At 41.0% G+C, this 57,671-nt stretch carries 46 protein-coding genes and 2 pseudogenes (2 of these 48 cut by a window edge); 8 read left to right on the plus strand and 40 right to left on the minus strand.

Annotated features, from left to right (window positions below):
• The 10 genes from mraY to recJ all read right to left on the minus strand — a co-directional run.
• On the minus strand, positions 1-652 hold the 5' portion of the coding sequence (gene mraY / locus AB2B47_RS05335) for a phospho-N-acetylmuramoyl-pentapeptide-transferase (RefSeq protein ID WP_281137688.1). The gene continues 329 nt to the left of window position 1, outside the view; the window shows 652 of its 981 coding nt (coding positions 1-652); its start codon is at positions 650-652; the stop codon falls past the left edge of the window.
• A 1-nt stretch (position 653) separates the two neighbouring features.
• Positions 654-2,909, minus strand: coding sequence for a penicillin-binding protein PBP2X (gene pbp2x / locus AB2B47_RS05340; protein ID WP_320693792.1), 2,256 nt, complete (start codon positions 2,907-2,909; stop codon positions 654-656).
• 3 nt (positions 2,910-2,912) lie between these two features.
• Entirely contained in the window at positions 2,913-3,230 is a 318-nt protein-coding gene (ftsL, locus tag AB2B47_RS05345; RefSeq protein ID WP_024053600.1) for a cell division protein FtsL, read from the minus strand.
• 9 nt (positions 3,231-3,239) lie between these two features.
• Positions 3,240-4,190 (minus strand): 16S rRNA (cytosine(1402)-N(4))-methyltransferase RsmH, encoded by a 951-nt coding sequence (gene rsmH, locus AB2B47_RS05350; RefSeq protein WP_320693793.1) that lies wholly within the window; start codon positions 4,188-4,190, stop codon positions 3,240-3,242.
• A 68-nt stretch (positions 4,191-4,258) separates the two neighbouring features.
• Complete coding sequence (gene uvrC / locus AB2B47_RS05355) at positions 4,259-6,085, minus strand: excinuclease ABC subunit UvrC (RefSeq protein ID WP_320693794.1); 1,827 nt, start codon at positions 6,083-6,085, stop codon at positions 4,259-4,261.
• Between the two features lie 69 nt (positions 6,086-6,154).
• On the minus strand, positions 6,155-6,856 hold the full coding sequence (locus AB2B47_RS05360) for a M57 family metalloprotease (protein ID WP_320693795.1): 702 nt from the start codon (positions 6,854-6,856) through the stop codon (positions 6,155-6,157).
• 106 nt (positions 6,857-6,962) lie between these two features.
• A complete protein-coding gene (locus AB2B47_RS05365; protein WP_320693796.1) occupies positions 6,963-7,742 on the minus strand; it encodes an alpha/beta hydrolase in 780 nt (259 codons plus the stop codon).
• 66 nt (positions 7,743-7,808) lie between these two features.
• A complete protein-coding gene (locus AB2B47_RS05370; protein ID WP_320693797.1) occupies positions 7,809-9,470 on the minus strand; it encodes a ribonuclease J in 1,662 nt (553 codons plus the stop codon).
• Between the two features lie 323 nt (positions 9,471-9,793).
• A complete protein-coding gene (locus AB2B47_RS05375; RefSeq protein ID WP_320693798.1) occupies positions 9,794-10,450 on the minus strand; it encodes a COG3942 and LysM peptidoglycan-binding domain-containing protein in 657 nt (218 codons plus the stop codon).
• 211 nt (positions 10,451-10,661) lie between these two features.
• Complete coding sequence (gene recJ, locus AB2B47_RS05380; RefSeq protein WP_320693799.1) at positions 10,662-12,881, minus strand: single-stranded-DNA-specific exonuclease RecJ; 2,220 nt, start codon at positions 12,879-12,881, stop codon at positions 10,662-10,664.
• A gap of 219 nt (positions 12,882-13,100) precedes the next feature.
• Here recJ and AB2B47_RS05385 point away from each other — a divergent pair, with 219 nt between their 5' ends.
• Together AB2B47_RS05385 and AB2B47_RS05390 are read left to right on the plus strand one after the other, a co-directional pair.
• Positions 13,101-13,679, plus strand: coding sequence for a class I SAM-dependent DNA methyltransferase (locus AB2B47_RS05385; protein ID WP_320693800.1), 579 nt, complete (start codon positions 13,101-13,103; stop codon positions 13,677-13,679).
• Between the two features lie 219 nt (positions 13,680-13,898).
• Entirely contained in the window at positions 13,899-17,636 is a 3,738-nt protein-coding gene (locus tag AB2B47_RS05390) for a pullulanase (protein ID WP_320693801.1), read from the plus strand.
• A gap of 101 nt (positions 17,637-17,737) precedes the next feature.
• On the opposite strand, the gene AB2B47_RS05395 is transcribed toward AB2B47_RS05390, so the two are convergent.
• The 3 genes from AB2B47_RS05395 to AB2B47_RS05405 all read right to left on the minus strand — a co-directional run bounded on the left by AB2B47_RS05395 (position 17,738) and on the right by AB2B47_RS05405 (position 19,297).
• Positions 17,738-17,881, minus strand: a complete 144-nt coding sequence (locus AB2B47_RS05395) for a hypothetical protein (RefSeq protein ID WP_223333853.1) — start codon at positions 17,879-17,881, stop codon at positions 17,738-17,740.
• Between the two features lie 74 nt (positions 17,882-17,955).
• Positions 17,956-18,387 (minus strand): Rrf2 family transcriptional regulator, encoded by a 432-nt coding sequence (locus tag AB2B47_RS05400; RefSeq protein WP_320693802.1) that lies wholly within the window; start codon positions 18,385-18,387, stop codon positions 17,956-17,958.
• Positions 18,388-18,457: 70 nt separating this feature from the next.
• A complete protein-coding gene (locus AB2B47_RS05405; protein ID WP_320693803.1) occupies positions 18,458-19,297 on the minus strand; it encodes a metallophosphoesterase family protein in 840 nt (279 codons plus the stop codon).
• A gap of 144 nt (positions 19,298-19,441) precedes the next feature.
• On the opposite strand from AB2B47_RS05405, the gene AB2B47_RS05410 reads away from it, so the two are divergent.
• Entirely contained in the window at positions 19,442-19,894 is a 453-nt protein-coding gene (locus AB2B47_RS05410) for a universal stress protein (protein ID WP_320693804.1), read from the plus strand.
• A gap of 33 nt (positions 19,895-19,927) precedes the next feature.
• Here the strand turns inward: AB2B47_RS05410 and AB2B47_RS05415 are convergent, their stop codons facing one another.
• The gene (locus tag AB2B47_RS05415; protein WP_320693805.1) at positions 19,928-21,319 is read right to left on the minus strand and encodes a Cof-type HAD-IIB family hydrolase; all 1,392 of its coding nucleotides are present in this window, start codon (positions 21,317-21,319) and stop codon (positions 19,928-19,930) included.
• 65 nt (positions 21,320-21,384) lie between these two features.
• Between AB2B47_RS05415 and AB2B47_RS05420 the strand changes: the two genes are divergently transcribed.
• Positions 21,385-22,347 (plus strand): asparaginase, encoded by a 963-nt coding sequence (locus AB2B47_RS05420; protein ID WP_320693806.1) that lies wholly within the window; start codon positions 21,385-21,387, stop codon positions 22,345-22,347.
• Between the two features lie 38 nt (positions 22,348-22,385).
• On the opposite strand, the gene ccpA is transcribed toward AB2B47_RS05420, so the two are convergent.
• Positions 22,386-23,393 (minus strand): catabolite control protein A, encoded by a 1,008-nt coding sequence (ccpA, locus tag AB2B47_RS05425; protein WP_004251755.1) that lies wholly within the window; start codon positions 23,391-23,393, stop codon positions 22,386-22,388.
• A gap of 204 nt (positions 23,394-23,597) precedes the next feature.
• On the opposite strand from ccpA, the gene AB2B47_RS05430 reads away from it, so the two are divergent.
• Complete coding sequence (locus tag AB2B47_RS05430; protein ID WP_004251754.1) at positions 23,598-23,915, plus strand: DUF960 domain-containing protein; 318 nt, start codon at positions 23,598-23,600, stop codon at positions 23,913-23,915.
• A 33-nt stretch (positions 23,916-23,948) separates the two neighbouring features.
• Here the strand turns inward: AB2B47_RS05430 and AB2B47_RS05435 are convergent, their stop codons facing one another.
• From AB2B47_RS05435 to AB2B47_RS05470, 8 genes and pseudogenes are all read right to left on the minus strand, one after another.
• Complete coding sequence (locus tag AB2B47_RS05435; protein ID WP_320693807.1) at positions 23,949-25,232, minus strand: DUF308 domain-containing protein; 1,284 nt, start codon at positions 25,230-25,232, stop codon at positions 23,949-23,951.
• Complete coding sequence (gene folB / locus AB2B47_RS05440) at positions 25,216-26,046, minus strand: dihydroneopterin aldolase (protein WP_320693808.1); 831 nt, start codon at positions 26,044-26,046, stop codon at positions 25,216-25,218. Before folB ends, AB2B47_RS05435 begins: the two co-directional genes overlap by 17 nt.
• Before the next feature lie 38 nt (positions 26,047-26,084).
• The gene (folE, locus tag AB2B47_RS05445) at positions 26,085-26,639 is read right to left on the minus strand and encodes a GTP cyclohydrolase I FolE (RefSeq protein WP_320693809.1); all 555 of its coding nucleotides are present in this window, start codon (positions 26,637-26,639) and stop codon (positions 26,085-26,087) included.
• 3 nt (positions 26,640-26,642) lie between these two features.
• Positions 26,643-27,941, minus strand: a complete 1,299-nt coding sequence (locus AB2B47_RS05450; RefSeq protein ID WP_320693810.1) for a bifunctional folylpolyglutamate synthase/dihydrofolate synthase — start codon at positions 27,939-27,941, stop codon at positions 26,643-26,645.
• Position 27,942: 1 nt separating this feature from the next.
• On the minus strand, positions 27,943-28,887 hold the full coding sequence (folP, locus tag AB2B47_RS05455) for a dihydropteroate synthase (protein ID WP_320693811.1): 945 nt from the start codon (positions 28,885-28,887) through the stop codon (positions 27,943-27,945).
• A 402-nt stretch (positions 28,888-29,289) separates the two neighbouring features.
• Positions 29,290-30,489: a phosphoglycerate kinase gene (locus AB2B47_RS05460; protein ID WP_006151517.1), complete on the minus strand. Its 1,200-nt coding sequence runs from the start codon at positions 30,487-30,489 to the stop codon at positions 29,290-29,292.
• A gap of 373 nt (positions 30,490-30,862) precedes the next feature.
• On the minus strand, positions 30,863-31,399 hold the full coding sequence (locus tag AB2B47_RS05465; protein ID WP_320693812.1) for a hypothetical protein: 537 nt from the start codon (positions 31,397-31,399) through the stop codon (positions 30,863-30,865).
• Positions 31,400-31,641: 242 nt separating this feature from the next.
• Positions 31,642-37,212: pseudogene (locus tag AB2B47_RS05470) on the minus strand (endo-beta-N-acetylglucosaminidase).
• A 299-nt stretch (positions 37,213-37,511) separates the two neighbouring features.
• Between AB2B47_RS05470 and AB2B47_RS05475 the strand changes: the two are divergent.
• Complete coding sequence (locus tag AB2B47_RS05475) at positions 37,512-39,143, plus strand: Na/Pi cotransporter family protein (protein ID WP_281137668.1); 1,632 nt, start codon at positions 37,512-37,514, stop codon at positions 39,141-39,143.
• Between the two features lie 28 nt (positions 39,144-39,171).
• On the opposite strand, the gene AB2B47_RS05480 is transcribed toward AB2B47_RS05475, so the two are convergent.
• The 12 genes from AB2B47_RS05480 to AB2B47_RS05535 all read right to left on the minus strand — a co-directional run bounded on the left by AB2B47_RS05480 (position 39,172) and on the right by AB2B47_RS05535 (position 46,837).
• Positions 39,172-39,468 (minus strand): hypothetical protein, encoded by a 297-nt coding sequence (locus AB2B47_RS05480; RefSeq protein WP_006152271.1) that lies wholly within the window; start codon positions 39,466-39,468, stop codon positions 39,172-39,174.
• Between the two features lie 24 nt (positions 39,469-39,492).
• The gene (pepA, locus tag AB2B47_RS05485; protein WP_223333748.1) at positions 39,493-40,557 is read right to left on the minus strand and encodes a glutamyl aminopeptidase; all 1,065 of its coding nucleotides are present in this window, start codon (positions 40,555-40,557) and stop codon (positions 39,493-39,495) included.
• 114 nt (positions 40,558-40,671) lie between these two features.
• Positions 40,672-40,908, minus strand: a complete 237-nt coding sequence (yidD, locus tag AB2B47_RS05490; RefSeq protein WP_223333750.1) for a membrane protein insertion efficiency factor YidD — start codon at positions 40,906-40,908, stop codon at positions 40,672-40,674.
• Positions 40,908-41,633, minus strand: coding sequence for a pseudouridine synthase (locus tag AB2B47_RS05495; RefSeq protein ID WP_004251725.1), 726 nt, complete (start codon positions 41,631-41,633; stop codon positions 40,908-40,910). The genes yidD and AB2B47_RS05495 overlap by 1 nt, the downstream gene beginning before the upstream one ends.
• The gene (scpB, locus tag AB2B47_RS05500; RefSeq protein WP_006147860.1) at positions 41,620-42,189 is read right to left on the minus strand and encodes an SMC-Scp complex subunit ScpB; all 570 of its coding nucleotides are present in this window, start codon (positions 42,187-42,189) and stop codon (positions 41,620-41,622) included. Before scpB ends, AB2B47_RS05495 begins: the two co-directional genes overlap by 14 nt.
• Before the next feature lie 18 nt (positions 42,190-42,207).
• Positions 42,208-42,936 carry a segregation/condensation protein A gene (locus AB2B47_RS05505; protein ID WP_320693813.1) on the minus strand — a complete coding sequence of 243 codons (729 nt, stop codon included), beginning with the start codon at positions 42,934-42,936 and terminating at the stop codon, positions 42,208-42,210.
• Positions 42,936-43,670, minus strand: a complete 735-nt coding sequence (gene xerD / locus AB2B47_RS05510; protein WP_320693814.1) for a site-specific tyrosine recombinase XerD — start codon at positions 43,668-43,670, stop codon at positions 42,936-42,938. The genes AB2B47_RS05505 and xerD overlap by 1 nt, the downstream gene beginning before the upstream one ends.
• The gene (gene cbpB, locus AB2B47_RS05515; protein ID WP_320693815.1) at positions 43,667-44,128 is read right to left on the minus strand and encodes a cyclic-di-AMP-binding protein CbpB; all 462 of its coding nucleotides are present in this window, start codon (positions 44,126-44,128) and stop codon (positions 43,667-43,669) included. The genes xerD and cbpB overlap by 4 nt, the downstream gene beginning before the upstream one ends.
• Complete coding sequence (locus tag AB2B47_RS05520) at positions 44,125-44,646, minus strand: metallophosphoesterase (protein WP_004251713.1); 522 nt, start codon at positions 44,644-44,646, stop codon at positions 44,125-44,127. Before AB2B47_RS05520 ends, cbpB begins: the two co-directional genes overlap by 4 nt.
• Positions 44,622-45,632: a nucleoside-triphosphate diphosphatase gene (locus AB2B47_RS05525; RefSeq protein WP_414170641.1), complete on the minus strand. Its 1,011-nt coding sequence runs from the start codon at positions 45,630-45,632 to the stop codon at positions 44,622-44,624. The genes AB2B47_RS05520 and AB2B47_RS05525 overlap by 25 nt, the downstream gene beginning before the upstream one ends.
• Positions 45,590-46,384, minus strand: coding sequence for a glutamate racemase (racE, locus tag AB2B47_RS05530; RefSeq protein ID WP_223333768.1), 795 nt, complete (start codon positions 46,382-46,384; stop codon positions 45,590-45,592). The genes AB2B47_RS05525 and racE overlap by 43 nt, the downstream gene beginning before the upstream one ends.
• Positions 46,385-46,591: 207 nt before the next feature.
• On the minus strand, positions 46,592-46,837 hold the full coding sequence (locus AB2B47_RS05535) for a YneF family protein (protein ID WP_004251708.1): 246 nt from the start codon (positions 46,835-46,837) through the stop codon (positions 46,592-46,594).
• A gap of 312 nt (positions 46,838-47,149) precedes the next feature.
• Between AB2B47_RS05535 and AB2B47_RS05540 the strand changes: the two are divergent.
• Positions 47,150-51,931: pseudogene (locus tag AB2B47_RS05540) on the plus strand (SIALI-17 repeat-containing surface protein); the annotation flags it as partial.
• A gap of 20 nt (positions 51,932-51,951) precedes the next feature.
• Positions 51,952-52,992, plus strand: a complete 1,041-nt coding sequence (locus AB2B47_RS05545) for an SIALI-17 repeat-containing surface protein (protein ID WP_320693822.1) — start codon at positions 51,952-51,954, stop codon at positions 52,990-52,992.
• A gap of 242 nt (positions 52,993-53,234) precedes the next feature.
• Here the strand turns inward: AB2B47_RS05545 and AB2B47_RS05550 are convergent, their stop codons facing one another.
• The 5 genes from AB2B47_RS05550 to AB2B47_RS05570 all read right to left on the minus strand — a co-directional run.
• On the minus strand, positions 53,235-53,435 hold the full coding sequence (locus AB2B47_RS05550) for a hypothetical protein (RefSeq protein ID WP_006147852.1): 201 nt from the start codon (positions 53,433-53,435) through the stop codon (positions 53,235-53,237).
• A gap of 155 nt (positions 53,436-53,590) precedes the next feature.
• Positions 53,591-54,517 carry an ATP-binding cassette domain-containing protein gene (locus AB2B47_RS05555; RefSeq protein WP_006147851.1) on the minus strand — a complete coding sequence of 309 codons (927 nt, stop codon included), beginning with the start codon at positions 54,515-54,517 and terminating at the stop codon, positions 53,591-53,593.
• Positions 54,518-54,527: 10 nt separating this feature from the next.
• Complete coding sequence (locus AB2B47_RS05560) at positions 54,528-55,595, minus strand: ABC transporter ATP-binding protein (RefSeq protein WP_320693817.1); 1,068 nt, start codon at positions 55,593-55,595, stop codon at positions 54,528-54,530.
• Between the two features lie 8 nt (positions 55,596-55,603).
• Positions 55,604-56,530 (minus strand): oligopeptide ABC transporter permease OppC, encoded by a 927-nt coding sequence (oppC, locus tag AB2B47_RS05565; RefSeq protein ID WP_320693818.1) that lies wholly within the window; start codon positions 56,528-56,530, stop codon positions 55,604-55,606.
• A protein-coding gene (locus AB2B47_RS05570) for an ABC transporter permease (protein ID WP_320693819.1) crosses the window boundary here: on the minus strand, positions 56,530-57,671 show its 3' portion. The gene runs 355 nt beyond the window's last position; the window shows 1,142 of its 1,497 coding nt (coding positions 356-1,497); its start codon lies beyond the right edge, outside the window; the stop codon is at positions 56,530-56,532. Before AB2B47_RS05570 ends, oppC begins: the two co-directional genes overlap by 1 nt.

A 57,671-nucleotide genomic window follows, 5' to 3' on the forward strand; every position in this document is an offset into this window, starting at 1 on the left:
GCTTATGGTTAAAGACAAAGAAACCAAGAAGACCACCAATCATGGCAAGAATCACTAGGAGAATATCCAACTGGTTTTGTACATAAGCAATGACTCCATAGGCAGACAGACTAATCACTACTGAGATACTTGCCAAGCCATCGATTCCGTCAGTCAAGTTAACAGCATTTGAAAAACCAACTAACCAGAAGAGAGCAAAGAAAATGTAAAGAACGCCTAAGTGCAATGGATAACCAAATACATTTAAGACATCCCCTCCTCTTTCATAAAAGAGATAGAAGATAACTCCTCCTACTAATTGAAGCAAGAGCTTTTGTTTAGGATTGAGCCCTTCATTGATTTTACGAAAAACCTTGAGGAAATCATCTAAGAAGCCAACCAAACCATACAAAACGAGAATAAAGAGGATCATTCCAACATTGTTGGTTAGTTGATTAGTTAAAAGTGCAAGAACTAAACTAACTAAAACGCTTGTTACGAGGAAGACAATTCCTCCCATTGTCGGCGTCCCAGCTTTTGCTTGGTGCTGTTTAACATCCTCATGCATCTGTTGACCAGTAATCTGTGCTTTACGGTAAAAACGGATAAAAGCTGGAATTCCTACCACTGTAAGAACAAAAGTAAGGATTCCAGGAAAGATAGAAACTAGCATTCTAATCTCCTAAAGTTATTTTTATTTTCTGTATATTTTTTAAAGCTGTATTGGTACGAACACTTTGTTTTTTTACAGTTTCTCCTGTACCTTCAAATTCAACTTCGATATCCAGCCATTTTGCAAAAGTTTCGACATTCTTCTTAGACCATCCGTACAAATCAGGCATTTCTTCTACCTTATCAGAAAGGAGTATGATCTGCTCATTTGCGTCTAAATTGGTTCCTTCTGCCGCTGAACTTTCTTTGATTTTCGTTCCTGAACCGATAACGATTGGTTGAACAAGGTTACGTCGTAGTTCTTCTGCCAAATCTCCAGGGCTATAGTCTTTTGTTGAAGGCATAGCATAGTTAGTCGTAGTTGTAACCTGATCCAGACTTTTAGCAGTTGATTGAAGATTGAGAGATTCTTTCATCGCAGAAGCACGCTCCAAGATAGGGTTAGCGAACTCACCCAACTGAATCCCAGAATAATGCTGAGGTTGTTGAACTGTCACATAGAGAATAAAATCAGGATTTTCAGAAGGATGCATGGTTACTACAGAAAAGATATGATTGGTTTCCCCAACTAAGTATCCTCCATTTTTCTCATCTGCAATCTGAGCAGTCCCTGATTTCAAGGCTACATTATAGCCAGGAACATTGACTGTTCCCTTACCTGTACTGTGGTTGTACATCGTACCATAGGTAGGATCCGTACCAACCATAACCATGTGATCCCGAGTCAAGCTAGCTGCTTCTTTAGAGACCGGATTTCCCACGACTTCTTTTTGTGATTTACGAACCGTTTGATCATTTGGATCATAGAGCGCACTGATAAACTTAGGCTCCAACATAATCCCATCATTAGCTATCGCAGTAAAGGCACGAAGCATCTGAGTTTGTGTAACGGAAATACCTTGACCGAAGGAACTCATGGCAATATTAACGATATTGTCCTCAGGTAATTGCCCAGCATACTCATCACTCATACCAAAACGAGTCGGCACTCCAAATTTGAAACGACTGAGGTAATCCAACCAAGTGGTATCCCCCATTTTTTGTTCGAGCAAGGTCATACCGACATTACTAGAGTGAGCAAAACCTTGCGAGAAGGTCATCATTCCACCGCTTGTCAAACCTTCGTTAACGTCCCAGTCCTTGATAGTGGCATCAGCCACCTTCAATTCGCTACTGTTGAAATATTCTCCTCCAGGGAAGGTATTATTGTCAATTGCTGAAGCTAAAGTAATCACCTTCATGGTTGAACCTGGTTCATAGTTACTTTGGTAAAGGATATCACGCCAGACAAAGTCCTCTGTAATCCCTTCTTTGGTATCAGCATCAAAGGTTGGTCTTTGAGTTGTAGCGAGAATCTCTCCCGTTTTAGCACTAACCAAGGTCGCAGTCATATATTTACCCTTGACTTTTTCTTGGAAGGCATCCATTTGACTTTCCATGAAAGATTGTAAAGGACTAGATAGGGTCGTATAGACGTCTTTCCCGTTTACAGTCTGTCGGGTAACTTGCTCCGTTCCTGGAACAATATTTCCTAAGCGGTCTTTTTCATAGGTAATGATACCATCTGTTCCCGCTAACAAGCTATTCAAGGAACTCTCGACACCAGATGTCCCAATGAGACTCTTTGAACCATCTTCATTTTCATGCAACTGCGCTAGTCCGATGAAAGATGAAGCAAATTTACCATTAGGATAGCTTCGATTTGGGCTAGTTGTAAAATCAACTCCCTCAACCTTAGCTGTTTCCAAATCCTTTTTAATGGACATCATATTGGCATAGGTAATACCATTTCCCTTTACACCGAAGGAAACTTGCTTAAGATTAGGTTGAGAAAGTTGTTCCTTGACGTAGGATTCATCCATATCTAGATATTTATGGAAGATTTCTGCAACCTTGCTATACTGAGACTCTTCTACATAAAGAATTTTCCCATTTGCAGATTTATATTCCTTATCGATAATCGCAAAAATGTTGTAGGATGTTGCATCCTCAGCGATTGGTGTACCATTACGGTCATAGATAGTTCCTCGTTTTGCAGGAACTGTCCGAGTTGTTTGGTGAACCCTGCTTGCTTCCTTAACTAGGTCAACACCAAATTTTGAGCCTGTACCAATAATTACCGCAAAGTTAACCAAAAAAACAGCAAAGAGAAAGACGGCCAGAAGGCTCAAATTCTTTCCCACTAGTCTGCGGTTTTCTGTTGGAGATTTGCGATTTTTAATGGCAAAGCGTATGATTCGTTCTTTCCAGTTTTTCATTTACTACTCCGCCGATCGGATATTTTCATTATTTAATTGCAAGTCTTGTGAGTCTGCAATTCCGGTCAAACGTTCTGATCGGATCAATTCATTAACTTCTTGTTTCGCATCATCCAGCTCTGTCTTTTTTTCCTCAATTTGTGAATTGACTGTTGTCAAATCACTCTGAACCTGCAAAAGTTGAGTCTGCATATAGACTACACTGATTGCTAAGACAAGTGCTGTGATGGCAATTGAAAAGTAAAAGGCCTTTTCAACACGTGAAAATTTTTTTATACGAGCTTGTAGCAATTGGCTCGTTGTTCCTCTGTTTTCTGCCATTATTTCCTCTTACTTGTGAATTTTTCTTGCCACTCGAAGCTTGGCCGAGTGGGAACGATTATTGGCTTCCAATTCTTCCTTGCTTGGTAAAATCGGTTTCCGAGATACCAATTCCATTTTGGGCTTGAGATCGTCTGGGATGAAAGGCAAACCTTTAGGAACTTCAACTGTGGAAGCTTCCTTAAATAACTGTTTGGTCAAGCGGTCCTCCAGCGAATGGAAGGTAATCACTGATATTCTGCTATCTAGAGCCAGCATATCCATAGCTTGCTGGATTGATTCATCTGCAGCACCCAGTTCATCATTGACCTCTATACGGATAGCTTGGAAAATTTGTTTGGCTGGGTGGCCTTTTTTCTTGAGCTCCTTTGCCGGTTTGGCAGATTTAATAATCTCTGCCAATTCGGTTGTTGTCTCGATCGGTTTCTGTTCACGCGCCTGTTCAATTTTTCGAGCAATCTGTTTGGAAAACTTGTCCTCTCCATATTTGAAAAAGATTCTTACCAAATCATGGTAGTCGTAGTGATTAACGACTTCATAAGCGGTCAAACTAGCTTCCTGATTCATGCGCATATCCAGTGGTGCATCCTTCTTATAGGAAAAACCACGTTCACGCTGATCCAACTGCGGGCTTGACACACCTAAATCATAACAAATTCCATCAATTTCAGTCACACCTATGTCATGTAAGCGATTCTTCAAATGACGGAAATTATCCTTGATGAAGGTGACCATTCCCTTTTCAATATAGGGAGCCAAACGTTTTTGCGCATTATCAATGGCATTCTGGTCTTGGTCAAAGGCATAGAGATGCCCTTTCTCGCTTAACTTACTTAATAAATACTCGCTGTGTCCTGCTCCTCCCAAGGTCGCATCAACGTAAATACCATCAGGTTTTACATCTAGCATATCAATGGTCTCATGGAGCATGACCGTTACATGATGAAATTCTTTTGTCATATCTTATCTATTTTACCACAAATCCGACTAGCTTGCACCCACTAAAGCCAAAACATTCCATTACTACTTTATTCCTTGTATTCAAGAGGTTTCTCAGCTACTTGAGCTAGCGCTGAGTCTACTTCTAGATTTAAGTGTTGATGAACTGCCTCTGCTACTGTTCTTGGTACCCCAACTGCAACAATCTCTTCCACGCTAGCTTCCTTGATTTTTGTCAGAGATTTGAAATATTTCATCAAATTCTGCTTGCGTTTGGGACCTAAGCCTTCAATTCCATCCAATTGAGAAGAGAAGGAATTTTTCGAACGGAGTTGACGGTGGAAGGTAATGGCAAAGCGGTGTACCTCATCCTGAATGCGTTGCAAGAGGAAAAATTCCTGAGAATTGCGAGACAACTCTACCACCTCAAGCGGATCTCCAAAAAGTAATTCATGGGTTTGGTGCTTGTCATTCTTTTGAAGTCCTGCGATCGGAATATCTAAGCCTAACTCGTCTTGGATAACTTGCTTAGCAATGTTAACCTGTCCCTGACCACCATCGATGACGATTAGATCTGGCGGTGTCAAACCGTCACGCTGGACCCGTCCATAACGTCTACGAATAACCTCTCGCATACTTGCATAGTCATCTGGTCCGACCACAGTCTTGATTTTATACTTGCGGTAATCTTTCTTGCTTGGTTTCCCGTTAACAAAAACAACCATAGCAGAGACTGGACTAGTCCCCATAATATTAGAGTTATCAAAAGACTCGATACGGACTGGGGTTGGAATTTGTAGAAGTCGCCCAAGATTTTCAATAGCTCCTTGAGTCTTTTCAACTGATTTTTCTAACAGATTAAACTTCTGCTCTAGACTAACACGCGCGTTTTTAATGGCTAGATTAACCAGTTGCTTCTTCTCACCACGTTGGGGCTTAAGAACCTTGGTATCTACCAAAGCCTTAACGGCTTCTTCATCAATATCCTGAGGTATCAAAATTTCATTAGGTACCAAGTGAGATTTCTCCTGGTAAAACTGTCCCACATATGTCAAGAAATCCTCGTCTGGATCGTTGTAGTAAGGGAAGAGATTGACATCGCGTTCAATCAGTTTACCTTGACGGACAAAGAAAACCTGAACACACATCCAACCCTTATCCACGTAGTAACCAAAGACATCACGATTTTGAAGATCTTTTGCCATGACTCGTTGCTTAGTCCGAAGGGTGCCAATGGCCTGAATCAAATCACGGTATTCCGCTGCACGTTCAAATTCCATACTTTGGGCTGCCACAGCCATCTTACTCTTGAGTTCATCAATGATTTTATCATCCTGGCCCTTGAGAAAATCAGAGACTTCTTGCGCCATAGCCTTGAAATAGGCTTCATCCTTTCGACAAACCGTATGAGCCATGCACTGCCCTATATGGTAATAAAAACAAACCTTTGATGGTGGATTGGTACACTTGCGAAATGGGAAAATCCGATCCAATAGCCGTTTGATTTCATTGGCCGCACCAACGTCCGGATAAGGACCAAAGTAGAGACCTCCGTCTTTTTTGACCTGGCGGGTGATAATCAAGCGAGGATAGCGCTCATTTGTGATTTTGATGAAAGGATAGGACTTATCATCCTTGAGCATAATATTGTACTTAGGCTTGTTTTCCTTGATGAGATTAATCTCTAAAAGAAGGGCCTCTATATTAGACTCCGTAACAATAAATTCAAAATCCACAATCTCAGACACCAAGGCTTCTGTCTTGGTATCATGGCTCCCACGGAAGTAGGACCGCACCCGATTGCGCAGATTTTTAGCCTTTCCTACATAAATGATAGTGCCGTTTTTATCTTTGTGAATGTAACAACCAGGGCTAGTCGGCAAGAGCTCCAGTTTTGATTTAATCAAGTTATTCATAATTCCATTATAGCAAAAAGCCCCCTGTATTGCTTAAATCAGAGAGCTCCAGTTCCCTTAGAAAATCACTTATTCCCCAGAATCATACAGTTCTTGAACTTCTTTTACATCTTGAGATTGTATTCCATAATAGGAGCCTGCTGGTTGCATAACCGAAACTTCATTGGTGTGTTCCAAACCAATCGCATGACCTAGTTCATGCTCTGCTGTATGCATGATACGATCATAGCTATAACCATAGTTTGGATTGGATAGATAATAATGATTCAAGCGAACGGTCACTGAAATTAATTGTTTGGTTAGGAGATTTGTCTGACTCTCCGCCTCACCTGCTACAGCTGTCGAACCATCATTCATTTCAGTAGCGAAAATATCGGCCTGGTCCGGTTCGGTTACAAGCTCAAAATTAAAAGCACCAGTCTGGTTCCAGTTGGCAATAGCTTCAAGGTAGGCCTTTTGGAAAGTGGCATCCATTTGAGAATCAATATAGATAGTTGCTTGCGCCTTTGACCATTTTGCTCCTGAATCTTGATGATGATCTGTCTGAGACAAACCTTGCAACGTGCCAGTTTCTTGCCATTGTTGCCAACCTGCTTGGCCGACTTGGACCACTTTGCTAACTTGATTTAAAGTAGCAGGTAAATCACCTGTCACATACCAGAGGATCCCAAAAGTGATGAGAATGAAGAAGATAAGCGTCCATATAAGGCGCCAAAAAATGCGAAAAATCCCTAGTAAAAATCGACATAACACACGAATAATCCAGCCCATAATTGCCCACCTTTCTAAAAAAATAAGAACCCATCTTTAAGCCATGGATTCCCATTCTAAAGATAGATTCTTAATTCTACTAAAACAAACTGAAAGAAAGCTAAAATTAAGACAAGCGTTCTTCCAAAACAAAATCGATTGGCAATGTAGTCAAAAAACGTTCCAATTGCTTTTCCCAATAATACCACTCATGGGTTCCTGCACTATGGCTATAGGTCACATCGAAACCAAGTTTCTTAAGATTTTTAACTGCTAGATTATTGGCAGAATAGAGATAATCTTGTTCGCCACACCAAACCCAGAGTTTAGTCTCCTTGTCTGACTTTTTGGCAAGGGTCTCAAGCGAGTAAGGGCTATTCACCCAATCATTAACTTTGCCAAAAACACCTCGCCAGTAAGCACGCGTTCCTAAATCTTGACTCTCAGGAGAAAACTCCTCGAAGCTAAGTGCTCCAGAAAAGCTAGCGGCATGGGAGAAACGGTCAGTTGACAGTGCTAACTTAAAGGAACCGTAGCCGCCCATTGATAAACCAGCAATGAAGGTTTTATCTCGCTCGTTGGTCATATTGGGGAAGAAGCGTTTGAGCACCTTAGGCAATTCTTCTGCTAGAGCTGTGTAATAGTTATAGCCATACTGAGTATCTGTATACCAGCCGTTACTTGTGTTAGGCATGACAACAATCAGATTGGTCCCACGTAGCAAGCGCTCCACATTGGTTCGCTTGAGCCAGCTATTATGATTTCCTGACATCCCGTGAAGGAGATAAAGAACAGGGATATCTGTTGAATCTGGCTCCTCAACTCGAGACGCATCGGGGTAGAGAACATTTACTCCCCACTCCATACCTAAAACTTCTGAGTAATACTCAATCTTCATTACTGCCATAACTTGCTCCTTATTCGTTTGAGATAAGAAAAAGCCGAAACTCGACTTTCTCTTGCTATTTAATCCTTATTTTGCTTCCATGACTACTGGTAAAATGGCTGGACGACGTTTCGTTTGTTCAAAAAGGAATTTAGCCAAATTGTCACGAACCTTACCTTTAAGATCAGCCCAGTCAAAGTCCTCCCCTTGGAGATAGTCTTCAACTGTTTGGTTCACCAACTCTGTACTTTCGCGCAGAATATCTCGACTCTTCTTGAGATAGACAAAGCCACGTGTATGCACTCGAGCTTTAGCAATGATTTTCTTTTCACGACGGTTAACAGTGATAGCCACGATGAAAATACCATCTTCTGACAAGACCTTGCGGTCACGAAGAACAACATTTCCAACATCCCCAATGGCATTTCCGTCAATCAAGACATCACCTGCAGTAACGGCACCAGATGGAACAAAGTCCCCATGCTCATAAGACATGGTAGTTCCTTTTTTAGGAATAAAGATACGTTCTGGCAACAACCCAACAGCCATAGCAGCCTTGGCATGAGCGTCCAACTCACGGTATTCTCCTTGGATAGGGAAAAGATACTTAGGTTGCAAGAGGTTGATCATCAATTGCAAATCACGCGCATTTCCATGTCCTGATACACGCAAGTTTTGAGTAATCGGTTTAACGATACCACCCGCTTGGTAGACCATATTTTCTACCCGTGCCATGACAGCTTCTTTTGCGATTGATGGTGTTGTAACGATATAAACCAAGTCCCCATCTTTGATTTCAACATAGCGGTGACGACCGATTGACATTTTGCGGAGTCCATTAATCGGTTCACCCATACGACCAGTTTCTAGGATAATCAATTCATGATCCTCAAAACGAGACATGTCTTTTGGTTTGATCAAGAGACTTTCATTTGCTAGTGACAATTTCTTCAAGCGAATGGCTGTACGAACGATATTTTCAATATCGAATCCTGTCAAAACAACGCGGCGACCTGTATCTGCAGCAGCGTCAAAGACCTGTTGAATACGAGAAAGGTTACTTGCAACAGCAGCTACAATGATACGTCCATCCCAATCAGAAATGGTTTGCGTAATTTCATCGCCAACTTCACTTTCACTGGCCACTTGAATATTACTGTCTGCGTTTGCTGAGTCGCTTAGAAGGGCTAAAACTCCTTCGCGACCAATTTCTGCTAAACGACCAAAGTCAGTCGCATATGATTCGCTAGCCGTTTGGTCAAATTTGAAGTCCCCTGTATAAACGATACTTCCTTCAGATGTTTTCAAAACGACACCCAGACTCTCTGGGATAGAGTGAGTTGTGCGGAAGAAGGAAACCTCCGTACCACCAAAGTCGATTTCTGTATTTTCATCAATAACATGGAAATCATCGAATTCTTTAGCACTATCATTTCCTTTAACAAAAAGCTTAGCAAGCTCAATTGTCAACTCTGAACCAAAAACAGGAACTTTCACTTCTGACAAAAGATAAGGAAGAGCTCCAATCGCATCCGCATGTCCGTGCGTTAAAAAGACACCTGCAATACGGTCGCTATTTTCAAACAGATATTCCATATTTGGAATAACGACATCGACACCCAACTGCTCATTTTCAGGATATTTTAAACCTGCATCTAAAACAAAGATAGAATCGTTAATTTCTGCGATGTACATATTTTTCCCGTTTTCACGAACACCGCCCAAAGTTGTTAATTTAATATTGGTCATTTTCCCTCCGAAGTATTACTATAACGTGTTTGTAGAGTCTTCACAACTCTCTTTTTTAAAAAGTCCAATATACTTTTACCCGAATCTTTTCCTCTCATTATACCATTTTTTTACTAATTTTCAAAATGAAGATAGGATTTCAACTAGAGAACATTCACCACTGATAACCGAATCGCTTTGCTTTGTTTTCTCTTTGCGAAATCTCTGTCCGCTATAGGACCTAGGGCCTTACTTCACAAACAGCTACTCGGCAAAAAATCGTAATAAGGAGCTTACTCACAAATAAAAAAAGATTTAGAAGCTCTAAATCTTTTTAATCATCTTTAGTTTGGATAAATGTAAGTAACTTTACCTAAAAATTCATGTGGATTAAAGAAACCACGATAGTTAGCAATTTGTTTTTGACGTCTGTAGTTTGCTTCCAATACCTGGATAGAATTCTCATTTTGTACATCTGTCACATAAGCAACGTGTCCATATTCACCACCGTCCCAAACGGCGATTGCACCTACTACTGGAACATCTCCTACACGATAACCTTGAGCACTAGCATAAATGGCCCAAGTATTAGCATTTCCCCACCAGTTGCTAGCCCAAGGAGCCAATTCTTTTACGCCCCATGTACACTGACCAACAGGATATGAGTTCCCATAGTCTGTCGGAGTATTCACGACAACATCATCATCTGAAGCAGGATTCAAAGTACTAGTCGCCTCAGAAGCCGGAGCACCGTATGAATAAGTAGCCTGAGCTGGACCGCTTACTTCTAACACATCCCCTGGGTGGATCATATCAAAAATGCTTTTCCCGTTATTTGCTGCCAACTCATAAGGATCCATGCCATTTGCAGTAGCAATACCAAAAAATGAATCTCCGTCTTGGACAACGTAAGAAGATGCGCTAACAGTTTGAGCACCTACAGACGCTAAAATAGCGGTGGACGTCAAACCAAGAGTCAGTTTAGCAACTGTTTTTTTCATAATAAATTTCTCCCTTTATTTTGTTTATCATTTCTTATTTGTTGTTTACAAAGAGAATCATACCTGATTTACATGTCAGTTGTTTTAGAATTATGTTGTAGTCATGTTACAAATATGTATACTTTTACTACATAACATTCTAAAGAACAAATAATTTAAAAATTATAAGAGACAACAAAAACTGAGATAGATTATCTCAGCTTCTTTTCTTCTATTTTTCCATTAAAAAGTCATAGATTTCCTGCACCGTACCTAGTGCCATCATTTCTTGATCTTTAACAGTTTGTTTGAGATTTTGATAAATCTGACTTTCAGCGATGTCCCGCTTTGCAGCATCTTTATTTACTTTCATTACACCATTCTCAATTGTAACAAAACCAAGTTCTTCAAAAATCTGAATCATCTTAACTAGTAAGATTTGCTCAATTTTGAGATAGGTTGATAAGTCCTTGAGCTTATAACGAATATCGAATTCTGGAAACTGGTAAATAGTCTTATAGAGCTTAGCAAATTGCTCTCTTGTACCATAACCTGTCAAATAGTATGCTTTAGCGATATCATTTTTAAAGTAAATAGCAGAGAAATCCTGTTCTTGCAACACTTGTTTGAGAAGACTGAGATTCTCGGGAATATTTTTTACAACGATTGCTGGGCTAGAAAGCATTTCTGGTAAATCACTGGTAAAATCTAGGACAGGCACTCCCGCTGGTAGCTCTACACTCTTACTACGGATGTTAAAAAGTTGAACACCATCCACACGGGCATCTACCATCATCAACTGGAGGGTTGTTTGCCCATTCCATTGGTTAACAGAAAGTGTAACTGCCAATTCCAGTTGTTTTACCTGAGAAAACTCTGTAGCCTTTGATCCTTGACCAAAAGCTACTACCTCAAAGCTCTCGGTGCCTTTGGAAATCTTCAATTTTAGATGACTATCTCCCGCTCCCATAGAACGAGCATTTTCAACTTGAAAATCTCGAATATAAAAAACAGGTTTTTGGTTATCCATCCCAAAAGGAGCTAATCGTTCAAAGCTTTTAACCGTCTCTAAACTTAGGCTTTCCAAATCTAATTCTTCATCTAGATATAATGTATTCTTGCCCTTGGCATCTATCCCTTTGTCTTTTACATAGGTTTCTAAAATTTCTGATAAGGCGTCTAGCTGTTCCACTTCAAGTGTCATACCTGCAGCGCCTGCATGCCCACCAAAGGCGATAAAAAGTTCCCGATGCGGATTCAAGGCTTCAAAGATATCGACTGCTTCAATACTTCGAGCACTCCCCTTGGCACGGCCATCTTCAATATTCAGAACAATAACTGTCTGCCCTAATTCTTCCAACAAGCGACCAGCTACAATCCCAAGAACTCCTGGGTTCCAACCTTCCTTGGCCAAAACTTGAACACTTTTGTTAGGGTCTACCAAGCTTTTAGCTTCTTCATAAATGGCTTGAACGATTTCCTTACGTTCCTCATTTTTATCTTGAATCATGAGGGCAATCTCACGTACCTCTTCATCATCAAAGCCAGTTAGTAACTCAATAGCAGGATTAGGATCATCCAAGCGTCCTAGGGCATTTAATCGTGGTGCTAACTGAAAACCAACAGTTTCTTCTGTAAGGTCACTACTAGAAATCCCTGCAATTTCAAATAGTTCTTGGAGGCCTAGTCTCTGGGTATTGCGCAAAACTTCTAGACCATATTGAACCATGATTCGATTTTCATCTGTCAAGCTTACCATATCTGCAATGGTCCCAATAGAAACCAAATCAAGCAACTCAACCTGCACTTCCTCCAAGAGGGCACAAGCTAGTTTAAAAGCCACTCCACAGCCTGCCAAATGTTTAAAAGGATAGTCTGATTCAGGATGCTCCGGATGGACGATTGCATGAGCATCTGGTAAGACTTCTGGTAGAGAATGGTGATCCGTTACAATAACATCTACTCCCATAGACTGGGCCAAGTCAATAGCCTCATGGCCTGCAACTCCATTATCTACGGTTACAATCAAGGATATCCCTTGTTGCTCAATGAAGTACTTGTAGACACTGGCATTAGGACCATAACCATCTGTAAAACGATTAGGAAGATAGACTAAACACTCGGCTCCTAATTGTTCTAATGTTTCTTTAAGGATAGAAGCTGATGTCATCCCATCTGCATCGTAGTCTCCATAAACGAGAATAAATTCACCCTGCTCTATAGCACGACGAATACGATTCACTGCCTTGTCCATATCGTGGAGAAGATAGGGATCATGTAAATCATCTAGACTTGGTGCCAAAAAACGAGTCAAACTATCTTCAGCCTTAATACCACGGCTAAATAATAAACGAGCAGCTTCAGGCCCTAGCCCAGCTTTCTTGGCGATTTTTGTAAAATCCGCATCCTCAACTTGAGGTGCAAATTGCCAATTATAAGTAGGAATAATCAAAATTCATCCACTCTTTCTAACGATTCTATCGTTTTATTATAACATGATTTCAAGTTTTTCTCCTCTTTATTTCCTTAACTCTTTCAATCAAAATCCCAAAAAACTCTGGTCCTTATCAAGCTTAAAAAAGAAGCTAAACACCAGTCGATAACTCTATCCCTTTCCAACAAGACGTAGCCAACATTTTAAAACATCCTCTCTTTATGCTACACTATTGACATGGAACATCATTTTAATCATCGAGCAGAATCTTTCGATTCTCCCAAAAACCAATTTCTAGCAGACCTTGTAAATGCAGAGATCAAGCAACAAGTCTCTGAGCTATCCACCAAATCAATCCTAGATTTTGGAGGAGGAACTGGACTTATCGCTCTTCCTCTAGCCAAACAAGCCAAGTCAGTGACCTTGGTTGACATCGCAGAAAAAATGCTGGATCAAGCTCGTATCAAGGTTGAAAACCAAAAACTTGAAAATCTACACTTGATTCAACAAGACTTAGTGCTTAAGCCATTAGAGCAAAGATTCGATCTCATTATCGTTAGTCGTGTTCTTCATCACATGCCTCATCTTGATTCCAGTCTAGCTATGTTCAAAGAACATTTGACTCTCGGAGGACAACTATTTATCGCTGATTATACCGTACCAGATGCAGAAAACCATGGTTTTATTATTTCGGAACTTGAGGAGACTCTTAAAAATCATGGCTTCTCAGACATTCAGACCCAAATACTTTATAGTTCCGACGATCTTTTCCTTGATAAACCTTCTCAACTATTTCTCACATCGGCGATAAGATAATCACTTCTTAGAACAAGCGCTGAAATAATTCTACTTCATTTTTTCTTCAGTCATCAAGCTTTTCTGTCTACTTCTTTCCAACTATTTCTATTATAGAAACTCTCCTTAAAAAATAAGGAGAGTTTCTTGTTGCCATAAAACAAACATCTAAGAAAACGCTTGCATAATTTTTTACCCCGTGTTATACTAATTTTAAAATAAATTTATAGGAGACTATTGATGAAAAACATATTCCCTCAACGCGAGAAAAAAATGGTTTATAGTATCCGTTCTTTGAAAAACGGAACAGGATCAGTCCTTATCGGAGCGAGCTTTATCCTACTTGCTCTTGCAACTCCTCATGTTGCTGCAGATGAGAACTTATCAAGCACTAGAGAAAATGTAAGCGCTGTTACTGTTAACCCTGTAGAATCAGATTCTATGCCAACTCCAAGTCCTGTTTCTGGCCAAAACAATGAAAACGATTCCCTTAAAACTGAAGAAAAGGCCAAAGAATCTGAAGTAGCTTTAACTACTGAAGATGCTAAAGCTGAGGGTGCTACAACCAATCCTTCTAGTGATAAAGTAGAAAAGAAAGACGAGCCAGCCACAACTTCAGAGGATAAAAAAACTGAAGTAGCTGCAAGTCCAGTTTCAGATGAAAAAACAAAAGTAGAAACTAATTCTGAAACTCCAATCGCAGACAACTACTTCCGCATCCATGTAAAAAAACTCCCAGAAGAAACTAAGGATTCTCAAGGACTTTGGACCTGGGACGATGTCGAAAAACCATCTGAAAATTGGCCAAATGGAGCCCAGTCCTTCAAAGATGCCAAACAAGACGACTATGGCTATTACCTAGATGTCAAACTCAAAAACGAACAAGCCAAGAAAATCAGCTTCCTCATCAATAATAGCAAAGGTGATAACCTTACTGGAGACCGTTCGGTAGAGCGCCTCTCTCCAAAGATGAATGAAGCCTGGCTAGATGAAAGCTACAAAGTATACAACTATCAACCTCAACCAGCTGGAACTGTTCGTGTCAACTATTTCCGCACCGATGGAAATTACGACAAAAAATCACTCTGGTACTGGGGTGATGTCAAAAACCCAAGTAATGGAGAATGGCCTGACGGTACAGACTTTACCGCAACAGGAAAACACGGACGCTACATCGATATTCCGCTCAATGAAGCCGCTAGAGAATTTGGATTTTTACTACTAGACGAAAGCAAGAAAGGCGATGATGTGAAAATCAGAAAAGAAGATTATAAATTCACTGATCTAAAAAATCACAGTCAAATTTTCCTCAAGGATGATGATGAAACGATCTACACCAACCCTTATTACGTGCACGATATTCGTATGACTGGCGCCCAACATGTGGCAAAATCTCGTATCGAAAGTAGTTTCTCTACACTAGTTGGAGCCAAGAAAGAGGATATCATCAAACGTTCAAGTATTACGGACCACCAAGGAAACAAGGTTACTATATCAGATATTGAACTAGATGAAGCTGGTAAGAAAGTGACCTATATCGGCGACTTCTCTGACACTCAACACCCGTACACTGTCAGCTACAATTCAGACCGCTTTACAACTCGTTCTAGCTGGCGTCTCAAAGATGAGACCTACAGTTATGACGGTCCACTCGGTGCTCATCTAAAAAACGATGGTAAACGTGTTGACCTCACTCTTTGGTCTCCAAGTGCCGATAAGGTTTCAGTTGTCGTCTACGACAAGAAAGATCCTGAAAAAGTTGTCGGAACAGTCGCTCTTGAAAAGGGAGAAAAAGGAACCTGGAAACAAACCCTGGATGCAAATTCTGGACTCGGTATCAGCAACTATACTGGCTATTACTACCACTACCAGATCGAGCGCCAAGGTAAAACCGTTCTCGTTCTTGACCCTTATGCCAAATCATTAGCGGCTTGGAACAGTGATCTAGCAAAAAAAGACCCTGCTCATAAAGTTGCTAAAGCTGCCTTTGTGGACCCAGCAAAACTAGGTCCACAAGACTTGACTTATGGTAAGATTCGCAACTTCAAATCGCGTGAAGATGCCGTTATCTATGAGGCACATGTTCGCGACTTCACTTCAGATCCTGCCATCGCAAAAGATTTGACTAAACCATTTGGTACCTTTGAAGCCTTTATCGAAAAACTAGACTACCTCAAAGACTTGGGCGTGACTCATATCCAGCTCCTCCCAGTCTTGTCTTACTATTATGTTAATGAATTGAAAAACCAAGAACGTTTGTCTGCCTATGCTTCAAGCAACAGTAACTACAACTGGGGATATGACCCTCAAAACTACTTCTCATTGACTGGTATGTACTCAAGTAATCCTAAGGACCCAGAAAAACGTATCGCAGAATTTAAAAACCTCATCAACGAGATCCATAAACGTGGCATGGGAGCTATCTTGGATGTGGTCTACAACCATACTGCTAATGTTGACATTTTTGAGGATATTGAGCCAAACTACTATCACTTCATGGATGCTGATGGTTCGCCACGTACTAGCTTTGGTGGTGGTCGTTTAGGAACAACCCACTACATGTCTAAACGTGTCTTGGTAGATTCTATCAAGTATCTGGTTGACACCTACAAAGTGGATGGTTTCCGTTTCGATATGATGGGAGATCATGATGCAGCTTCAATCGAAGAAGCTTACAAGGCTGCACGCGCCCTCAATCCAAACCTTATCATGCTAGGTGAAGGCTGGAGAACCTACACTGGTGATGAAAATACGCCTGTACAACCTGCTGACCAAGATTGGATGAAGAAAACAGATACTGTCGCTGTCTTTTCAGACGACATCCGCAACAACCTCAAGTCTGGCTATCCAAACGAAGGCCAGCCTGCCTTTATCACAGGTGGAAAACGTGATGTCAATACCATTTTTAAAAATCTCATTGCTCAACCAACCAACTTTGAAGCGGACAACCCAGGAGATGTTATTCAGTATATCGCAGCCCACGATAACTTGACCCTCTTTGACATCATTGCCCAATCTATCAAAAAAGACCCAAGTAAGGCCGAAAACTATGCGGAAATCCATCGTCGTTTGCGACTTGGAAACCTCATGGTCTTAACAGCACAAGGAACACCATTTATCCACTCTGGTCAGGAATACGGACGTACCAAACAATTCTTGGACCCAGCCTACAAAACTCCTGTTTCAGAGGATAAGGTTCCAAACAAGTCCCACTTGTTGCGTGATAAAGACGGCAATCCATTTGTCTATCCATACTTCATCCATGACTCTTATGACTCTAGCGATGCTGTCAACAAGTTTGACTGGACTAAGGCAACAGATAAAAAAGCATATCCTGAAAATGTCAAGAGTCGTGACTACATGAAAGGTTTGATTGCCCTTCGTCAATCTACAGATGCCTTCCGACTCAAGAGTCTACAAGATATCAAGGAGCGTGTCCGCCTCATTACTGTCCCAGGACAAAATGGTGTTGAAAAAGAAGACGTGGTCATCGGCTACCAAATTACTGCTCCAAATGGAGATATCTACGCTGTCTTTGTCAATGCAGACGATAAAGAACGTGAATTCACTCTAGGAAGAGACTTTGCCCACTTGAGAAAGGCCGAAGTCTTGGCTGATGAAAACCAAGCAGGACCAGTAGGAATTGCCAACCCGCAAGGTCTCGAATGGACTGAAAAAGGCTTGCAATTGAACGCTCTCACTGCTGTCGTTCTCCGCTTGTCTCAAGGTGGTGCCATTGTCGCTCCAGCTGTTGAAGAAAAGCCAGAATTTGATCTTTCTAGCTTGAAAGTAGAACAAAATCAGGCCCAAAACCTAGCTGTAAATCCTGAAACTCAAGAAACTGTTGTAGAGGCTCTTTCTCAAAAAGTCCTTCCAAACACAGGAACTGAAAACAAATCACCTCTTGCTCTTGCTGGATTCAGCATTCTGTCCCTTCTTGGACTTGGAAGCTTCCTAAAGAAAAAAGAGGAAAAATAAGGCTATAGACTTCAATAAAACAGCACGTCACAAATAATTAATAAAAAAGCAAGAATTAAAAATTCTTGCTTTTTTACATGAGCGAGTTAAAATAGAGACTTTTATGACCAAAGTATTCCCTTATAGGATAAAAGAAGAGCTAGGAATAATAATCCGTAGAAGAACATACAAAGCCACTTCAATTTCACGCACAGAGCTACAAATTCACGGATAAAGGCTGATACAATCCCTATAACAAGATACATCTTCTTCTCCTTTATCTAATTACATTTCATCATAATTAGCAAAAATAAAAAGAGGAACTAAATTCCTCTTAACTTTAAATCCTTGCTTCTGCATCTGCCACCACTTGAGCAAGACTTGTTTGGCTTAATTCTTCTTCCATGGCTTCTTGAATTTTATCTAACTTTTCAACTAAAACCCCATGGATGTTAGCTCCTACTGGACAGTCAGGATTAGGATTATCATGGAAACTAAAGAGTTGTCCAGTCTTTCCAAGGCATTCCACCGCTTGATAAATATCTAAAAGACTAATATCCTCAAGATTTTTGATAATCTCTGCCCCTCCGGTTCCACGCGCGACGGAAATCAATTCTGCTTTTTTCAGTTGGGACAAAGTTTTTCGGATAATAACAGGATTGACTCCAACACTACTAGCTAGAAAATCACTAGTCACCTTGCTTTCCTTCCCTTTTAGGGCAATGATTACCAACATATGTGTCGCAATGGTAAATCGGCTTGAAATTTGCATGCAGTCCTCCTTTATTATCAACAAAGCTCATTCTTCTCTTATATTTATTATATCTCCTAGAGTTGTAATGTCAAGAGTTACGACTAAGCCAGTCGTCCAATTCAACATCATGTCCTTGACTCTGAGCGATTTCGTGCAACAAGTCCTGATTATGGGTATGGTGAATTCCATTGACTAAGCTTTCATAGTACACCTCATAGTAGGGCAATTTCAAATCTCTAGCCAATTGTAATTCTGACTCAACATCATAATTAACACGACGAAAATCTATATCCTTCAAGCCTTTGTCATCAAAATCCAAAATCATATATTGCGCCCGCAAATCCTCACGTAGACTTGCTGATAAAAAGAAGGGTTGCCCAATTGAGCCTGGATTTAAAATGAGTTGTCCCTGACTCCCATAGCGAAGAAATTGCTGGTGAATATGCCCATAAATCGCAATATCACAGTCAGGATTGGTTACCAAACGGTCAAAATCCTCCTGCTTGCCAAGATGGATCAGTTCTCTTCCCCAATTTTTATCCGGCAAATGATGACTTATCCCTACCTTCAGATTTCCAAACTGGCGGTGTGTGTGCATAGGAAATGCCTGTAGAGCTTCAATCTCATCTAGACTAATTTCTTCCATAATATACTGGCATTGGCGCAAGAGGTAGCGATGGCTAGGTCTACTTGTATCTAATTTTCGATGAGCTGCTCGCCATAAACTCTCTTCCCAATTTCCCAGAACTCGAATCGTAATCGGCAAGCCCTCTAATCGTCTGAGAATATTTTTTCGTCCTGTCCCAGGCATGAGAATATCTCCCAAAAGCCAATATTCCTCAGCGCCTGCCTTCTCTGCATCTGCTAAAACAGCTTCTAGTGCTCTTGTATTTCCATGGATATCTGAAAGTACCGCAATTTTTGTCATATGATCCCCTCTTGCCTTCTCTCCTTTAATTATAACACTCTCAAAACCAAAGTCAAAAGCATCTTGTTTGCTATCATTTTTTACTTTACTTTTTTAGTGAAAAGGATTACAATGAAGGTGATAAGAAATGAGGAGGTTTTTGCTATGACACAACGTTACGAAAACATCATGGTAGCAGTCGACGGTTCTAAAGAAGCTGATTTGGCTTTTATCAAAGGAGTTCAGTCAGCATTACGTAACCAGGCTAAATTAACCATTGCGCATGTAATCGATACTCGTGCTCTTCAAAGCATTTCAACATTCGATGCAGAAGTTTACGAAGAGTTACAAGTTGAGGCCCAAGATTTGATGGCAGAATATGAAAAGCGTGCTAGAGACGCTGGTCTTACAGATATTAAAGTTGTCATCGAAATGGGAAATCCTAAAACTCTTTTGGCTAAAACAATCCCTGACCAAGAACACGTTGATTTGATTTTGGTTGGAGCAACAGGGCTTAACGCCTTCGAACGTTTACTTGTCGGATCTTCATCTGAGTATATCCTTCGCCATACAAGCGTTGACCTTCTCGTCGTCCGAGACAAGGATAAAACTTTATAATTAGACTAAAAAAAGGAGCCAATGCGCTCCTTTTTATTGTTTATTTTTTCTTTCTTTATGACGTTCATAAGCTCTAATCTGACGCTCAAGTTCCTTCTTGATAGCTGGTTCTGGAGCATACTTCTCCTCCCAGCCTTCTGGCTTAAGTATCTTGTGAGTAACAGGATCAAACTGTGCCTTGCCATCTGGGAATATTTTACCCATGTTTGCCTGATGGACAATCTCGAATATCCGCTCTGGGTCCACTCCCATCAGTACAAAACTACCATATGTAAAATAGAGGGTGTCAATCAAGGCATCGACTTGTCCAACCAAAGTACTTTCAGCCGGTATTTTTTGAGAAACTTTATCTGCTGATACATCAAGCGCCTGGTGCAAATCTTGTACAGCTTGTTGAAATTCCTCTTCAGAATTGCTTGCAGCACGGACAAATTCAACTAACTCTTCAATCTTAAAGCCGGCGCGATAAGTTGCCCCTTGCAAATCCCAAGCTATTGGTTCTTCTTGAGTTCGCTCGTCCATCATATGATGGAAGGTTTTAACCTTGTTAAAATGATAGTCACGACTGACAAAGACTTTTTCAGAAGACAAAACTCCAAAATATTCCAAAGCCTTGTGAATCCCATCGTTTTGGTTGCTGGCAGTAATATGCTTGGCAACTTCTTTTACGCTGCTACTACCATTTCCCATGGCAACAGACATCCCAACACCAGCCAACATTTCCAAGTCATTATCCGAGTCTCCAAAAGCCATGACTTGGTTGAGATCAAAACCATACTCTTTCCCGACACGACGGATACCCTCTAACTTAGAATTTCCTTGATTGATAATATCGGCCGCGAATGGATTACTTCTGGTAAATTTCAAATGATTTAATACTTCAGCAGCATGGTTTGTCTCCTCAGGCGTCATCAACATAAGCACCTGATAGATCGGCTGATTGATTAAGTCCAACAAATCATCTTCCTTCTGAGGAAGGGCCTTACTGACCATACGATTAAAGGAATGACTAACAGTACGAGTCAAAAATTTAGGTACAAATCGACTAACTAGCTGTGAAAGAGGGCTGAGTCCAAAGGACATAATCCGAGAACCGACAACGTCTTGTCTCGTTCCCATGGCAATCTCTTTTCGATTTTTCTTAGCATAAGAGATGATTTGTCTGAGGCTTCTCTTATCAATAGGGCTAGCAAAAAGAACTCGATCTTTGTTAAAGATATATTGGCCATTGTAGGTCACTGCAAAATCCAGATCCAAATCATCCATCAAATCCTTAACAAAAAAAGGTCCTCGCCCTGTTGCCACCCCAACAAGCACCCCTTGTTCTTTCACAATCTTGATAGCTTCCTTAGTGGACTTCAAAACACTCTTACTGTCATTTACAAGCGTTCCATCAATATCAAAAAACACAGCTTTGACTTCCATTCTATCTCATTCCTTTCTTTTATGATACAATGATTATACCACATTTCAGAAAAAGTGAGTGAATCATGACTAAGAAAATCCTTGTTTTACATACTGGTGGCACTATCTCCATGCAGGCAGATGAATCTGGAGCTGTAAGGACTAGTGCTGATAACCCTATGAATCATATCTCTAATCCTCTCGAAGGTATCGAAGTCCATTCCTTGGATTTTTTAAATTTACCTAGTCCCCATATCAAGCCTAAGCATATGTTAGCCCTCTACAAAAAGATTAAACAAGAGGCATCGTCCTATGATGGTGTTGTCATTACACATGGGACAGATACACTAGAAGAAACGGCTTATTTCCTCGACACCATGGAGGTACCTCATATGCCTATCGTCCTGACAGGTGCCATGAGATCTTCCAATGAACTGGGAAGTGATGGTGTCTACAACTATCTTAGCGCCTTACGCGTTGCGAGTGATGACAAGGCTGCAGATAAGGGTGTCTTGGTCGTTATGAACGATGAAATTCACGCCGCCAAATATGTCACAAAGACGCATACTACTAACGTTAGTACCTTTCAAACACCAACTCATGGACCACTCGGGCTCATTATGAAGCAGGAAATTCTATACTTCAAAACAGCAGAACCTCGTGTTCGTTTTGACCTTGAGAGCATTCAAGGGTTGGTCCCTATTATCCCTGTTTATGCGGGCATGACCGATGAACTTCTCGATTTACTTCCTGTTGACCAACTAGATGGATTAATTATTCAGGCTTTTGGCGCTGGAAATGTACCAAAGGAAACAGCTGAAAAATTAAAGTCTCTCAGTCAAGCAGGACTTCCTATTGCACTAGTCTCACGTTGTTTCAATGGGATTGCAGAACCTGTTTACGCCTACGAAGGCGGTGGTGTTTGTCTTCAGAATGATGGTGTATATTTTGTTAAAGAACTAAACGCTCAAAAAGCACGACTGAAGCTTCTTATCGCAATCAATGCTGGACTTAAGGGCGAACAACTCCAAACATATATGGAAGGATAATAAAAAACCAGGAAATCAGCTAGATTCCTGGTTTTTCATTACTTTTTGCGAGTTGATTTGCGTTCTGTCAAACCGTGAGGGAGAAGGACTTCACGTTCCTCCAATTCTTCCTTATGCATAATTTTAGTCAACATACGCATACTAATCGCACCTAAATCATACAGGGGTTGTGCGATAGTTGTAAGGCTTGGTCGAGTAAAGCGTGCGATTTGAGAATCATCACTCGTAATGATTTCAAAGTCTTCTGGGACTGAAACTCCATGATCAGCCAAGCCGTTCAAGAGACCAGCTGCCAATTCATCACCAGTCACAATCGCTGCAGTTGCTTTTGAAGAAACTAAGCGCTCTGCCAAAGCATAACCATCATCATAGCGATATTTAGATTCAAATACAAGTCCTTCACTATAGTTGACTCCTGCGGCTTTCAAAGCTTCTTTGTAGCCAACCAAGCGAATTTTACCGTTAATATCATCTACCAATGGACCACTCACAAAGGCAATTTTTTTGTTACGCTTCAACAAATGGCGAACAGCATCCGCAGTAGCATTCTTATAGTCAATATTAACACTTGGAAGCTGGTGTTCTACATCCACTGTTCCTGCAAGAACTACAGGGGTACGTGAACGTGAAAACTCTGAGCGAATTTTCTCTGTTAAGTGATAGCCCATAAAGATAATACCATCAACTTGTTTTGAAAAGAGTGTATTCACTACTGCCACTTCTTTTTCATCATCCTCATCACTATTGGCAAGGACGATGTTATATTTGTACATCTCTGCAATATCATCAATCCCTTTTGCTAGCGCAGCAAAATACGTGTTAGTGATATCTGGAATGACAACCCCAACAGTTGTTGTTCGTTTGCTTGCCAAGCCACGAGCTACTGCATTTGGACGATAGTCTAGGCGATCAATCACCTCTAGAACTTTCTTACGAGTGTTTTCTTTGACATTCTTGTTGCCATTGACTACACGACTGACAGTTGCCATTGAAACTCCTGCTTCTCGGGCAACGTCATAAATTGTTACTGTATCATCTGTGTTCATACCGTTTCCTTTCTAATGTTGAAAATTTTGTTTTCATGTTTACACCACTACTAGTTTACCACTAATTGTAAGCATTTTCAAGGATTAATTGAACTTTCTTTGAAAAAATTTCACCGATAATCATATTTTTGTAAATTAGTTTACTTTTCTTGATTTTTAGGCCAGTTTGCAGTATGATAATAAAAAATTAAGTAGGAGGCATGGATGGCTTTTACGGATTCTCATAGACGTTGTGCCAGCTTTGGTGTGGTAACAAATCTTCCAGACGATGTGATTGACTCAATTTGGTACATTATTGATCATTTCTTAAAGCATGTTTTTGAATTAGAAGATGAGTTGGAATTTCAGCTCTTAAACAGTAACGGCTCCATCACCTTCCGTTTTTCAAGTGAGCACCTACCGACTACGATTGACTTCGATTTTAATCATCCCTTTGACCCATTGTACCCACCGAAAGTACTTGTTATGGATATGGACGGTAAGGAAACCATCCTCCTACCTGAAGAAAATGACCTATTTTAAAAACTCTAGTCTTCTGACTAGAGTTTTCTTTTTTTAATAAATAGAACGACTGACCACGATACCACCTGGTTTTTTAAATTCTAAATCAAGATAGTCCTGATAAGTCCCAGGAACGATAAAACCTTGGGGACTAAGGATATCTGTTCCAGCCTCTCCAACAATAGAGTCAGCCAATAGAACACAGTTTGTACTGAGAACAAAGTAGGTTTTAAATTTAGATGATGTGAACTTATAAAGGGTTGCATCAGCCTCGTGTTTCAGCTGATAAGAGTAGGTATGTTTGACCTCTCCTTCCCTTCTTTTCAGTAGTTGTGAACTTGGCTCCCAAGGTATCAAGAGGCCTTCTATCTCTCTCAATCGTTCTTCGATGGCTTTTTTCTGTTGTTCAGACAGGCTTAAACCATAGGCGAATAGGGTTTTCTGGCTTTCTCTCTTACAAAGTTCAATATATTTTTCACGATTGGCCTTAAATAAAACCCCGTCGCCAATTGTACCAAACAAGCGCTCTGAATGTGGGTCATAAGAGCCGTAGGAAATAACCTGACCTTGATAGCAGATATCTACATGACCCATGGCCAAGAAGAAGGATGATTCTGATGTATGGATGAAAATTTCTAAATCAGCTGATTTTTCATTTTTTCTTTCCGAATGCACTTCATTTTCTTCTACCTGATGACTAGATAACCTTTCATTCCATCGTCGTAAGGTGCTGATGGGAATCAAAGCAGTCACGAATATAGGCAGGGTCATTCTCATTCTACGCTTGAGCTTAGGATTGCTTCTCCCTTTTTCAAAAAAGAAACCATCTCTGAGACTACTTGCCCCTAACATAATCAAGTAAAAACCAAGTAAGAGTAATTCAAAATTTGTCGCATCATGAAAAGGGGAAATACTATAGAGACCAAATCCCATCATCCATAAAGCATCAAATAAGTAATTAATCCTCGGATGAATATGATTTTTTCGGTATAGAAACCAGGTAATCAGACTGATTAGGCCTGTAAAAAGCTGATAACTTCCAATGATAATAACCAAGAGATAGAGAGCGATGTCCTGCAAGATGACTGAATCAAATAGGATGACTGCAAGAAAGAGCTTGGCTAGAGTTACAAATATATTTTCTCTCCGGGACTTTTCTTGAAACCATCGTGTCAATAAATGCCAAACGGCAGACAAAGAAAAATAGCCCATTAATAACTGGTAACCTAACCTCGGTACCAACTGCCCAAAACAAATCAGGAGAAGACCAAGGATAATAGCTAGCGCTCCCTCCCCTAGACTTCTCCATTTACTATAAGTTTCAGAAACCTTGGCCATTTTCTTTCTCCAATTGACTATATAAGTGACGAATCGGTTGTCCTAGGACTGGATGGATGAAATGAGGTGCAATTTCCTGCAGCGACTCTAAGACAAAGAGTCGCTCAGCAAGATAAGGATGCGGCAAGATGAGATTATCGTTATAAATGACCTGATCCTCCATAAAAAGCAAGTCCAAATCAATCAAACGAGGTCCCCAATGCACTTCTCTGACCCGTCCCATTTCAGACTCAATAGCTAATAAGTTTTCTAATAAAATTGGAGCCGGCAGCCAAGTTTCGACTTCAACCACCTGATTGGCAAAACTATCTTGTTCTACACCGCCCCAAGGCTCAGTCGTAATTACGCTAGACTGTTTGAGAATACGAATCCCACGAGTACGCATCTTGTCAAGGGCTAGTTCGAGATTAGCCGTCTTATCCCCCATATTGCTACCTAGAGCAATAAAGGCTCTTTGTTTGCGGCGATGGATGGTTACTGAACAGGTGTCTAGTGGTAGATGAATAGGCGCCCATGGTTTTTTGAGTTCCAGTTTAATTTCTTGAACTATTGGATAGGTTTCAAAAGTGCGCTCTACTAGTTTGTAGGCAACTGTTTCAATCAAGTCTTCAGTGGTTTCCTGAAACCAAGTCGTCCATTGCTGACAGAGCTCGCCATAATGGACAGAAGCTTTCAAATCTAAGTCCGTAGCAGCCTTGGTCATATCATAGGATAAGCTTGCATCAATGATAAATTTTTGACCCAGTTCCTTCTCACTCGGGAAAAGACCATGATAGGCAAAAATTTCCAAATCCTTAATGCGCAATTGATCCATAACTAGTCCTTTCTAGAAAAAATCGTTTGAATCGATTTTTATAACCCCATGAGACGGTAGGCTTGATCTCGAAGATCTTTATCCGTTTCAAACACTCCACGAGCTACTGTTGTCAAGGTTGCAGTTCCTGGTTTTCGAACACCACGCATGCTCATACACATATGCTCTGCTTCAATAACAACGAAAGCACCTTTGGCACCTAGATATTCCATCAAAGCATCTGCTACTTCGATATTCAAGCGCTCTTGAATCTGTGGCTTTTTAGCATAAACTTCCACAGTACGAGCTAGCTTCGACAAACCTGCCACACGTCCATCTGGAATGTAGGCGATATGAGCTTTTCCATAAAATGGCAAGAAGTGATGTTCACACATGGTATGGAAAAAGATATCCTTTTCTACTACCATATTGTCATCAATAATTTCAAAGGATTTTGACAAATGCTCCTCCGCAGTTTGACCAAGTCCTGAAAAAATCTCTTGATACATACGGGCTACACGAGCAGGTGTCTCCTGCAAGCCCTCGCGGTTAGCGTCCTCACCAACAGCCTCGATAATCATTTTTACAGCCGTTTCAATCTTTTGTGTATCCATTCTCTAATTTTTCCTCTCCATTAGATAGGCTCTCACTTGGGCTAAAAAGTATAATGAGCCCGTGATAATCCTAACTGTTTTTTTCTCTTCATTTTCTGTCATTTTTTGATCTAGAAATTCCTTCCAACTTTGATAGTTTAGATTTCTAGAATAAGCTACTTTTTTTAGTACTTCTTCGTCTGTCGCTCGACCGTCATCAAAGTGAGTCAATGTCAGCTCAGTATCTGGCAAAGTTCCTAACAAGTCTAACATATCCTCCAAGGCCTTGGTTTTGATACATGTAAAAAGTATTTCCTTGTGATAATCAGCAAATCGTTCTTCCAAGGTAGCTAATAAAGCCTTGATAGCATGAGGATTGTGGGCCCCATCCAAAAACAGCAAGGGGTTACTAGACACGACCTCCAAACGCCCTGGCCATCTAGTTTCTTTCAAAGCTTGAGCAACCAAGTCATTACTTGCTGATTCCCGCCCAGTCTCCTGGCAATAAGTGTCTAGGAGAGCAAGCGCCATCCCCGCATTTTCTATCTGGTGCAAACCAAGCAGACCTGTTTGAAAGCGACCTTGTCTGACAGGACTGCTATAATCAAAGATTTCACCCGCTACCACGCTTTCTTGATGACGAACCTGATAATCTTCCCCATAAACAAGCCTAGGAGCCTCTTTTGCTTTCGCGATTTGGTTGATAACTGCTAAGGCTTCTGGGACAATATTTCCTGTTGCCAGGGGAACTCCTTGTTTGATAATTCCAGCCTTCTGCTCCGCGATAGCTTCCAAGCTATCCCCTAGTAGAGCTACATGGTCCAACCCAATGGTCGTAATACCTGTTAAGATAGGCTGACAAACATTGGTACTATCCAAAAGTCCGCCCATACCTACTTCCATAATGGCCACATCGACTTGCTCAGAAGCAAAATAGTCATAGGCTATAGCAGTGATAATCTCAAACTCTGTCGTCCCTCGCAAATCATGAGCATGCTCCCCCTCAAGTAGTGAGCGATAGTTTACCATCAAGGTCTCTAATCTTGCTTCTGGGATAGATTCCTCATTAATGGCAATCTGATCGGTATAATGAATCAGATAGGGTGAGCTAAAGACTCCAACTCTTAGCCCCATCTTTTCCAACATATTCTTCAAAAAGGCTATAGTAGACCCCTTACCATTGGTTCCTCCGATATGGATAACCTTGAGTTTCAGATGGGGATTGCCACGTAAGGCTAATAGCTTCACCATCCTCTCCAAACCAAAATGCGGTTGGTCTGTCCGATAGTTAGCTATCCACTGTTTCGTTTCGTTTTTATTCATCTTATTTATACTGTTTCAAGTTTAAATTTTCCGCATCATCTGCCAGACGGATGGCTGATGCGATTTCAACTGCCATCTTGTGGCTGGCTACATCGTGTACACGCAGCACTTCTACACCCTGTCTAGTAGCGATACTAGTTACATGAGCTGAAGCCGTATCACGATTGCGGAAACCAGCTTCAGTTTCTGAGTTTACTTCAAAACCATTTTCTTCCAGAATATTGATGACAAAGCGCTTGCGAGAGACTCCTAAAAAGATAGGATAGCCCATCTCGTGTAATTTATCAAGGTCACGTAGAAGTATGAGATTTTCCTTTTTGGTCAAGCCAAAGCCGATCCCAGGATCCAGCATGATCTTTTCTTTCGAAATTCCTGCTTTTTTCGCTCTTACTAGAGCACGGTCAAAGAAAGCTGTCATCAGTTCTTCTACTGGTAGTTTTTCAAACTCATCTAAGTCTTCCTTTGTAAAAGGCTCTCCAAAGCCAAAATGAGGGAAGATAAGTGAACTAGGGTGTTGAGGGCGTGCCATGACTGGATTAAACATGATGACCACCTGAGCTCCAGCCTTGGCAACCACTTCCGCCATCTTCTCATCTCCCATGAGACCTGTAATGTCATTGACTATATGGGCCCCAGACTTTAGAGCTGCTTCTGCAACTTGACTTTTCCATGTGTCGACCGAAATCAGAACATCACTTTCTTGACGGATAGCCTTAATGACTGGAACCACACGTTGGATTTCCTCTTCAATCTCAACATAGCTACTTCCAGGTCGAGTGGATTCTCCACCAATATCTAAAATAGTAGCACCTTCAGCAATCAATTTTCGAGCTTGTTTTAAGGCTTCTTCAATAGCAAAAAATTGGCCCCCATCAGAGAAAGAATCCGGGGTGACATTGATAATACCGCAAATAGCTGTTTTTGTATGATTGTCTCTTTTTTTCACGATTATTACTCAAATTTCATTTAGATTGGTATTCCTCTATTTTACTGTTTTTTTTGGATTCTGTCCAATTATCCCTCGCTACTCTCAAACTTTAAAAGAGCGCAAAAAAGAGAGTGGGACAGAAATCGGTAATCGTTCGAATTCGATTTCGTCGTCCCACCTCCGCACAGCTTCAACAGTCTGGGAGACTGTTGAAGGTTGCAGATAAAGGAAACATAGTTTCCGTCAACATAGGGCATCTTTGAAGCTTAAAAAGCGAACAAAGACTTAGGATACTTGCTTCGCAAGTTCTATCCGCCACCTCAAAGCAGTGCTTTGACCACTCAACCACTGCGTCCTGCTCGAAAATCCAAAGACACTTGAGAGGCTAGGACTTGTGTCCCAGCCTCCTTTTTTATATTCTTATTTTTCAGTCAAAGCTGCAAGTCCTGGAAGAACTTTACCTTCAAGAAGTTCCATTGAAGCTCCACCTCCAGTAGAGATCCATGAGAACTTGTCTGCACGACCAAGGTTGATAGCTGCGGCAGCTGAATCACCACCACCGATGATTGATTTAACGCCTGGTTGTTTCACGATAGCGTCCATTACACCGATTGTACCAGCTTGGAAGTCAGGGTTTTCAAATACACCCATTGGTCCGTTCCATACAACTGTTTTAGCACCAGTCAAAGCTTCGTCAAATTTAGCGATAGATTTAGGACCGATATCCAAACCAAGGAATCCTGGGTCTACTGCTTCACCTTCAGTGTCTTTCACTTCAGTGTAGTCTGCAAATGCGTTTGCTTCTTTTGAGTCAACTGGCAAGATCAATTTACCGTTTGCTTTTTCAAGAAGAGCTTTAGCAACATCCAATTTGTCTTCTTCTACAAGTGAGTTACCGATTTCGATACCTTGTGCTTTGTAGAATGTGTAAGTCATCCCACCACCGATAAGAACTTTATCAGCTTTTTCAAGCAAGTTTTCGATAACACCGATCTTGTCTGAAACTTTTGAACCACCAAGGATAGCCACGAATGGACGTTCTGGAGCTTCAACTGCTTCTTGGATGTAGGCAATTTCGTTTTCAAGAAGGAATCCAGCAACAGCTTTTTCAACGTTTGCTGAGATACCAACGTTAGATGCGTGTGCACGGTGAGCTGTACCGAATGCATCGTTTACGAAGATACCATCTCCAAGTGATGCCCAGTATTTACCAAGTTCAGGATCGTTTTTAGATTCTTTCTTGCCGTCAACATCTTCGTAACGAGTGTTTTCAACCAAGAGAACTTGTCCATCTTCAAGAGCATTAATCGCTGCTTCCAATTCAGCACCACGAGTAACACCTGGAAGGAATGTAACTTCTTGACCCAATTTAGCAGCCAAGTCAGCAGCTACAGGAGCAAGTGATTTACCTTCTTTGTCTGCTTCTTCTTTAACACGTCCAAGGTGAGAGAAGAGGATTGCACGTCCACCTTGTTCAAGGATGTACTTGATAGTTGGAAGAGCTGCAGTGATACGGTTATCATTAGTAATCACGCCATCTTTTACAGGTACGTTGAAGTCAACACGAACGAGAACTTTTTTCCCTTTCAAGTCAACGTCTTTAACAGTCAATTTTGCCATTAGATATGACTCCTTCTTTTTTTAATACATGATAATTATATCACAAAATCAATAAAAGAGATAGCAAAACCTTAAACTTTTCCCTGAAACGGCTCTCTCTAGTAAATTAAACTCAATCTTTACTTTCTAAGGAAATACCTCACTGTTTTTATCTTCATCTATGGTATGCTGCTCATTTATAAAGGAAGAGCTATTGTCTGAAGTTGTGTCTTTATTTTTTCTTAACTAACTATTCAGAAACTGTTCAATTTTTTAAAATCTATTTTGAAAGTTTTATATTGAAATAAAAAATGCCATAGAAAGGTTAACTTACTGCTAAAGGTTGAATCATTTTTGTTCAGTTTAATTTCAATTTGAAGACCTATCTGCATCTCTAATTAAACCTATCCTGATACTTCATATTAAACAACCACTGAAGATTGATGAGGGGTTTACTCTGTACATCAAGTACGGGTTGAACGGTTTCTCGAATCTCTCCTTTTATCTTTTTTTCATCAATTATTGTAGTATCAATTTTTTTATAATCTTTGTCGAGAGCCCACTCAAGCTCAAAATTCTTATCAAACTTATAGGACACATCGTTTTTATCACTGTAGTGATAACCTCCATCAAACTCACTAAAACTGGTAGGATGACCACTTGAATCGATAGAATTTTCAATAAAATTTCTACCATCATCATCATAGCGAATACCCTCAATTTTCGGGGTATAAATCGAACCCATATTTTCAATCAACATGACTAAGTCGGGTTCTGTTCCCTCCTTATGAGGCATCCGTTGTGCATAATAGACTGAGTTAGATAGCAAATTAATCGTAGTAACAGCATACATACTCGCTCCTATAAATACTACTAAGCCAATGCTCACTACTACAATGTTTACAGCAATGACTACTTTTAATAATTTCATCTTCTTTTTCCTTTCTTATTCCCAAACCAATTCTTGATGGGATTAACAATAAATAACTTTTACAACTCAATATACATAATCAATCTTCAAAGCAAAACATGCAGATATCTCACTACAACAATTCTTATGAAATAATAAAAATCTTAACATAAACATTCTAAGAATGCAAAAAGGCAGGAGCCAAAAATGGCTCTTGCCTTTTAATACTATTATCTTGTCAGACAGTAATTTAGAAGTTCAACTTACTCTTCTTTTTTCTTTTGAGCGAGAAGTCCAAAGCCACCTAGAACTCCAACCAATCCAAGAGCCAGAAGATTTGCATCTACTCCTTCACCTGTACTTGGGAGTTGTTTTCCTTCAGGTTTTTCAGCTTGTGCTTCTGCTTGTGCTGGTTTCTGCTTAGCTGCTTGTGCTACTGGAGCAGGTGCAAGAGGTTTGTCATCTTGGACATCCACTTTTGGCCCAATCTCAACAATCTCAGTAACAGTTTCTTTGATAAGCTCCGTTCCCTTAAGACTGCGGTTGCCTTCAGTGTCAACCTCTACCAGATTTCGACGAAGTCCTTCAACTCCTGCTTGAACCAAGCGATGTTCTCCTGCTTTAAGACTAGGATTTACTCGTTCTTCATGACCGTATGCAAGCTTTTCTTCCTCAACCACTAATGCTGGATTGCTAATGGTCAAATCTTTGACTCCGTCTAGTGGTTGAACACGGCTTTCTACCTTGGTACCAACTTCAGTAATCTCAGCCACTGCTTCCTTGACTACTTCTGTCTCAAGAAGAGTGCGGTTGCCTTCTGTATCTACTTCAATCAGACGACGAGTCTGACCTTCTACACCTGCCTGAACGATTCTACGTTCTCCTGCTTGAAGACTAGGATTTACTCGTTCTTCATGACCGTATGCAACTATTTCTTCCTCAATCACCAAGGCTGGATTGCTGATAGTCAACTCTTTGACTCCGTCTAGCGGTTGAACTCGACTTTCTACCTTGGTACCAACTTCAGTGATGTCTGCAACTGCTTCCTTGACGACTTCTGTCTCAAGAAGAGTGCGGTGGCCTTCTGTATCTACTTCAATCAGACGATGAGTCTGACCTTCTACACCTGCCTGAACGATTCTACGTTCTCCTGCTTGAAGACTAGGATTTACTCGTTCTTCATGACCGTATGCAACTTTTTCTTCCTCAATCACCAATGCTGGATTGCTGATAGTCAAATCTTTGACTCCGTCTAGCGGTTGAACACGACTTTCTACCTTGGTACCAACTTCAGTGATTTCTGCAACTGCTTCCTTGACTACTTCTGTCTCAAGAAGAGTGTGGTTGCCTCTGGCATCAACTTCAATCAGACGACGAGTTTGACCTTCTACACCTGCCTGAACGATTCGACGTTCTCCTGCTTGAAGACTAGGATCTACTCGTTCTTCATGACCGTATGCGACTTTGTCTTCCTCAATCACCAATGCTGGATTGCTGATAGTCTAATCTTTGACTCCGTCTAGCGGTAGAACACGACTTTCTACCTTGGTACCAACTTCAGTGATTTCTGCAACTGCTTCCTTGACTACTTCTGTCTCAAGAAGAGTGTGGTTGCCTTTGGCATCAACTTCAATCAGACGACGAGTTTGACCTTCTACACCTGCCTGAACGATTCTACGTTCACCCAACAAGAGGTCTCCTGACGGACGTTCTTGGCGTTCGAAGGCTTGAGTTTCTGTTTCAACCACTAGCTCAGGTAGAGCTTCAACTGTTGGAGCAGTTTCTCCTTCTTCTAAGCTACCCACATGGTGGCTTTCTTCTGCAGGAGCTAGTTTCTTATTCAGCTTTTCTTTCATGTCCGCAAAGGCTGCTGGAGTTGGATTTGTTGATCCAATAAGAGTTTCTGCTTGAGCGATGATTGGATCGTCTGCATTTTTCTCACGAACTTTTCCTAGAAGAGTTTCAAGCTCTTCCTTAGCTGTTTGATAAAGCTGTACACCATCCAAGTCTGCACCAGCTTGTTTCAAGTCATTCAAGGCTTGGTTGACTGCTTCTTGACTAGCATCGTGGTTTTCTAAGATGGCTTTTGCTGCATCAAGCTTCTCAACAAGAGCTGCTTGTTTTGCTGCATCCGCAAATGTATAAGCTACTGTTTCTTTGCGTCCTTGAGCAGATGTGATTTCTTGTTTCAGATATTCGTCGTTAATGGCTGCCTTAGGTGATACTAGAACATCAAATTCGACAGTTTGTCCTTGATAGTGCAACTCAAGTTTTTGACGGCCTGTCTTTTGAGGATCATAGCCTGTAATTTCGACTCCTTGGTCTGTAAAGCTATGTTCTGTCTCAGTTTCATCGTCATACAAGACCTTGAAGCGTCCTTCTGATAAATCAAGAGCATCGCCTACAAAGTAATCAATCTTCGGTTGTTTACTAATATACAGGGCTGCGACTTCTTTTGGACCAGCTTCTTCACCAGTCACTTGAACCTTGAAGCTTCCTGCAACTGGAAGACCAAGATAGGTTACTGTTAACTCTTGTTCACCATGATGGTGAGCATCATAGCCGTTAACAACTACACCTGCATGACTGAGGTTGATGACTTCATCTGCTTCTTCTCCCTCATATTTGACACGGAGAAGACCACCTTTGAGATTCAATTCCTCGCCAACTTGATAAGTTCCCTTTTTAGGTGCTACTTCTAGACTGATAGCCTTAATCTTTCTTTCATCCTGAGGAATCGTTACAGCAAGAGTATTACTAATTTCTTTACCTGGCAATTGTGTACGATAGTAAAGAAGGCTTGGACGTTTTTCAAAGCTCAATGGTTCTGTTGCCAAATCTCCTCCAACTACCGTATTTAAGGTAGCGATTGGAGTTTGTGAATCTGCCTTATCATAGACTGTAATGGTTGCTCCAGCAGGAACTTCTGAGAATCCAAGTTGAATCTTATTGTCCGTCAGAACACGCGCTGCAACTTTAGCCATAGGAATGTTTTGGCTCTCCGTATCAAGAGTTTCATACATCTTCCAGTTGTAGATGCGGATAGCTTTCCATGGTGTTCCATTGTCAGATGTAATAACGTGCAAACGCCAGTCTTGCGCTGTAATTGGGCTATCAAGGGTAATATCTGAAACATGGGCTCTGTTGCCACGAACAGCCTTGGCTAGTTTCCATTCTCCAGCTTCATCCTTATAGTAGAGTTCAAAGTCCTTAGTATTCATCAAACCATCGTTGACAGATTCTCCACCCGCACCAGCATGGTCCATGACCCATCTAACGACACGGCGTGGTTGTGTCAAACGGATATCAACGCTACCACTCAACTGAGCAGAAGACCATTTGTCAGATAGACTAGTGATAGTTCCATTCAACATACCTTCGATACCTTCGCCGCCTTCTGTGTCTGGGAAGGTACTTCCGATAACAGTCGCTCCTGGAACGATATTTTCTGCTAATGGTCTTGGAAGACTTGTATCTTGGACAGTCATTCCCCACTCAAAGTTTGTAGTTGCTGCTTCAGAACGAAGGCCATTCTTCCCAACTGCGACAACCTTCAACTCTTGACTAGTACCAGTTGCACTAGCTGAACGGCTAACTTTTGGTAGATAGATCGTAGTTGCAGATGAGCCTGTCAATAGGCGCCAAGTATCGCCATCCTTTTCATAGACTTCATAGAAATCAGCATCTTTATTTCCAGTAAATTGGACAATGGCTTCCGCTTCTTGGGCATTTTTAAGGGATTGTTTAGCTACTTTAAGAGCTGTTGGTGCTTGAGGAGCCACTTGATTATCTGTTACAGTCAACTCACCTAAGTTAAATTGATAGCCCTTAAGGGCAGCAGTATTTTCAAAAGTGAGTTTGATACCGTAAATAGTCTGACCTGCCAAGGCACTCAAATCAAATTCATCTTTTGTCCAATCGTCAGATAGAGTCAGTTCTTTACGAGCATTCTCGCCACCATAGGTATAATTTTTCTGAGTCGCAAACTCTACATAGACCTTGCTTCCCTTACCACCTTTATGAGCAACACGAAGTTTTGTTTTATCTGTTACTTCCAGTTTTGTAGAGTAAAGGCGAACATCTTGGTTGGTATTTTCAGCTAAATCACCCGCAAATTTGAGTGAATTCCCTCCATTGTAGGCATCTTCAAAGTCATAATCAGCTTGAAGTTTAGCACCTGATGAAGTTTGCCACCAGCGCCATGTAGGCAAGATACCTGATACAGAACGATAGTTCCATTCAGAATCCTTAGAAACTTTGCCGTCTACAAACCATTTTTTACCATGTCCTGTGTTAAAGGATGTTGTAAAGGTATGGCCTACTGCTGGTGTACGGTCAGCTACTAGGTTAGCAATCCCGTACCAGTCCTTGTCATCTGGTTTTTGACCAGTTGGATCTCCTTGGTAACCTGTAAAGAAGATATTTTCATTCTTGTGATAGTCTTCGCCTGTCTTACCAAGACTAGTGATAGTATCCGGTGCAAAGAGTCCAAGCGACAAGCGAAGTTTGCCATTTTCATCAAAGAGAGCATCCCATTTCACTTTTGTCTTGTAGGAACCACCTTGTTGCAATTCCAAACCTGCAAAGACATCGTACTGACTACGTCCAAGCCATTTGGCCATAGTTACAGAGTAGTCATTTTTCTCTTTGGTCCAGTTAAAGTTGGCAAAGAAGTGATCCGCAGGAACCTTGTCTCCCTCTTTTTCCATGAATTGGTAATTGTATTCACCCAAACCATCTTCATGATAACGACCATATTCATAGGTCATGGCATCATACCAAGAATATTTCACTGGATGATTGACTTGAGCCGAATATTCCTTGGTATAGAGCATGAAGTCACGCATTTTCTTACCAAGAGGCGTTACGATATCTCCTGTTGTTTCTTGGTTGATAAAATATCCATCAAATCCATAGTATTTAGCCAAATCAACCAACTTACGAGCGATAGGGAAAGTTCCGTCTTCGTCTTGTTTAAGGGCTTCGGCAAATTTTTCTTGGTCTGCAATACTATTAGACCAGTTGAAGAAGAGTGTACCCAATACAGGGACACCATTACGGTGACCAGCATCAATCACGTCCGGAGTTGGAACGAGCCCTTCCCAGAAGACCATTGAATTCAAGTATTGCCAGTAGTCAAAAGCATAGGCTTTAAACTCTTCACCACCTACAGAAGCGTGGTCTTTAGCCTTAGAGTTGGTATTGGCAAGAGCTTCAACCTTGGCATCCTTATTGGCTTTTTCGTTGACTACATGCCCACGGTAACGTTTAGCCAATTCAACTGAAGAACGATTAATAGCGTCGTCTTCACGGGCACCCGGTTCCCATTTCAACAAATCTTCCCAAGTGTCAAATTTAATTTCTTTTGGTCGAAGACTTTTTTCTTCTTTCTTAGGAATATCTGAAACAGTTGCTTTCTCTTCAGTCTTATTTTCTGTAGCCACAGGTGCTTCTTCAGCCTTATTTTCTGTAGCTACAGGTGCTTCTTCAGCCTTAGGCGCTTCAGCAACCGGACTAGCTACTTCCTTATCAGCTGCAGTCAATTGGTCCAAGGTTGGTTTTTCTTCTGAAATAGGTTGTTCACTAACCTTGTTTTCTGTCTCTTCCAACTGCTTTAACACCTCAGGTGAAGCTGTAGTTGGTTGCTCTGATGTGGCAGGCGATGCTTGCTCTGTAGCCACAGCAGTAGTCCTTGTTTCATTCGCTGGGATTGCAACTTCTTCTGCTAGAGCTTGGTTGGCAAATAAAACCGAACCAATCATCAAAGAGCAGGCACCCACTGATAATTTTCGAATACTATAGCGGCAACGTTTCTCAAAAAATGGATTCTTCATTTTTTCTCCTTTCACTTCCAAAAAAAGTAAGCGCTTTATTTTTATTTTAAAAAAGTAACTGCCCTTAAAATAGCAGAACTGTTCATTTTTATTTTACGCTATTTATAAGTAGAGTCAACAGTCATCCTAAAATATCTATAAAGGGGTGAATAAATGATATAAATTAGACAATCAATTACTTTTTTTACATTTTCATGATATTTTTCTAAAAAAATGTGTTTACTACTTGTTAGATTGCTTAGAATCCTTTAAAATAGAATGGGAGAAATTCCGCGATTAGTTTTCGGAGGGAAAATAAAATGTCCATTAATTGGCAGGAAATTGCATTTCACTTTTTAGGTGGCCTGGGACTATTCTTATATAGTATCAAAACCATGGGGGACGGTTTGCAACAAGCAGCTGGAGATCGTCTTCGATTTTACATTGACAAATATACTAGCAATCCTTTCTTTGGAATTTTAGTTGGAATTGGGATGACTGCCCTGATTCAATCGAGTTCAGGTGTTACGGTTATTACAGTTGGTCTGGTTAGCGCTGGACTATTGACTTTACGTCAGGCCATTGGGATTGTCATGGGTGCCAATATTGGAACAACCGTCACATCCTTTATCATTGGTTTTAAATTGGGAGACTACGCATTACCTATGCTCTTTCTCGGAGCAGTCTGTCTCTTCTTCACCAAAAATAGAACCATCAATAACATCGGACGAATTGTCTTTGGTGTCGGTGGTATCTTCTTTGCCCTCAATCTTATGAGTGGCGCTATGGAACCCCTTAAGGATTTACAAGTCTTTAAAGACTACATGGTAGAACTTAGTAAAAATCCAATCTTGGGTGTTCTTGTCGGAACAGGTTTAACCCTTCTGATTCAAGCCTCCTCAGCGACCATCGGGATTCTACAAAATCTCTACGCTAGCAATCTGATTGACCTTCAGGGTGCACTACCAGTTCTCTTTGGAGATAACATTGGAACAACCATCACTGCTATTATCGCTTCCTTGGGTGCTAATATTGCAGCCAAACGTGTGGCGGCAGCCCATGTGGCCTTTAACGTTATCGGGACTGTTATCTGTATTATCTTCCTCGTTCCATTTACAGGCTTAATCCAATGGTTTGAGAGCTTCTTAAATCTAGCTCCAGAAATGACCATTGCCTTCGCCCACGGAACCTTCAACATTACCAATACAATCATTCAGTTTCCATTCATCGGAGCTCTTGCTTTCTTGGTAACTAAACTTATCCCTGGAGAAGACGAGGTTGTCAAATACGAGCCACTTTACCTTGATGAGCAACTGATCAAACAAGCTCCATCTATCGCTCTTGGAAATGCTAAAAAAGAACTTCTACACCTAGGTAATTATGCTGCGAAAGCCTTTGACCTCTCTTATGACTATATCATCAACTCTAATGAAAAAGTTGCAGAAAAGGGACATAAGACTGAAGAAGCTATCAATACCATTGATGAAAAATTGACTCGTTACCTCATTAGTTTATCTGGTGAAGCTTTGAGCCAAAAAGAGAGTGAAGTCTTAACAAATATCCTTGACTCTTCACGAGACTTGGAACGTATCGGAGACCACGCAGAAGCCCTGCTCAATCTTAACGATTACTTGCAACGCAAGAATGTTCAATTCTCTGAGGCTGCCTTAGAAGAACTAGCAGAGATTTATCTTAAAACTAGTGATTTCGTCAAAGATGCTCTTGAGAGTGTGGAAAACAACGACCTCGAGAAAGCTCAAGCTCTTATCGAGCGACACGAAGACATCAATAACATGGAACGTGTCCTTCGTAAGACTCACATCAAACGTCTAAATAACGGAGAATGTTCTACCCAAGCAGGTGTCAACTTTATCGATATTATTTCACACTACACTCGTGTATCAGACCACGCTATGAACCTTGCTGAAAAGGTTTTGGCTGAACAAATTTAAAACAAAAAAATGCTTTGATTCTTTCGAATCAAAGCATTTTAAATAGCTCTCCAATCATAAAGGAAGATGCAGCTGCACCCCTGTATCTCGCTTCTTCCTTTTTGATAAAGCGGGCCAGATTGACTAACTCTGGCGCTGGGGTCTTGGGATTCTTGAGAAGTTCAATAGTGACCAGACCCGATAGCCGTACTGCTAGCAAGCGCTCATTGGTGCTTGGCAATTGCTTAGCAGTCTCTACAAGTGCAAGCACTAGATCTTCACTCAGGTTTTGACGGGCATGATTGTAAAGATCCCGTATCAAGGTTTCTAGGTTTGGTTCTTCCATCCCTATTACCTCCGTCATTTCTGTTTAATAATTTTTGATTAAATCTACTGTAGAACGATCCAATTTTTTAACTAAGGCTTGTAAGAAAGCTTGAGCTTCAAGGAAATCGTCCATGGCATAAAGTGTTTGATGAGAGTGGATATAACGGGCACAAACACCGATTGTTGTTGATGGGACACCACCATTTTTCAGATGAGCTGCACCTGCGTCAGTTCCACCTTTTCCACAGTAGTATTGATACTTGATTCCAGCTTCTTCAGCAGTTGTCAAAAGGAAATCCTTCATACCTGGGAGAAGCAAATGACCTGGATCGTAGAAACGAATCAAGGTTCCATCACCAATCTTACCTTGACCACCATAAACATCACCAGCTGGTGAGCAATCTACAGCAAGGAATACTTCTGGATCAAATTTAGTTGTTGATGTATGGGCACCACGAAGTCCGACTTCTTCTTGGACATTGGCACCAAGATAAAGTTCATTGCCTAGTTTTTGACCTGACAAGTTTTCTGCCAATTCACTAACCATGAGAACTCCGTAACGGTTATCCCATGCTTTTGAGATAATATTTTTTTCGTTAGCTGTTAGGATTGCGCTACTATCTGGAACGATGGTATCTCCTGGGCGGATACCAAAACTTTCAGCCTCAGCCTTATCCGCAAAACCACCATCAAAGACGATATCTGAAATAGCTGGCATGGTTGGTCCGCCTGTCCCACGAGTCAAATGTGGAGGTACTGAACCTGAGATGACTGGAATTTCACGTCCTTGGCGCGTAAAGAGTTTAAATCGTTGGCTGCTGACAACCATCGGGTTCCAACCACCGATTTCAACTACTCGGAAGGTTCCATCTGGTTTTATTTCACTTACCATAAAACCAACTTCATCCATGTGAGATGCTACCAAGACACGAGGTGCATCGACTGCTTCTGAATGTTTGATACCAAAAATACCACCTAGGCCATCTGTTACCACTTCATCCATGTGAGGAGTTATTTTCTCACGAAGATAAGCGCGTACAGGTGCTTCATGACCTGAGATAGCAGAAAGTTCTGTTACTTCTTTGATTTTAGAAAATAATGTTGTCATTTCTATCCCTTCTTTCTTTCAACCATTTTACCACTTTTTATAGGAGAAGTGTAGTGAAAATCATCAATCTATAGATCTATCTACACCAAAAAAGAATCACGACTGTGATTCTTTTTATTTTGAATTTCTCTTTAAAGAAAAGTGATCTGGTACGGGGTCCTTACCTATTTCAGACCAAGGATGACATCGTAATATCCGTGCCAATCCCATCAGAACCCCCTTAAGTCCATGCTTTTCAATAGCCTGAATCATGTAGTTTGAACAAGTAGGCTCAAATCTACAAGAAGGTGGGAATGCTGGGGATATAAAGCGTTGGTAAAAGCGCACAGGCGCAATTAAAATTCGTTTCATTATTTATTAGTTGTTACAGCCATGGTATGTAGTTGGCTGATTTCTTTTTTGTTAAGACGACGGGATTCTCCTGGACGGAGACCTGTCAAGTCTAGGTGCCCAAAACGTGTCCGTGATAACTTATCCACTTGGAGGCCCACAGCTTCAAACATCTTTTTAACCTGGTGGTTACGTCCTTCATGAATGGTCAACTGCACCACGGAACGATTCTTGACTGGGTCTACTTTAAGAATCTCATAAACCGCTGGCTTGGTTTTCTTACCATCAATCTCAAGACCACGAGTTAAGGGGCGGAGGTTTTCCTTGTTAGCAATCCCTTTTACACGCGCCACGTAGACCTTGTCGATTTCATTACGTGGGTGAATCATCTCATCGGTAAAGTCACCATCATTGGTCAAAATCAAGACACCTGATGTATCCCAGTCCAAACGACCTACAGGGTAGATACGCTCTTTCACATTCGGCAAAAGATCGACAACCGTCTTACGTCCCTTATCATCTGTTACACTGGAAATCACTCCACGTGGTTTATTGAGCAGATAGTAAACCTTTTCTTCGTTATAGATGGGTTGGCCCTCAACCTCAACCTTGTCACCAGACTTAATGGTTGTCGCTAATTCACGTACTACCTGACCGTTAACAGTCACCAAGCCTTGCTTGATCAACTCCTCTGCTTTTCTCCTACTGGCCACTCCTGCGTGGGCAATATATTTATTGATTCTCATCTTCTTCTATCCTTTCACCAAATAATTGGCTTTCTTGTGCTTGAATTTCAAGCTCATCAATCACAGGCAATTCTTCCAAATGGTTAATACCCATGTAATCTAGAAAATAATCCGTAGTTACATAGAGATTAGGGCGACCAAGAACTTCTTTTTTCCCATCTTCTCGTATCAAATCGAAGGCCTGTAACTTAGCTAGAGCTCCGCTTGAATTAACCCCACGAATAGCGTCGATTTCTATACGTGTGATAGGTTGCTTATAAGCAATAATGGACAAGGTTTCAAGCGCAGCCCGAGATAGACTCTGGTTGATTGGCGCCTTAGAATATTCTTTTAAAATATCAGCAAATTGAGGCTTGGTTACCAATCTGTAGGCACCTCCTGTCTCAATCAGTGCCAGACTAGAATCCTGGTCTTTTTCATACTTTTTGGCTAATTTTTCAAGACTCTGCTGAACCCCTGTTGGTGGTAGCGATAAGAGTTCTGCTAACTGACGAGCCCTAATCCCATCTTCACCCGACACAAACAGGAGTGCTTCTATTTTTGCTAAAGTACTCATACTTCCTCTCTATCAAGTCTAACTTTGCTCTACTTGATTTTCCTCATTCTTTTTTATGAGATAGATATCTCCAAAACTCTTTTTTTGAATCAAGAGAATTTCTTGGGTTTTAATCAACTCCAGAGTCGCTAAAAAGAGTGTAATAACCTCTTGCAAATCCTTGGTTTCTTTAAACAAATCCTGCAAGCATAATTGTTGCCCTTCTACCAAGGCTTCCCGAACAATGACCATCATATCCTCAATCTTATACTCATCTCGTAAAATGGTTGTATGGTTTTTCGAGAATTCTTCCTTTTTCTTGGTCAATAAAGTTGAAAAGGCTAAGAAAAGATCGATCGTGGTCTTATCATGCACAAGTTCAGCATCTTCGTAAATTAACTCTGTCGGTGCTTTTGAGTAATATTGAGCTCGTTCTTGGTGTTTGACTTCCAACTGCTCTCCCAAAAGTTTAAACTTGCGGTATTCTTCAATCTGAGAAAGAAGATCCTGCTCTAGGTCATCCTCTAAATCAGACACTTCCGCAACCTTTGGCAAGAGCTTACGACTTTTGATCAGCATCAGTTGGCTAGCCATCACCATATATTCACCTGCCACTTCTAAACGCATGGCTTGTAAGGTTGATATGTAGGCTAGATACTGCTCAATAACTTCTGTAATCGGTACATCATAGATATCCATCTGATACTTTGAAACCAAGTGTAAGAGCAAGTCCAAAGGCCCTTCAAAATCTTTTAATTTAATATCCATTATCTATATTTTTCTAAGGTCATGACTGTTTTTAATCCCAATTTTTTGGCGATTTCATATAAGTCAACCTTCTCTTCAATTTGTCTCAGTATAAACTGTTCTCTCAATCCTTGAGCCGATAAATCTGCAAACCCTTTTTCCTTTAGAAAGGCTTCTAACTGACGAAAGGCCCATTGACGAGAATATGGCTTACCAGTTTTTTCAAAGAGGTAGGTCTGTCCCATCAAGGGTTCTAACTCTGCAAGTAATTTTGTGGGAAGACTCAAGATTCTTTGCTGAGAGGCTTTATTGATTCTCAATACTTGAAAATCTAGATTTACATCACTTATTTTTATGGCTAGAATTTCACTAGGCAAGAGGCCCAATTCAACTATCAATAAGGCTATTAAACGCCCTTCTGGATAGGTACTTTCTTGCCAGAAAGAACTCAAGTCTAAAAGCTCTGACTTGACTTGTTTTTTCTCAGCCTGTTTCGGCAATTCTAAACGATAAAAGGTGCCAATCTTTCCTTTCTGATATAAAAAGTAAAGAAATTGATTACAAGCAGAAACTTTACGCTTTTGGGCACTGATTTTAAAATTTGATAGCTGAGCTTGGTAGATTTTTAAACTTGTCTCAGAAATTCGTTCTCCAATAAGATCTAAAAACTGCTCCAAGTCATATTTATAAGACTGTTTAGAATTACTAGATAGATTTTGCTTTTCTTCTAAAAATGTTAAAATCCATTCTCTCATTTGCTTCGAATCTCATATTCCTTACTAAAGTCATGCAGGAGGGCATTGACAGCCTTGAGGATTGACTTCCGCGTGATAATCCCTTGGAAAATACCATCCTTACCAACGACTGGCAGGAAAGACTCATCCACTAGCTTGTGCAATACATCCGTCAATGTATAGTCTGGATTAACTACCGCGACATCCTTCTTTGTCATGTGAACAATATCCATATCTGCCATGACATCCTGACTCAAACCCTGTTCCATTTGGTATGCAAAAATATCTCTAAGACCTATGGTCCCAACAAATTTTTTCTCAGCAGTCACTACTGGAACTCGTGTATAAGTCATCTGGCTAAGGAGGAGAATGGCATGATCTGCATTGTGAGTATCAATGAGTACAGCCAAATTTTCAGCAGGAGTCAAAAAGGTTTCCTCTTGCTCCAGCAAAAAGAGTTCAAATTCTTTGGCAATCATCGAGCAAACTCCTTGGATAAGCCAGGATAAACCTCATGATTACGTGTCAAAAAGTCCACTTTGAAATAGCTGTCATCAATTTCCACACGAGCGTAGAGACATTCTCTGATGGTTCCACGTGGTTGGCTGATAGAACCTGGATTTAGAAAGAGGGTCTTCCCTTCCATCCAAGCATTTGGCACATGCAAGTGACCATAGAGACAGATATCAGCATCTTCTTCTTGGGCCCAGAAATCTAGTTTTTGGAAATTGAAGTTAATGTCAAATAAGTGTCCGTGGGTCTGGATAATCTTGGTAGGACCCAGTTGAGTCACTAAGCGTTCTGGATAATCTGAATAGAAATCCATGTTTCCTCTAACTACCTGAATCCCTTCCCAGAGTGGTGAATCTGGGCGAAGCTCCGAGTCACCATCGTGAAAAATGGCATCAACTTTCCCAAGATAGCGATCACGTATTTCTTCTACAATCAAGCTATCTCCGTGGGAATCGCTCATTACAATGATGGTTTGCTTTGCCATGATGGAAATACCTCCAAAAGTTTCTTAACGGCTAAGGCACGGTGAGATTGACTATTTTTTTCTTCAAGGGTTAATTCAGCTGAGGATTTACCAGTTTCTCCTACTAAGAAGAGTGGATCATAACCAAAACCATTTTCACCCTTAGGTTCAAAGTTAATGTAGCCTTGCCAATCGGCTTCGACAACCAAGCTTTCCTTACCTGGACTAGCCACGACCAAGGTGGTGTGGAATTGTGCCGAACGGTCCTTGAGTTCAAAGACCATAGCCAATTCGTGTAAGAGTTTGGCATTATTTTCTTGGTCACTTGCTCCAACACCTGCGAAACGAGCTGACCAGACACCTGGCAATCCACCGAGAACATCGACTTTAAGACCTGAATCATCCGCTAGAACCATCTTGCCTGTCAATTTGGAGATGGTTTCAGCCTTAAGGCGAGCATTTTCTTCAAAGGTCATGCCTGTTTCAGCTACTTCAGGTAGGTCTGGATAATCATTGAGATTCTCCACATCATAGCCAAGTTTGTCAAAGATAGCACGAAATTCCTTGGTTTTACCCTCGTTACGAGTCGCAATCAGCAAAGTTTCTCTGACCTTGTTTGTCTCAAAGAAGGCCTCTACATCGACTCCTTCTTTAGGTAATTCAACATGCAAGAGTTGTCCATTTTCAACTAAGAGCAGGGCACCTTGGCGTTGAATGACTTCCAAGTTTCGGCCGGCTTCTGCATTTAAAATCTCAACGATAAAAGAGAGTAAACGGAAGTTGGAAGACCAGCGCATTACCGTAATCGTGATTGGAAAACCATTTTCCTCATCACGGAAAATACGAGCCAAATCCATAAAATCGAGATCAAGAGGATCTTTTATGAGGCTATAGATTCCACCGTAGACGTCCCAGACACCTACATACCAGTCCTGGTCGTCCTTATATTCATAAATTTTGTTTGTCATAATGTTACATGCTCCACATGAATCTCTTTTTCTAGCCATTCCGCTCCAATCTGAGTAAAACTATGGCTATTTGCAGTCGTATAAAAACGGTGTTGTAGAGGCCCTGCATCGCGGCCACGATTAATCTCGAAATAATTGAGTAAGACAGAGATATCCCGCACGCACTCTGCACCACTATCAATCAGTTTTACCTCTGGTCCCATCACATTTTGGATAATGGGTCTGAGAAGCGGGTAGTGGGTACAGCCCAGAATCAAGCTGTCTACCTTGCCCACTAATGGACGCAGGGTTTCATAAACTACTTTCTTGGTCACACTGGTTGAAAGGGCACCAGACTCAACCAAGGGAGCAAACTTAGGGCAGGCCAAACTTTCAACTTGCAAATTTGGATCTAGGTCATGAATTTTTTGACGATAGATATCTGATTGTACTGTCATCGGTGTTCCAATCACACCGATTCTCCCACCCTGACTAGCTTTGATAGCAGCTGAAGCGCCCGGTAAGATGACACCCAGGACAGGGATATCCAACCTAGCCTTAACTTCTTCCCAAACAACTGCTGTTGCAGTATTACAAGCGATGACAATCATCTTGACATCCTTAGTCAAAAGAAAGTTGACCAACTGCCAAGTATATTCACGAATTTGCTCAGCAGGACGAGGCCCGTAAGGTGCCCGTGCTGAATCTCCAATATAGACGATTTCTTCATGAGGAAGCTGGCGCATGAGCTCACGTACAACGGTCAAGCCTCCAACGCCCGAATCCAAAAAACCAATTGGTCGATTATCCATACAGTCTTCTTTCTAGTCTTATTTTTCTGATTGATAGTTCATTATCATTACATTTCTCGCTGAAATTTCTGACAGTCTGGTAAACTCCAGACTATCTCCCTCTTAATCATAATCAAATATCAATAGAATGCAAGGAAAAAGTCTTATCCTTAAATATCAGTTGAACATAGTGAGAAGTCTGGAATTTTCATCCCAGACTTTTCCTATTTATTTCTTTTTATTGTTAGCAAGGGCTGCTTTTTGTTGGCGAATGATTTGGTGGTACACTTGTTGTACCTTAGCTTCGCTTGGCTTTTGACCATTTGCACTCAACAGAGTACGAACTGCTTCTGCATTCAAACGTGGGTTATCAGCAAATTCTTTTTCAATTTGCTTGCGTACCAAGTACATTCCTCCAAGAGCTCCACCTAGAAAAGCTAAAACAATCAAGACAATTGCTAAAATAAGGTCCATAATATTTCTCCTGTTTCTTTTTGAATCTTCTATATTATACCATAAAGTCCCACGCCTGACTAGTTTGATTTACGCTTTCAAAAGGGTCGGGCATTACTCAGATTCTTTTTCAGCTCTAATCTTTTTTAATTCAATAAAATTAAAAAAGAACTAAAATTTGGTAAAATAATTCAGTTTTTCCTAAAAAACCTTGCATTGAATCGATTTATTTGCTATATTAAGATTATACAAAACAAAGGAAACATCTTTCTGCAAGGCTTATTTTTTTTACAAGAAAATGTATGCGCTTACAGATTTAAGAAGGGAGTTTTTATGAAGAAGAGCTATTGGGAAAAATCCTGTAAGTATAGCATCCGAAAATTGACCGTTGGAACTGCTTCTGTTCTACTGGGAGCTGTTTTTCTAGCAACACAGAATGTAGCTGCCGATGGCATCGAAGTGAAAGAAAATCAAGCAAGTGTCAGTGAGACTACGGTTCAAGTGAATACAAAAGTAGAGGAACCCACTCAAGAGGGTAAGGAAAATCAACCAAGCACAGAAAATCAAACCTCTACTGAATTAGCTGACAAAGAGGTAAAACCTGAAAAGGAAACACCTCAAATACATCATCAATCAGAGACTAACGCTGTAGTTGAACCTTCTGAAAATAAGGAGAGTGAAAAACCAGAACTTCCTATGACTAAGCAAGAAAACTATCAACTTCATTACGACCAACCAACCGCTCCTTCTTATGACGGCTGGGAAAAACAAGCCCTGCCAGTGGGAAATGGAGAAATGGGGGCAAAAGTTTTTGGACTCATCGGTGAAGAAAGAATCCAATACAATGAAAAAACTCTCTGGTCTGGTGGACCGCAACCGGATAGCACCGATTACAATGGGGGGAATTATCAAGACCGCTATAAGGTCTTAGCAGAAATTCGTAAGGCATTAGAAGAAGGAAACCGCCAAAAAGCAAAACAATTAGCGGAGCGCAACCTAGTCGGACCAAACAATGCTCAGTATGGTCGTTACTTATCTTTTGGTGATATCTTTATGGTCTTTAACAACCAAAAGAAAGGCCTGGAGAGTGTTACCGACTATCATCGTGGCTTAGATATTTCTGAGGCCATCTCGACCACTTCTTATACCCAAGACGGTACAAACTTTAAGCGCGAAACCTTCTCTAGCTATCCTGACGATGTTACTGTGACCCACTTGAGTAAAAAAGGGGATAAAACCCTTGATTTTACACTCTGGAATAGTTTGACTGAAGATTTGATTGCGAATGGCGACTACTCCTGGGAATATTCGAATTATAAACAAGGAGCAGTTACGACTGATTCTAATGGTATTTTGCTCAAAGGAACTGTCAAAGACAATGGTCTGAAATTTGCTTCCTATCTTGGAATCAAGACAGACGGACAAGTCACTGCACAAGATGGCTATTTGACTGTCACCGGAGCCAGCTATGCGACCCTTTTACTCAGTGCCAAGACCAACTTTGCTCAAAATCCAAAAACCAATTATCGCAAGGATATTGACCTAGAAAATACTGTTAAGTCTATAGTAGAAGCTGCTAAGGTAAAAGATTATGAAACCCTAAAAAATAACCACATCAAGGATTATCAAAGTCTCTTCAATCGCGTTCAACTAAATCTTGGTGGTAGCAAGTCTAGCCAAACTACAAAAGAAGCTCTGCATACCTACAACCCTGAAAAAGGGCAAAAACTAGAAGAACTCTTCTTCCAATACGGACGTTATCTACTCATCAGTTCTTCTCGTGACCGGACAGATGCCCTCCCTGCCAACTTGCAAGGAGTCTGGAATGCTGTAGATAATCCACCTTGGAACTCAGACTACCACCTCAATGTCAACCTACAGATGAACTATTGGCCTGCCTACATGAGCAATCTCGCAGAAACGGCTAAGCCAATGATCAATTATATCGATGACATGCGCTACTATGGCCGTATAGCTGCTAAAGAATATGCAGGTATCGAATCCAAAGAAGGTCAAGAAAACGGTTGGTTGGTTCATACTCAGGCGACACCATTTGGCTGGACTACTCCTGGTTGGAACTACTATTGGGGTTGGTCTCCTGCTGCCAATGCTTGGATGATGCAGAATGTCTATGACTACTACAAATTCACCAAGGATGAAACTTATCTTAAAGAAAAGATTTATCCAATGCTCAAGGAAACAGCCAAGTTCTGGAATTCCTTCTTGCACTACGACAAGGCTAGTGATCGCTGGGTTTCTTCTCCATCCTACTCACCAGAACATGGAACCATCACGATTGGGAATACCTTTGACCAATCTCTAGTTTGGCAGCTATTCCACGACTATATGGAAGCAGCCAATCATCTGAAGATCGACCAAGATTTGGTAACAGAAGTGAAGGCTAAATTTGATAAGCTCAAACCACTTCATATCAACCAAGACGGACGTATCAAGGAATGGTACGAAGAAGACAGCCCACAATTCACTAACGAAGGCATTGAAAACCATCACCGTCACGTTTCTCATCTAGTTGGTCTCTTCCCAGGTACTTTATTTGGCAAGGATCAGCCTGAATATCTAGAAGCTGCACGCGCAACCCTAAACCACCGTGGAGATGGTGGTACTGGTTGGTCTAAGGCCAATAAAATCAACCTCTGGGCTCGTCTCTTAGATGGAAATCGTGCCCATCGTTTATTGGCAGAACAGCTCAAATCTTCAACTCTAGAAAACCTCTGGGATACGCATGCTCCTTTCCAAATTGATGGAAACTTTGGTGCAACCAGCGGTATGGCAGAAATGCTCCTTCAGTCTCACACAGGCTACATTGCCCCATTACCAGCCCTTCCAGATGCATGGAAAGACGGGCAAGTCTCAGGCTTAGTCGCTCGTGGTAACTTTGAAGTCAGCATGAAATGGAAAGAGAAAAATCTTGAAACGCTATCTTTCCTTTCTAATGTTGGTGGAGATTTAGTCGTAGACTATCCAAATATCGAATCTAGTATTATCAAGATTAATGGCAAGGAAGTTCAAGCTAGTCGCCTCAAAGACAATCGCATCCAACTTGCGACTCAAAAAGGCGATGTCATTACCTTTGAAAACTTCCCTGGTCGTATTACTCGTCTGACTGCCCAACGAAAAGATTCAACGACTGCTGAACTCAACTTCAATACAGTTGAAGGGGCGACTCATTATGTCATCCATCGGGAAAGTAGAGATGAAACTAGTCAAACTTCTACTGTCCGTGAGTTTACAACCAACCAAACTCGCTTTATCGACCGTTCTATTGATTCAAGCCATGCCTATACTTATACCGTTAAGGCTATACTAGGAGACCGTTCAACACCTGTTTCTGATGTTGCTTCAATCTCCGCCTTTAGTGAGCTCATGGACGATCGTGACTCTCGCATTCAGTATGGCGCTGCCTTTGGAGACTGGTCTGACTCAGAACTCTTTGGCGGAACAGAAAAATACGCCGACATCTCAAATGGAAATTATTCCGATAAAGATGCAACAGCAACCATTCCTTTCAATGGACCTGGTATTGAAATCTACGGACTCAAATCTTCTCAATTAGGTCTTGCTGAGGTTACAATCGATGGCAAATCTGTTGGTGAGCTTGATTTCTATACGGCTGGAGCTACTGAAAAGGGTGTCCTAATCGGTCGTTATTCAAATCTTTCTTCAGGCCCTCACCTCATGACTATCACTGTTAAGCGTGAACATAAGGGACGTGGAAGTGAACGCTCAAAAATTTCCTTAGACTACTTCAAGGTCTTCCCAGGTCAAGGAGAAACAGTTGAGAAGATAGATGATCGTGATTCTCGTATCCAATACGGTTCAGCATTTAAAGACTGGACTGATGCGGAACTCTATGCTTCTACAGAGAAATATGCAGATATCAACGCAGACGATAGTCTTGCTCCTGAAGCAATTGCAAGAATTCCATTCTCTGGTACAGGTATCCGTATCTATGGACTGAAAACATCTGCCCTTGGTAAAGCACTTGTAACTCTCGATGGAAAAGAAATGCCAAGCCTTGACTTTTACACTGCCGGAGCTACCGAAAAAGGAGCATTGATTGGAGAGTTTACTAATCTAGCAGATGGCGACCATGTCCTAACTTTGAAAGTGGACCCAGATTCTCCAGACGGACGAAAGAAAATCTCCCTTGATTCATTCGATATTCTAAAAGCTCCATCAGTATCATTAGATACACCAAGCCTCGAACCTATAAAGGTAGAAGATAAGACAGTTACCCTAACTTTGCCAACTGGTAACTGGGATGCTGTTGCTGTGACATTCCCTGGTGTTACAGATCCCCTAGTCCTAAGAAAAGTCGATGAAAATCATCTTGTCACTTCTGGCGAGCAAACAGTATTAAGCATAAAGGATAACAAGGTAGAAATCGGCATTCCTGAAACTACGGAACGTAAAACTGGCAATCCAATAGAAGCTTATGCTATCCTAGGAGAGACACGAAGCAGTACTATTGTAACAGTCTTTCCAAAAGAGGAAACTGCACCTGTAGAAGATCAAGTTGTTACAAGCAAAGGTAACGAGCCTGCTCCAGTAGTAACCATTCCTGAATATACTGACCCAATTGGTACTGCGGGAGAACAGGAAGCGCCTATTGTGGACATTCCTGAGTACACTGAATCTATCGGTACTGCAGGGGAACAAGCGGCTCCTATCGTAGATATTCCTGAGTACACTGAGCCTATCGGTACTGCGGGAGAACAGGATGCGCCTGTCGTGGATATTCTTGAGTACACTGAGCCTATCGGTACTGCGGGAGAACAGGATGCGCCTGTCGTAGATATCCCTGAGTACAATGGACCTATCGGTACTGCGGGAGAACAAGATGCGCCTATCGTGGATATTCCTGAATACACTAAGCCTATCGGTACTGCGAGCGACCAAGTAGCGCCTATTGTAGATATCCCTGAATACACTGGGCCTATCGGTACTGCGAGCGACCAAGCGGCGCCTATCGTGGATATTCCTGAATACACTGGCCCTATCGGTACTGCGAGCGACCAAGCGGCGCCTATCATCTCTCTTCCTGAGTTTAAACTCAAAGCCTTAAAAGACCAGGCTANAAGCCTATCGGTACTGCGAGCGACCAAGTAGCGCCTATTGTAGATATCCCTGAATACACTGGGCCTATCGGTACTGCGAGCGACCAAGCGGCGCCTATCGTGGATAGTCCTGAATACACTAAGCCTATCGGTACTGCGAGCGACCTAGTAGCGCCTATTGTAGATATCCCTGAATACACTGGGCGTATCGGTACTGCGAGCGACCAAGCGGCGCCTATCGTGGATAGTCCTGAATACACTAAGCCTATCGGTACTGCGAGCGACCTAGTAGCGCCTATTGTAGATATCCCTGAATACACTGGGCGTATCGGTACTGCGAGCGACCAAGCGGCGCCTATCGTGGATATTCCTGAATACACTGGCCCTATCGGTACTGCGAGCGACCAAGCGGCGCCTATCGTCGATATTCCTGAATACACTGGCCCGATCGGTACTGCGAGCGACCAAGCGGCGCCTATCGTCGATATTCCTGAATACACTGGCCCGATCGGTACTGCGAGCGACCAAGCGGCGCCTATCATCTCTCTTCCTGAGTTTAAACTCAAAGCCTTAAAAGACCAGGCTACCGGAGTTCAAGTCATCAGTGGATCAAATGAGCTAGGTGAAGCAAGTTATCTTGAAATCCAGAAAGTAGACAAGCAAGAACTCTTGGGCAAGAAATATGATGCCTACGACATTCAACTCAAGAATGAAAATGGTCAACTAATCCAAGCAAAAGGTGCTGTACTGGTTCGGTTACCAATTTCTGGCACAGTCCAAGAATTCTATCGCTTCAGTTCAGAAAAAGACTTGAAAGCACAAGATTTCACAATTCGTGATGGCATGCTTGAGTTTCTCACCATTGATTTGACTACTTATGCTATCGTCTACAAGACTGAAACAGAAGTCCAACAACCAAGCTCAAGTCAAATCGAAGAAGCTAGTCCATTAGCAAATAAAAACCAGCTCAATGGTGAAAATTCTACAAATGACAAACAACTTCCTGCCACTGGAGGAGAGGCCAGCCCACTCCTCTTCATGGCAAGTCTCAGCTTAGCTTTAGCTGCAGCCTTCTTGCTAAAAGGTAAAAAAGAGTGATCCCAATAAATCTATAAAGATTTAGATAAATAGAAAAAGGATGAGTAAATTACTCATCCTTTTGATTTCTTTCAGAGTCTTTTAAAATAAACTAAAAAGCCAGTTATAAATCCAGTTAAAAATCGAATATAACAAATTCAAAAGGAATTCATAAAAAAATAAACAAATGTGATACCAAATGAATTCTACAATCATAATCAGTGGCTTGACTAGGATATAAAATAAAATATCCCAAATAAATTTCATTTTTTATCTTCCTTTCTAGGAAGTCCCGCAATCCAAGGCAGAGCAGATATCATTTTATAAGCCGCAAGAAATTTAACAACCTCTAAGGCTTTTGGCTCAGATTCCTTCTTCTCAGTCAGTACTTCCATTCCTTTTACCCAGAGGCATGTCCCAATAATTCTAGCCATTCCTGTAAAAAAATTTGGTTGGTTGTCCATGTGATTCTCCCCTAGTTCATGTCATTTCTAACAGATTAGTTCTTATTGTATTCAGTATATCAAATTTATATAGATTATCAACTTTTTATCTGCAAAATAAAAAAGTTTCATAATCTTTCTAGAAGCCTTCTAGCTAGATTATAAAACTTTAGTGATTATTTCATTTCTTTTTTATAGCGTTCCAATTCTTCTTGGTTAGCCCAAACGTAATGACCTGGACGAATTTCAACCATAGAAGGTTTGTCTGTTTCATAGTCATGTTGGTCTGGATCATAGACTTTCAAAACTTTCTTACGTTCCAAGATTGGATCTGGAATCGGCACAGCTGATAAAAGTGCTTGTGTGTATGGATGAACTGGATTGTTAAACAATTCTTCAGTTTCAGCCACTTCAACAATAACACCCTTATAAATTACCGCAATACGATCAGAGATAAAACGAACTACTGACAAATCGTGGGCGATAAAGAGATAGGTCAAGCCCAATTCCTTCTGGAATTTCTTGAGCAAGTTCAAAACTTGGGCACGAACTGAAACGTCCAAGGCTGAAATCGGCTCATCTGCGATTACAAAGTCAGGTTGCATAACCAAGGCACGAGCGATACCAATACGTTGACGTTGTCCACCTGAAAACTCATGAGGATAACGTGTCAAATGTTCAGCCAAAAGTCCAACTTCACTAATGATTTTTTTAACTTTTTCTTGTCTTTCTTCCTCATCCTTAAATAGATGGAAATTATAAAGACCTTCAGAAATAATATAGTCAACCGTTGCACGCTCATTCAAACTAGCAGCAGGGTCTTGGAAAATCATTTGAATACGACGGATTACTTCAGCTTCTTGAGCTCGTGATTTTTTACCGTTGATCTTTTTACCTTCGAAGAGGATATCCCCTTTACTGGTATTATTCAAACCGATAATTGCACGACCAATCGTTGTTTTACCACTACCTGACTCACCAACTAGAGAGAAAGTTTCACCTTTGTTGATAAAGAAGTTAGCATTTTTAACGGCTACAAACTTTTTGCTTCCTTCACCGAAGGAAATCTCTAAGTCTTTAATTTCTACTAATTTTTCAGACATTTCCTTCCTCCTAGTTTTCTAGATGAACAAGACCCATTCTCTGACGAATCTTGTCATGTAAATTTGAAATTACTGCTGGTTTTTCAACTTTTGGAGCTCGTTCATCAAGCAACCAAGTTTTAGCCCAATGAGTATCTGACACAGCAAATTGAGGTGCTTTTTCTTCGAAATCAATTTTCATTGCGTAATCTGAACGAAGAGCAAATGCATCACCTTTTAATTCTGTATATAGTGATGGAGGAGTACCTGGAATTGAATATAGTTCTCCTTTATCATCAGCTAACTGTGGCAAACTTGATAGTAGGCTCCAAGTATAGGGATGACGAGGATCATAAAAGATTTCTTCAACAGTACCGTACTCAACAATCTCACCAGCATACATAACTGCAACTTTATCTGCAATACTTGCTACAACACCGAGGTCATGTGTGATAAAGATAGTTGTAAAGTGATATTCATTTTGTAGAGACTTCAACAAGTCAATAATCTGAGCCTGAATCGTCACATCAAGGGCAGTTGTTGGCTCATCACAGATCAAAACATCTGGGCGACATGCAAGAGCAATAGCGATAACGATACGTTGACGCATCCCTCCAGAATATTGGAATGGATACTCCTCAAAACGCTTTTCAGCATCAGGAATACCAACCTTATTCATGTAGTCAATAGCCATTTCTTTTGCTTCTTTTGCTGTTTTCCCTTGGTGTTTAATGATAACCTCAGTAATTTGGCTTCCGATTGTTTTGATTGGATCCAAACTAGTCATCGGATCTTGGAAGATAGTTGCAATCTTTGCCCCACGAATTTGTTCCCAATCCTTGTGAGACGAAAGTGCTGTTAGGTCTTGTCCACGGTAATCGATGCTCCCCTGAGCGATACGCCCGTTTTCTTCTAACATTCCTGTAAAAGTTTTTGTCAAAACTGATTTACCCGAACCTGATTCTCCAACCAAGGCAAGAACTTCTCCTTCAATCAACTCAAGAGAAACTCCGCGAATAGCGGTCAAAACTTTGTCACGAACATCAAATTCCACGACAATATCTTGAGCAGATAAAATTACATTTTTATTATTCGTCATTTCTACTCCTATCTATGTGTACGTGGATCACTAGCATCGGCTAAGTTTTGTCCAACAATGAATAGTGATAAAGAAACCAAGACCAAAGTTGTCAATGGAATCCAGAAGAGGTAGGCATTTGTCGTTACGTTCTGAGAATAATCTGAGATCAAACGTCCCAAACTTGGAACTGTAATCGGCAATCCGAGTCCAAAGAATGAAAGGAAAGCTTCATACGAGATAAATGCCGGAAGCATTTGTGATGTAGTCGTAACAATAACAGATACCAATTGTGGCATGATATTTTTAATGACAATTTTGTATGTTGGAGTTCCGAGTGTGCGTGAAGCAAGGTTGTACTCCAAATCACGATAACGCATGATTTGAATACGGATTGAATAAGCAATACCAATCCATGTAGTTACACTCATGGCAAAAATCAAGTTCCAGAAACCTGCTCCGATAGAGTAAGTCAAAACGATAACGATCAATAGCGATGGAATATTGTTGATAACGTTGTAGACTTCCATCATGATACGGTCTACTGATTTTGAAATACCCCAGATTCCACCTACAATCACACCGATAACAAGGTTGATAAAGGTCGCAATTACAGAAATTAAGATAGAGTTACGAGCTCCAAACCAGACACCATCAAAGAGAGATTTCCCGTTACTATCTGTACCGAACCAATATTCACCATTCGGTTTGATATAGCGAGCACTAAAATCATTTACCTTACTTACATCGTTAAAGTCAAAATCTGAGAACATTGGATAGATGAAACTCATCAAAACGATGGCAATCAAGATACCGAGCATGATGACTGTTGATTTTTTCTTCAAAAACTGTCTAAAGACAGAACCCCAGTATGAATAAGCAGGAGTATCAATTGCTTCAGAGGCAAAATCATCACGTTTTACAAATTGAAATTTATCATTACTAATTGTAGACATTATTTGCCTCCTTTCTCTGTCAGTTTAATACGTGGGTCAATCATAGTCATCCAAATATCACCAACTAGGTTTGAGAAGATTGAGATACAAGTGAAGATAAATACGAGACCAACAACCATGTTGTTATTTGATGCTTTTACTGAGTCGATCAACATTTTACCCATACCTGGATAAGCGAAGACTGTTTCTGTAAGAGTTGCTCCACTGATAACACCAATAATAGAACCTGGAATACCTGAAACGAGTGGTACCATAGCGTTCTTAAAGATGTGTTTGTTTGAAATTTCTTTCTCAGATAGACCTTTTGCACGTGCAAAACGAACGAAGTCTTGAGATTGTAAGTCAATCATGTAACGACGAATCCAAATTGCCATACCAGGTGCACCCAACAAGCCCAAAATCACTGCAGGTAAAACATATGAACGCCAGTCTCCAGCACCCAAGATAGGGAATGAATCTGGGAATCCAATTGAAGAACCAATCAAACGAATGATGTATACAAGGGCAATCGTTGGAAGAGCAAGTAAGAAGGTCAAAGCTCCTGTAGAGAAACTATCAATCCATGTATTTTTGTAACGAGCCATTGCAGAACCAAGTGGAATTGCAATCGCGTATGAAATAGCAAGACCAATCAAACCTGTGATAGCAGAGCTTGTAATCATTGAAGGATATTGATAATTACTTTCAGTAGCTGTATAAGGATCATCCTTACCATAGTTTGCTACTTCACGTGCATCTGCTTGACTTGGAGATTTGTAGGTTCTTGAGTAAATGTTAACTGATGATGTTTTCTTACCAGTTGGGAATTGAACTTCTGAAGTCTTGGTTTGTCCTTGACCTTGTGTGATAACTTGAAGAACAGGAGTATTGGCATAAGTTGGGTAAGAATCTCCTAAGTTCAAGTTGACAAAGTTTTGGTGAACAAATGGGAATTGACTGTTGAAGTACAAGAGGTATTTATGTTTAGTCCCTGAACCTACTAGAGACCATCCAATAGCCGGATCGTTTTCAAATCGCAAATAACGCTCTAAATTAGGATTTTCCGGGTCTTGAATCTTGTTTGTATGGTCAATTTCAAGTAAGTTTGCATAGAATTTGAACACACGCTCGAAAATAGGGATTTCACGAGTAGCATAGAATT

This window comes from Streptococcus wuxiensis (assembly GCF_040888245.1).
In the GTDB taxonomy this organism is placed as follows: domain Bacteria; phylum Bacillota; class Bacilli; order Lactobacillales; family Streptococcaceae; genus Streptococcus; species Streptococcus wuxiensis.

What these genes read in the sequence shown, in the direction of transcription:
- pbp2x (WP_320693792.1), bottom strand. Translation starts at nt 2,909, where the DNA reads ATGAAAAACTGGAAAGAACGAATCATACGCTTTGCCATTAAAAATCGC.
- ftsL (WP_024053600.1), bottom strand. Translation starts at nt 3,230, where the DNA reads ATGGCAGAAAACAGAGGAACAACGAGCCAATTGCTACAAGCTCGTATA.
- rsmH (WP_320693793.1), bottom strand. Translation starts at nt 4,190, where the DNA reads ATGACAAAAGAATTTCATCATGTAACGGTCATGCTCCATGAGACCATT.
- uvrC (WP_320693794.1), bottom strand. Translation starts at nt 6,085, where the DNA reads ATGAATAACTTGATTAAATCAAAACTGGAGCTCTTGCCGACTAGCCCT.
- AB2B47_RS05360 (WP_320693795.1), bottom strand. Translation starts at nt 6,856, where the DNA reads ATGGGCTGGATTATTCGTGTGTTATGTCGATTTTTACTAGGGATTTTT.
- AB2B47_RS05365 (WP_320693796.1), bottom strand. Translation starts at nt 7,742, where the DNA reads ATGGCAGTAATGAAGATTGAGTATTACTCAGAAGTTTTAGGTATGGAG.
- AB2B47_RS05370 (WP_320693797.1), bottom strand. Translation starts at nt 9,470, where the DNA reads ATGACCAATATTAAATTAACAACTTTGGGCGGTGTTCGTGAAAACGGG.
- AB2B47_RS05375 (WP_320693798.1), bottom strand. Translation starts at nt 10,450, where the DNA reads ATGAAAAAAACAGTTGCTAAACTGACTCTTGGTTTGACGTCCACCGCT.
- AB2B47_RS05385 (WP_320693800.1), top strand. Translation starts at nt 13,101, where the DNA reads ATGGAACATCATTTTAATCATCGAGCAGAATCTTTCGATTCTCCCAAA.
- AB2B47_RS05390 (WP_320693801.1), top strand. Translation starts at nt 13,899, where the DNA reads ATGAAAAACATATTCCCTCAACGCGAGAAAAAAATGGTTTATAGTATC.
- AB2B47_RS05395 (WP_223333853.1), bottom strand. Translation starts at nt 17,881, where the DNA reads ATGTATCTTGTTATAGGGATTGTATCAGCCTTTATCCGTGAATTTGTA.
- AB2B47_RS05400 (WP_320693802.1), bottom strand. Translation starts at nt 18,387, where the DNA reads ATGCAAATTTCAAGCCGATTTACCATTGCGACACATATGTTGGTAATC.
- AB2B47_RS05405 (WP_320693803.1), bottom strand. Translation starts at nt 19,297, where the DNA reads ATGACAAAAATTGCGGTACTTTCAGATATCCATGGAAATACAAGAGCA.
- AB2B47_RS05410 (WP_320693804.1), top strand. Translation starts at nt 19,442, where the DNA reads ATGACACAACGTTACGAAAACATCATGGTAGCAGTCGACGGTTCTAAA.
- AB2B47_RS05415 (WP_320693805.1), bottom strand. Translation starts at nt 21,319, where the DNA reads ATGGAAGTCAAAGCTGTGTTTTTTGATATTGATGGAACGCTTGTAAAT.
- AB2B47_RS05420 (WP_320693806.1), top strand. Translation starts at nt 21,385, where the DNA reads ATGACTAAGAAAATCCTTGTTTTACATACTGGTGGCACTATCTCCATG.
- ccpA (WP_004251755.1), bottom strand. Translation starts at nt 23,393, where the DNA reads ATGAACACAGATGATACAGTAACAATTTATGACGTTGCCCGAGAAGCA.
- AB2B47_RS05430 (WP_004251754.1), top strand. Translation starts at nt 23,598, where the DNA reads ATGGCTTTTACGGATTCTCATAGACGTTGTGCCAGCTTTGGTGTGGTA.
- AB2B47_RS05435 (WP_320693807.1), bottom strand. Translation starts at nt 25,232, where the DNA reads ATGGCCAAGGTTTCTGAAACTTATAGTAAATGGAGAAGTCTAGGGGAG.
- folB (WP_320693808.1), bottom strand. Translation starts at nt 26,046, where the DNA reads ATGGATCAATTGCGCATTAAGGATTTGGAAATTTTTGCCTATCATGGT.
- folE (WP_320693809.1), bottom strand. Translation starts at nt 26,639, where the DNA reads ATGGATACACAAAAGATTGAAACGGCTGTAAAAATGATTATCGAGGCT.
- AB2B47_RS05450 (WP_320693810.1), bottom strand. Translation starts at nt 27,941, where the DNA reads ATGAATAAAAACGAAACGAAACAGTGGATAGCTAACTATCGGACAGAC.
- AB2B47_RS05460 (WP_006151517.1), bottom strand. Translation starts at nt 30,489, where the DNA reads ATGGCAAAATTGACTGTTAAAGACGTTGACTTGAAAGGGAAAAAAGTT.
- AB2B47_RS05465 (WP_320693812.1), bottom strand. Translation starts at nt 31,399, where the DNA reads ATGAAATTATTAAAAGTAGTCATTGCTGTAAACATTGTAGTAGTGAGC.
- AB2B47_RS05475 (WP_281137668.1), top strand. Translation starts at nt 37,512, where the DNA reads ATGTCCATTAATTGGCAGGAAATTGCATTTCACTTTTTAGGTGGCCTG.
- AB2B47_RS05480 (WP_006152271.1), bottom strand. Translation starts at nt 39,468, where the DNA reads ATGGAAGAACCAAACCTAGAAACCTTGATACGGGATCTTTACAATCAT.
- pepA (WP_223333748.1), bottom strand. Translation starts at nt 40,557, where the DNA reads ATGACAACATTATTTTCTAAAATCAAAGAAGTAACAGAACTTTCTGCT.
- yidD (WP_223333750.1), bottom strand. Translation starts at nt 40,908, where the DNA reads ATGAAACGAATTTTAATTGCGCCTGTGCGCTTTTACCAACGCTTTATA.
- AB2B47_RS05495 (WP_004251725.1), bottom strand. Translation starts at nt 41,633, where the DNA reads ATGAGAATCAATAAATATATTGCCCACGCAGGAGTGGCCAGTAGGAGA.
- scpB (WP_006147860.1), bottom strand. Translation starts at nt 42,189, where the DNA reads ATGAGTACTTTAGCAAAAATAGAAGCACTCCTGTTTGTGTCGGGTGAA.
- AB2B47_RS05505 (WP_320693813.1), bottom strand. Translation starts at nt 42,936, where the DNA reads ATGGATATTAAATTAAAAGATTTTGAAGGGCCTTTGGACTTGCTCTTA.
- xerD (WP_320693814.1), bottom strand. Translation starts at nt 43,670, where the DNA reads ATGAGAGAATGGATTTTAACATTTTTAGAAGAAAAGCAAAATCTATCT.
- cbpB (WP_320693815.1), bottom strand. Translation starts at nt 44,128, where the DNA reads ATGATTGCCAAAGAATTTGAACTCTTTTTGCTGGAGCAAGAGGAAACC.
- AB2B47_RS05520 (WP_004251713.1), bottom strand. Translation starts at nt 44,646, where the DNA reads ATGGCAAAGCAAACCATCATTGTAATGAGCGATTCCCACGGAGATAGC.
- AB2B47_RS05525 (WP_414170641.1), bottom strand. Translation starts at nt 45,632, where the DNA reads ATGGCTAGAAAAAGAGATTCATGTGGAGCATGTAACATTATGACAAAC.
- racE (WP_223333768.1), bottom strand. Translation starts at nt 46,384, where the DNA reads ATGGATAATCGACCAATTGGTTTTTTGGATTCGGGCGTTGGAGGCTTG.
- AB2B47_RS05535 (WP_004251708.1), bottom strand. Translation starts at nt 46,837, where the DNA reads ATGGACCTTATTTTAGCAATTGTCTTGATTGTTTTAGCTTTTCTAGGT.
- AB2B47_RS05550 (WP_006147852.1), bottom strand. Translation starts at nt 53,435, where the DNA reads ATGGACAACCAACCAAATTTTTTTACAGGAATGGCTAGAATTATTGGG.
- AB2B47_RS05555 (WP_006147851.1), bottom strand. Translation starts at nt 54,517, where the DNA reads ATGTCTGAAAAATTAGTAGAAATTAAAGACTTAGAGATTTCCTTCGGT.
- AB2B47_RS05560 (WP_320693817.1), bottom strand. Translation starts at nt 55,595, where the DNA reads ATGACGAATAATAAAAATGTAATTTTATCTGCTCAAGATATTGTCGTG.
- oppC (WP_320693818.1), bottom strand. Translation starts at nt 56,530, where the DNA reads ATGTCTACAATTAGTAATGATAAATTTCAATTTGTAAAACGTGATGAT.